Here is a 57,671-nt window from a genome sequence, read left to right on the forward strand (position 1 = left end):
TCCTCCGCCTTGCGCTCGCACGCACCAACGCGGACATCAGCCGCCGGCGCGGCGGGCGCTCCCTGATCCGGCCTGATCCAAACGACAGGCCCTAGCCGACCTCGGCGGTGTCCGCGTCGGCGCGGGCGTCGCCGTACTTGGCCACGTACTCCCGCGCGATCCTCAACCCCTCGTAGTGCAGGGCCTCTCCGGCGGCCAGCACCCGTGGCAGCAGTTCGCGCTCGGTCGTCACCGCCCGGAAGGCGAGCGCCACCGTCACGTCGTGGTCCGGCCGGTGCACGATCTCGATCGCGTCGCCCGCGCGGATCTCGCCGGGCACGACGACCCGGAAGTACGCGCCGGTGACGCCCTGCTGGGTGAACCGCCTGACCCAGCCCTTCTCACCGAGAAAGCCCGCGAACGTACGGCACGGGATCCGGCCGCTCGTCGCCTCCAGCACCAGATCCGGGCCGACCCGCCAACGCTCCCCGATCTTCGTCCCGTTCAGATCGATCCCCGACGTCGTGAGGTTCTCGCCGAAGCCGCCGTTGGCGAGCGGACGCCCCAACTCCCGCTCCCAGAAGTCCAGATCCTCCCGCGCGTACGCGTACACCGCCTGGTCGCTGCCACCGTGATGGCGCAGATTGCAGACCGTGTCCCCCACGACCCCGCTGGCGCCGGTGCCCTTCCGGCCGGGATCGCGCACCAGGACCGGGCCGTCCACCGGCCTCTTGTCGATGCCGGTCGCGCCGCCCGGCGCGTCCGTGTACCCGACGGCCTCGGGCCGCCCCACATTCACGGTCAGAAGCTTCATGACCGGCACGCTAACCCCCGCCCCCGCGTTGCGCCTCTCAAATGTTCCGCCCCTAATTTCTCGATATCTCCAAGTTTCCCTTATGTTTGAGGCGTGATCGAAGCCCGTCACCTCCGTGTCCTGCGTGCCGTCGCCGCCACCGGCTCGTTCTCCGCCGCCGCGCGCGAGCTGGGGTGCACCCAGCCGGCCGTCAGCCAGCAGATGAAGGTCCTCGAAGCGTCGGTCGGCACGACCCTGCTGATCAGAACCGGCCGCACGATGCGCCTCACCCAGGCCGGCGAAGCGCTCGTACGCCACGCGACGGGCATCCTGTCGGGGCTCACGGCCGCCGAGGAGGAGGTCGCGGCCATCGCGGGCCTGCGCGCCGGGCGGGTGCGGCTGGTCTCGTTCCCCAGCGGCAGCTCCACCCTGGTCCCCACCGCACTGGCCGCCCTGCGCGACGCCCACCCGGGCACCCGAGTCTCGCTCGTCGACGCCGAACCGCCCCGCTCCGTCGAGATGCTGCGCGACGGCGACTGCGACCTGGCGCTCGCCTTCCGCTACGACTCCACCGGCGGCGCCGAGGAGTGGGACGACCTGGTCGTACGACCGCTGCTCACCGACCGGCTGGTGGGACTGCTCCCCGAGGGCCACCGGCTGGCCGGGGCCGGCACCGTCGCGATCGGGGACCTGGCCGACGAGGCGTGGATCGCGGGCTGCCCGCGCTGCCGTCACCAACTGGTGGACGCCTGCGAGAAGGCCGGCTTCACCCCTCGTATCGACTTCGCCACGGACGACTACCCGGCCGTGATCGGCCTGGTGGGGGCGGGGCTCGGGGTCGCCTTCCTGCCGGAGCTGGCCCTGGAGTCGGTGCTGCCGAAGGGCGCTCGTACGGTCACCGTCGAGCCCGCCGTCCGGCGCGACATCGTCGCGCTCACCCTGCCCGATCTGGCGCAGGTCCCCGCCGTGGCGGCGACTCTGGACCAGTTGGAGCGGGCCGCGTCACGCTGACGCGGCCCCTTCCGGCGGCGATCCCGCCGAGATCCGCCAGGGTCCTGCGAACCTGCGAAGCTCCCGCGAGGAGTGCAGGAACGTTTCTGCATCGTTTTGTGTCGCGGGTCAGGCGCGACCCGACCCGTTCGCCCCCGAGGTCGCGATCAGCCGGGTGCGTGCGCGCCCCATCAGCTCCTCGCGTTCGTCCTCCGTCAGCCCGCCCCACACGCCGTACGGCTCCCGCACCGCCATGGCGTGGGCCGCGCACTGCGCGCGTACCGGGCATCTCATGCAGACCTCCTTGGCCGAGGTTTCGCGGGCGCTGCGTGCCGCGCCCCGTTCTCCCTCCGGGTGAAAGAACAGCGAGCTGTCGACGCCACGACAGGCGGCGAGGAGCTGCCAGTCCCACAGATCTGCGTTCGGTCCGGGAAGTCGGGAGAAATCTGCCATTGCTCATGTCCCCTTGAATCCGTGGAGGCGGATACGGGCCGCTAAGCCCTGTCTTCCTGGTCAGGCCCAGGGCCTGAGAGCGCCCTGGCGCGCCGGATACGAGCCCGACGTGCTGAACACGTCGTGCCCACGACCGTACATCTCCTGTGTAAGTAGATGTAAATATGACTCATTGCGAATCTAGCCACAGACACCAAAAAAGGGGAAGAAATGGCGCTAAATGGGGCATAGCTCAGAGTGATCGAGACATGACCTGCGAGGCTCTGCTCTGTGTGCGCGTCCTCACGTAGAGTGCCGAAGGCGATTCCGGACCCGTAACTCTTTCGAGTGACCGTCGTTGAGTGGTCGAGGCGGTTGAAGGAACAGGCGATCGGGCACATGTCCGATGGCGTCAATCGCACAGGTGACCACATGTACTCAGCCTGGAGGCTCAACGTGACGCGCATCAGCTGCGGAGGGCGGCCATGACATCCGTCCTCGTCTGCGACGACTCCCCGCTTGCCCGAGAGGCGCTGCGCCGCGCGGTTGCGACCGTGCCCGGTGTCGAGCGCGTGACGACCGCGGCCAACGGTGAGGAAGTCCTCCGCCGCTGGGGCGCCGACCGCTCGGACCTGATTCTGATGGACGTACGCATGCCCGGTCTGGGCGGCGTCGAGACCGTCCGCCGGCTGCTGTCCGCCGATCCGGGCGCCCGGATCATCATGCTCACCGTCGCCGAGGACCTGGACGGTGTCGCGCTCGCGGTCGCCGCGGGTGCCCGCGGCTATCTGCACAAGGACGCGTCCCGCGCGGAGTTGCGCGCGACGGTCACCCAGGCGCTCGCCGACCCGACGTGGCGGCTCGCCCCGCGCCGGCTCAGGTCGGCCGAGATGGGCGCCGCGCCCACGCTCACGGCGCGCGAGATCCAGGTCCTCGAAGGCATGAGCCACGGCCGGTCCAACGCGGAGATCGGGCGCGAGCTCTTCCTCTCGGAGGACACGGTCAAGACGCACGCCCGCCGGCTGTTCAAAAAGCTCGGCGCCTCGGACCGCGCGCACGCCGTGGCTCTCGGATTCCGCTGGGGCCTGGTCCGCTAGGTCCTGTCGCCGGCCGGGCCCCAAGGTGCCTGGTCGCAGCGGTACGGACAGCTCGTCCGGAGAGTCGCGGAACCCCGTCCGCCGTGCGGTGGGCGGGGCGGCGGAGAGGGCTATCGGTGCCCGTACGCCACAGTTTCCCGCCCGATGCCGCATCCTTGAGTTGTGGAGTTCCTCGGGGACGAGTCGGGCGAGCGGAAGGGGAGGGCGCAGGAGATGGGTTCCTCCGCACCTACTCATAACGCTTCGGTGCACAACTACGAACGCGGTGCCACGGATCCGCAGCGGCCGAGGCACCATGGTCCGATGCGCGATGACGAGACGACGGTGATCGGTGCGCTCGTTCACCGTGCCGTCGAGGGGGACGGGCGGGCAACGCACGATCTCCTGGCTCATGTGCATCCTCTCGCGCTGCGCTACTGCCGCACCCGGCTGAACCGACTGCCCGGTGACGCCCGGCACTTCGTGGAGGACCTCGCGCAGGAGGTCTGCGTCGCCGTGCTGATGGCGCTGCCGCGCTACAAGGACACCGGCAGGCCCTTCGAGGCTTTCGTCTTCGCCATCGCCGCGCACAAGGTCGCCGATCTCCAGCGGGCCGCCATGCGGCACCCGGGGTCGACGGCGGTGCCCTCGGACGAGATGCCCGAGCGGCCCGACGACTCCCTCGGTCCGGAGGAGCGCGCGCTGCTCAGCAGCGACGCCGAGTGGGCGAAGAAGCTCCTCGCCAACCTCCCGGACAATCAGCGCGAGCTGCTCGTGCTGCGGGTCGCCGTGGGGCTGACCGCCGAGGAGACCGGCCAGATGCTGGGGATGTCGCCGGGCGCCGTACGGGTCGCACAGCACCGCGCGCTCAGCAGACTGCGGGCGCTGGCCGAGCAGTAGAAGGCGGCCTGCGGGACCTGATCACGGCGACCGTGCAACCTGATCATGGTGGCCGTGGAATGAGACCCCCGCGGCGCCCGTTAGCATGGACATCCGCACCGATCAAGGCCATCTGGGGAAGGTGTCATGACTGCAAACGTCGACGGAGTGCCCGAGAAGTTCGCGACGCTCGGGCTGACATACGACGACGTGCTGCTGCTGCCGGGCGCCTCGGAGGTGCTGCCCAACCAGGTCGACACCGCGTCCCAGGTCTCCCGGAACGTGCGCGTGAACATCCCGCTGCTCTCGGCGGCGATGGACAAGGTCACCGAGGCGCGCATGGCCATCGCGATGGCCCGCCAGGGCGGTGTCGGTGTGCTGCACCGCAACCTCTCCATCGCAGACCAGGCCAACCAGGTCGACCTCGTGAAGCGCTCCGAGTCCGGCATGGTCAGCGACCCGATCACGGTCCACCCGGACGCCACGCTCGGCGAGGCGGACCAGCTCTGCGCCAAGTTCCGCATCAGCGGCGTCCCGGTCACCGACCGCTCGGGCAAGCTCCTCGGCATCGTCACCAACCGTGACATGGCCTTCGAGTCGGACCGCTCGCGCCAGGTGCGCGAGGTCATGACGCCGATGCCGCTGGTCACCGGCAAGGTCGGTATCTCCGGCGTGGACGCCATGGAGCTGCTGCGCCGCCACAAGATCGAGAAGCTGCCGCTGGTCGACGACGCGGGCATCCTCAAGGGCCTCATCACGGTCAAGGACTTCGTCAAGGCGGAGAAGTACCCGAACGCCGCCAAGGACGCCGAGGGCCGGCTGCTCGTCGGCGCCGCCGTGGGAGCGAGCCAGGAGGCGCTGGACCGCGCCCAGGCGCTGGCCGAGGCCGGGGTCGACTTCCTCGTCGTCGACACCTCGCACGGCCACAACAGCAACGCGCTCAGCTGGATGTCCAAGATCAAGTCGAGCGTCGCCGTGGATGTCATCGGCGGCAACATCGCCACCAGTGACGGCGCCAAGGCGCTCATCGACGCCGGTGTCGACGGCGTCAAGGTGGGTGTCGGCCCCGGCTCCATCTGCACCACGCGCGTGGTGGCCGGTATCGGCGTCCCGCAGGTCACGGCGATCTACGAGGCGGCGACCGTCTGTATCGCCGCCGGGGTCCCGGTCATCGGCGACGGCGGCCTCCAGTACTCGGGCGACATCGGCAAGGCGCTCGCCGCCGGCGCCAGCACCGTCATGCTCGGCAGCCTGCTCGCCGGGTGCGAGGAGTCCCCGGGCGAGCTCCAGTTCATCAACGGCAAGCAGTTCAAGTCGTACCGCGGCATGGGCTCGCTCGGCGCGATGCAGTCGCGTGGCCAGGCCCGCTCGTACTCCAAGGACCGCTACTTCCAGTCGGACGTCTCCTCGGACGACAAGCTCGTGCCCGAGGGCATCGAGGGCCAGGTGCCCTACCGGGGCCCGCTCGGCGCCGTACTGCACCAGCTGATCGGTGGGCTGCGGCAGACGATGGGCTATGTGGGCGCGGCCTCCATCGACGAGATGGAGCGCAAGGGACGGTTCGTCCGGATCACCGCGGCCGGTCTCAAGGAGAGCCACCCGCACGACATCCAGATGACGGTCGAGGCACCGAACTACAACCAGCACTGAACCCCTCCCGATGCCGCCGGTGGCCACTCACCGGCGGCTTCGGTGTGTCGGGGATACTGGGACGGCTGACGCAAGAGGAAAGGCCCCACATCGTGACTGAGATCGAGATCGGCCGCGGCAAGCGCGGACGCCGCGCGTACGCCTTCGACGACATCGCCGTCGTCCCCAGCCGGCGCACCCGCGACCCGAAGGAGGTCTCGATCGCCTGGCAGATCGACGCCTACCGCTTCGAGCTGCCGTTCCTGGCCGCCCCCATGGACTCCGTGGTCTCGCCGAGCACCGCGATCCGCATCGGCGAGCTCGGTGGTCTCGGTGTGCTCAACCTCGAAGGTCTGTGGACCCGTTACGAGGATCCGCAGCCGCTGCTGGACGAGATCGCCGAGCTGGACGAGGCGACCGCCAACCGCAGGCTCCAGGAGATCTACGCCGCGCCGATCCAGGAGGAGCTGATCGGGCGGCGCATCAAGGAGGTGCGCGACTCGGGCGTGGTCACGGCCGCCGCGCTCTCGCCGCAGCGCACCGCGCAGTTCTCCAAGGCCGTCGTGGACGCCGGGGTGGACATCTTCGTCATCCGCGGGACGACGGTCTCCGCCGAGCACGTCTCGGGCGCGGCCGAGCCGCTGAACCTGAAGCAGTTCATCTACGAGCTGGACGTCCCGGTCATCGTCGGCGGCTGCGCCACGTACACCGCTTCGCTGCACCTGATGCGCACCGGCGCCGCCGGTGTGCTGGTGGGCTTCGGCGGCGGGGCCGCGCACACCACCCGTAACGTGCTGGGCATCCAGGTCCCGATGGCGACCGCGGTCGCCGACGTGGCCGCCGCCCGGCGCGACTACATGGACGAGTCCGGCGGCCGGTACGTGCACGTGATCGCGGACGGCGGTGTCGGCTGGTCCGGCGACCTGCCCAAGGCCGTGGCCTGCGGGGCCGACGCGGTGATGATGGGCTCCCCGCTGGCGCGGGCGAGCGACGCGCCGGGCAAGGGGCACCACTGGGGCATGGAGGCCGTCCACGAGGACGTGCCGCGCGGCAAGCTGGTGGACCTGGGCATCGTCGGGACGACCGAGGAGGTCCTGACCGGCCCCTCGCACAGCCCGGACGGTTCGATGAACTTCTTCGGCGCGCTCAAGAGGGCGATGGCGACGACCGGTTACAGCGAGCTCAAGGAGTTCCAGCGCGTCGAGGTGACGGTCGCGGACTCGCAGCACAGCCGCTGAGGCAGACGAGGGTGCCCCGGACCGTGCGCGGTCCGGGGCACTGTCCTGTCCCGGGGCGGCGCGCCTCCCGCGGACATGCCCCAGGGCCTGTCCCGCGAAGTTCCGCCGGACAGGCCCTGGTTGAGGGTCAGGCCTTCTTGGCGCCCGAGAAGGCCGCGAAGGCGGCGAGGGCGAAGAAGAGGAACGTCATCGCCTCCTTGCCCGCGTTCCACGCGTCCGTCAGCAGGCTGAAGTGGTCGAACAGCATCTCCGTCGTCGACAGGCCCAGCTCCTCCGCACCGATGATCGCGATGCCGAAGATCTGGCCCAGGTAGACGGCGGCGAGCGCGAACACGGCGCTGACCACGGCGAGGATCGGGTTGCGTCCGCCGACCTTGCCCGCGACCAGACCGATGACGAAGCCGACGCCGATGGCGGCGAAACCGATCTCGCTCTCGATGGCGCCGGCGATTCCGCCGTAGATGGCGGCGGCGGCGATCGCGGTACCGGCCGCGGCCGCCAGACCGAGGCCCACGTTGTCGCGGACCGGCGGGGCCGGGGCGAACGGGTTGCCGGGGCCGGGCGGGACGGGGCCGCCGGCGAACGGGTTTCCGGGCGGCGGAACAGACTGGCTCATGTGAAGAATCCCCCAAGGAAAGCTCGCACCGTTGTGCGAGCGCCCTGGACCATAGCAGTCCGCTACGACAGCGCCGTAGGCAATTCCCCGGCGGTGGAGGGCGGGTACGCGGTGGGGGAGGGCCGGGGCGTCACCGCCTCAGAGACGGTACGCCGCGCCCGCCGGGCTCGCTCCCCTGGTGTCGAGCAGCAACTGCGCCTTCACGGCGAGACCTTGGAGGTCGTACGTGCGGTGGTGCTGGAGGAGCACCGTCAGATCCGCCTGCGCCGCGGCCTCGTAAAGAGAGTCGGCGCGCGGGACCGGCAGATCGCGTACGCGCCAGTCGAGGACGTACGGGTCCTGGTAGCTGACGGTCGCGCCGAGGTCCATCAGCCGGCAGGCGATCTCGGTGGCCGGCGAGCTCTCCTGGTCGGCGTGGTCCGGCTTGTAGGTGACGCCGAGCAGCAGGACGCGGGCGCCGCGGGCGGACTTGCCGTGCTCGTTGAGGAGCGTGGCGCAGCGCTGGATCACGTACTGCGGCATACGGCCGTTGATCTCCTGGGCGAGACCGACCATCCGCAGCGGGTGGCCCGGTGTGCGGCCCGCGTGCGGGAGGTAGCTGGGGTCCATCGGGACCCCGTGGCCGCCGACGCCGGGGCCGGGGCGGAAGGCCTGGAAGCCGAACGGCTTGGTCTCGGCGCACCGGATGACGTCCCAGAGGTCGACGCCGAGGTCGTGGCAGAGCACGGCCATCTCGTTGACCAGAGCGATGTTGACGTGCCTGAAGTTGGTTTCGAGGAGCTTGACGGTCTCGGCCTCGCGCGGTCCGCGCGCGCGGACGACCTTGTCGGTGAGACGTCCGTAGAAGGCGGCGGCCGATTCGGTGCAGGCGGGGGTGAGTCCGCCGATCACCTTGGGGGTGTTCGCGTGGCCGTGGGTCCGGCGGCCGGGGTCGAGGCGGCCGGGGGAGTAGGCCAGGTGGAAGTCGCGTCCGGCGCGCAGGCCCGAGCCCTCTTCCAGGATGGTGCGCAGGAACCCCTCCGTGGTGCCGGGGCCCGCCGGTGATTCGAGCAGCACGGTGGTGTGCGGGCGCAGCCGGGCGGCCAGGGCGCGCGCGGCCTCGCCGACGGCGCTGAGGTCGAGCGTGCGGTCGGGTCCGAGCGGGGTGGGCGCGCAGATGACGGCGGTACGGACCCGGCCGAGCTCGGTCGGGTCGGTGGTGGGCCGGAAGCCGCCGGAGAGCATGCGGCGGACGTCGGAGGGGGTGAGTGAGCCGTCGACGGGGGTACGGCCCGCGGCCAGTTCGGCGACGGGGCGTGGATCGGTGTCGTAGCCGATGGTCTCGATGCCGGCGGCCACGGCGGCCTGGGCGAGGGGCAGGCCGAGATGGCCGAGTCCGATGACGGCGAGGTCTGCGGGCATGTGGGCCGTCCTTTCCCATAACCGGAGGAGACAAGGAGCGCAACCCGTGTGGACAGAACGAGCGAGCGCAATGTCAGACTAGGCGTAAATATGACCGATATGCGTCATTGCATGGCCTGACATGGCGGGGCATATCGGCGAATTTCTTGGGCCTGATCCGATCTTCAGCCGGCGTTGTCCACAGCCGGTGGCTGAAGTCGGTGAGTCCGGACAGAATCGAAGAGCCCGAACAACACGGGGGGCGACGGGAGGTAGCGGTGAGGACAGCGACACTGGGACCGGAGGAGCGCGCCACGGCTCTGGCAGGGATGGCCGAGCGTGAACTGGACGTGTTGGTCGTGGGCGCGGGTGTGGTCGGCGCCGGGACCGCGCTCGACGCCGTGACCCGCGGGCTCGCGACCGGGCTCGTGGAGGCGCGCGACTGGGCTTCGGGCACATCGAGCCGGTCGAGCAAGCTGATCCACGGCGGACTGCGCTATCTGGAGATGCTCGACTTCGGGCTCGTCAGGGAGGCGCTCAAGGAGCGCGGACTGCTGCTGGAGCGGCTGGCCCCGCATCTGGTGAAGCCGGTGCCGTTCCTCTATCCGTTGCAGCACAAGGGTTGGGAGCGGCTCTACGCGGGATCGGGCGTCGCGCTGTACGACGCGATGTCGTTCTCGTCGGGCCACGGCCGGGGCCTGCCGACGCACCGGCACCTCTCCCGCCGGCACGCGCTGCGCGTCGCGCCCGCGCTCAAGAAGGACGCCCTGGTCGGCGCGTTGCAGTACTACGACGCGCAGATGGACGACGCGCGCTACGTGGCCACTTTGGTGCGTACGGCGGCGAGCTACGGGGCCCATGTCGCCAGCAGGGCCCGTGTGGTCGGCTTCCTGCGGGAGGGCGAGCGGGTCGTCGGAGCCCGCGTGCGGGACGTGGACGGCGGCGGTGAGTACGAGATCCGGGCGAAGCAGATCGTCAACGCGACAGGCGTGTGGACGGACGACACCCAGGCGCTGATAGGCGAGCGCGGACAGTTCCACGTCCGGGCGTCCAAGGGCATCCATCTGGTCGTCCCCAAGGACCGCATCCACTCCTCGACCGGACTGATCCTGCGGACCGAGAAGTCGGTGCTCTTCGTCATCCCCTGGGGCAGGCACTGGATCGTCGGCACCACCGACACCGACTGGGACCTCGACAAGGCGCACCCGGCGGCCTCCAGCGCGGACATCGACTATCTCCTCGAACACGTCAACTCGGTCCTCTCCGTACCGCTGACGCGTGACGACGTGGAGGGGGTGTACGCCGGGCTGCGCCCGCTGCTGGCCGGCGAGTCCGACGCGACGAGCAAGCTGTCGCGCGAGCACACGGTCGCGCACCCGGTGCCGGGCATGGTCGTCGTGGCGGGCGGCAAGTACACGACGTACCGGGTCATGGCCAAGGACGCGGTGGACGAGGCGGTGCACGGACTGGACCAGCGGGTGGCCGCCTGCGTGACGGAGGACACCCCGCTGCTCGGCGCCGAGGGCTACCGCGCCCTGTGGAACGCGCGGGCGGGGATCGCCGCGCGGACCGGACTCCATGTGGTGCGCGTGGAGCATCTGCTCAACCGGTACGGGGCGATGGTCGAGGAGCTGCTGGAGCTCATCGCGGCCGACCCCGGGCTCGGCGAGCCGCTGGGCGCGGCCGAGGACTATCTGCGGGCCGAGGTCGTGTACGCGGCGTCGCACGAGGGGGCGCGCCATCTCGACGACGTCCTGACGAGGCGGACGCGGATCTCGATCGAGACGTTCGACCGCGGGACGCGCAGCGCGCGCGAGTGCGCGGAGCTGATGGCGCCGGTGCTCGGCTGGGACAAGGAGCAGATCGAGAAGGAGGTCGAGCACTATCGCAAGCGGGTGGAGGCGGAGCGCGAGTCGCAGCGCCAGCCGGACGACCTGACGGCGGACGCGGCGCGGCTCGGGGCGCCGGACATCGTGCCTCTGTGAGGTGCGGGACCGTCCCTGAGGGGCGTTTGAGGTGATGTGAGGCGGCTGGGACGCCCGATGCGATCCTTCAGGGGATCGCGTCGGGCGCCCCTGTTCGGGCCCCGAACAGGGGCATGACCAGCGGCGCGATCCCCCGTACCCGGTCCAACGGCCCCCGGCCGCGCCCCGCGTGGGCCCTTCTCCCGACGGATGGCGGACCCGGGACCATCGCATGCGCCGGAGTGAGGGACAATGAAGGCTCTGTCAGGGCGCGTTACCGCGCCGAGCGCGGGCAGGCGTCAGGCGCGGGCGGACACCAGGGATCGCAGAGGGGACGCATGGCGGAGGCGGAGCAGTCACGGGACACGGTGCGAAAGCCCCAGAACGGCGCTGACGGTGCGGACAGCACGGACGACACCGGGAGCGGGGCCGACGGGAGCACCGAGGGGCGCCTCCTCGCGGGACGGTACCGGCTCGGCGAGGTGCTCGGCCGCGGCGGAATGGGCACGGTCTGGCGGGCCGTCGACGAGACGCTGGGCCGTACGGTCGCCGTCAAGGAGCTGCGCTTCCCCACCAGCATCGACGAGGACGAGAAGCGCCGACTGATCACGCGCACGCTGCGCGAGGCCAAGGCGATCGCCCGGATCCGTAACAACGGGGCCGTCACCGTCTACGACGTCGTCGACGAGGACGACCGGCCGTGGATCGTCATGGAGCTCATCGAGGGCAAGTCCCTCGCCGAGGTCGTCCGCGAGGACGGGATCCTGACTCCGAAGCGCGCCGCCGAGGTCGCGCTCGCGGTCCTCGACGTGCTGCGCTCCGCGCACCGCGAGGGCATCCTGCACCGCGACGTGAAGCCGTCCAACGTGCTGATCGCCGAGGACGGACGCGTCGTCCTCACCGACTTCGGCATCGCCCAGGTGGAGGGCGACCCTTCGGTCACCTCGACCGGCATGCTCGTCGGCGCCCCGTCGTACATCTCGCCGGAGCGTGCCCGCGGCAAGAAGCCCGGCCCCGCCGCCGACCTGTGGTCGCTGGGCGGGCTGATCTACGCGTCGGTCGAGGGCTGCCCGCCGTACGACAAGGGGTCGGCCATCGCGACCCTCACCGCCGTCATGACCGAACCGCTCGACCCGCCGAAGAACGCGGGCGCGCTGGAAGAGGTCATCTACGGCCTGCTGGCCAAGGACCCGGCGCTGCGGCTCGACGACGCGGGCGCACGGGCGCTGCTCCAGGACGTCATCGACACCCCCGACCCCTCCGAACTGCCGGAGCCGGCGGCCGACGCGACGCGGGTGGTGGCGCTGCCGCCGCTTCCCCCGGAGCCCGCGCCCCGGTCGAAGGGCCGGACCAGGAAGGGCGCCGGGAGTGTCGGCGTCGCGGGTGCTTCGGGTGCGTCCGGTGCGTCCGCTGCCGGGCCGAAGACGGGCAAGGCGCCTGTCGCCGGTGCGGGAGTTGGGGCGGGCGCCGCCGGTTCGGCCGCCGCCACGTCGCGGTCCGACTCGGGCGCCGCGCCGGCACCGGCCACCGGCACGGCCGGGACCACGACCACACGGGCGTCGCTCACCGATGTCGTCCCGCGCCGCACGATGATGATCATCGCGGCGGTCGTCGCGCTGGCGATCCTCTCCGTCGTCCTGATCGTCGCCCTCAACGGCGACTCGGACGGCGGGGCCAAGGGAGACGCGGGCAAGGACGACACCGCCACGTCGGCCGGCGCCACCGCCGGTGACGACGCGAAGAGCGGCACAGGCGACACGTCGGGCAAGGACGAGCAGCAGGATTCGGCCAAGGACGGCGGTGGCGACAAGCCGTCGGACGGCCGGTCGGCCGACGACGAACCCGGTACGGACAACTCGGGACCGGGCTCCGGCGACTCGGACTCCGGCTCCGGTTCGGACGGCAAGGGCGTCCCCGAGGACTTCAAGACGGTCACGGACAAGCAGTTCCACTTCTCCATGGCGATGCCCGAGGACTTCAAGCGCACCGGTACGGCCGGGGAGAGTTCGGGCGGCATCTACAGCGAGGACGGTGAATTCCCCCGTATCCAGGTGGACTTCAACGCCAAGCCGACCAACGACGCGAAGCGCGCCTGGGAGCAGCTCGAAGCGCAGATAAAGGGCAGCCTCGGCAATTACAAGCGCCTCGGCATCAAGTCCGTCGAGTTCAACGGCTATCCCACCGTCGCCGACTGGGGATTCGAACGCGATCAGGGCGGCGAGCGGGTGCGGGTGCTGAATCGCGGCTTCAAGGTCGACGCCACCCATGGCTACGCGATCATGATCACCTGCAAGGCGAGCGAGTGGGACGACGACGAGTGCCGGACGCTCCGTGAGACGGCGTACAGCACTTTCAAGCCGACTGACTGACAGCGGCTCGCGGCGTGAACATGTCGCGGTGGCGAGAACTCGTGGGCGGTACAACCCGTTCCGGTGATTGATGCGACTCTCTGTGAGACGGCCCGCGTCATGACCCGGAACGGGGCGTGGCCGGTACCGGCCCGGGGCATCGGGGCGTACGGGCCCGGGTTGCCGGGAAGGTTAGGACCTGTGTTGCCCTGACCCGGCGGCATATTTGTGTGCGGCCACGTATCGTGAGAACTCGCGGACCGTACGCAGTCACAATGGGCCGGTAAACGACCGGAATTGGCGGTTTCGCGAGGTCTCCGAGGACCCGGGGATCCAGGGACAGCGCGCTTGGTGGGAGGCGTCGTGGACGACTACGCGGGACGGGTGCTTGCCGACCGCTACCGCCTGCCCCTGCCTCCGTCCGACGAGTTCGACCTCGTCGAGACGCGTGCGTTCGACACGTACAGCGGGCAGGAAGTCCTCGTCAGGCAAGTGCCGTTGCCCGAGGTCGTGGACGCCGAGATGGTCGACCCGGACGGTGCCCCGGCCACGCGGCGGGTCTCGGGCCGTACGACACGCAGGCCCACGGACCCGGCGGTCCGGCGTGCCATCGACGCCGCGCAGAGCGCCGCCCAGATCCCCGACCACCCGCGGCTCGACCAGGTCTTCGACGTGTTCGCCGAGGGCGGGTCGCTGTGGATAGTGAGTGAACTGGTCGCGGCCAGGCCGCTGGCGGCCCTGCTCGCGGAGAAGCCGCTCAACCCCTACCGCGCGGCCGAGATCGCCTCGGACGTGCTCACCGCCGTACGGGTGCTGCACGCCCACGGCTGGACCCACCGGAACATCACCATCCGCACGGTGCTCGTCTGCGACGACGGGCGCGTGGTGCTCACCGGCCTCGCGGCGGGCGCCGCCGAGGAAGCGCTCTGCGGCTACATGCCGGTACCGCCGTCCTCGGGGGAGGGCGGTTTCGAAGCCGGCTACCGACCCGCCGGTGAGATTCCGGGCCCCGTGCCGGGCGCCGGACAGACGCCGGGCCCCGACCTGGGACCGGGCACGGGCGGTGTCGAGACGGCGGGCCTGCCGGGCGCGGGTCCGGGCGTCGTCGGCATCCCGAGCGGCCGTACGGGCACCTCCGAGGCGCTGCCGCCGGGCACCGGCGCGCTGGGCGTGCCGGTGGGGCCCGGGTCGCCGGGCCGTGCCGCGCTGGAGACGGCCCGCTCGGCCGACGGACCGTACGGCGACGGGTCGTACGGTGACCGCTCGTACGGCGAAGTCCCCTACGGCACCGACGCGTTCGGACGGCCCGTCGTGGGCAGCGGCCCGGACACCGGTGGCACGGACACGGGCGCGGACGGCAACACGGGCACAGGCGCCGAAGGCGGCCAGGACGGCCCGGAGACGTATGACGGCGGTACGGGACCGGCCCCCGTCGTCCCGTACACCGGACAGCCCGCCCTGCCGGCCAACCCCTCCCGCGGCGGCCCGGCGGACACCCGCGCCGCCCGCGCCGGAGCCATCGCCGCCTACCGCGCCGGAGCGCGCGCCGCCGCCCGCGTCACCGAGGACCAGCAGCGCGACACCGGCACCCTGCCCGTCCAGCGCCCCGTGCATCTGTCGGACCCCTCGGCCCCCGGCCGGAGCGGTGCCCAGGACAACCCGCCGGGCGGCCCTTCGGCCGGTGCCGCCGGACCTTCGCAGGGCGAGGACCGCGACCCCGACTGGTGGGCGATGCCGCCCCGCGAGATCGACCCGTCGGGCCGCCGGACGTACGACGGCCCGGCCGGCATCGACGCGGACGACGACGCGGACGACGACGACCCGCAGCCGCCCCGCCGCGTCCAACTGGCAGGCACCTGGCACGACGGCCCCACCGGCGCCGGCGACGGCTCACCCCCGCTGTCCGCGGGCGGCGGTGACCCGTACCGCCAGGCGCCGGGCAGCCGCGACGTCCCCGCGCTGCCCCCGGCCGGCGGCTCCTCCCCGTACCTCCGCCAGGAGAACGCGGGCGGTGGCACCGGCGGCACCGGCGGAACGGGCGGTGGCGGCGGTTGGCACGGCTCGGGCACCAGCGACGCCATGCGCGCCGACGCCCGGAGGCAGTCCTCGAACCTGCCCGCCGTCCCCGGACCCGCCGTACCGGCAGGCCGCTGGGACGAGGTCGTCGCGGGCGGCACGACCCCCGCCTACCGAGGCCCCGCGACCCCGCTCGCCGCCGAACGCGCCCGCCAGGCACGGATAGCCGTCGTCGGCGCCGTCACCGAGCGATGGGCACCCGAGCAGGCCGGCCCTGTCCACGAGAACTGGCAACTCGCCCCGCCCATCGGCCCGTCCACCGACCTGTGGGCACTGGGCGCGCTGCTCTACCGCGCCGTCCAGGGCCACGCCCCGTATCCCGAGGAGAGCGCGGCCGAGCTGGTCCAGCTCGTCTGCGCCGAGCCGCCCGCGTTCGCCGAGGAGTGCGGTCCGCTGCGCCCCGTCGTGGAGTCGCTGCTCCGTCAGGACCCCACGGAGCGGCCGGACTTCGAGGAGCTGCGCGGCTGGCTGCGTTCGCTGGTGCGCTCGGCCCCCGAGCCCGACGCCGGTCTCGACGTGGTCGCCGTGCCCTCCGTGGACGAGCGGCTGCCCATCGTGCGCCGCAGGGGCGAGCTGGTCCGCAAGCGCCGTGGCCGCGGCCGTGGCGGCGACGCCGGCCGGCACCGCCACAAGAAGGTCAAGGAGCGCAAGGAGAAGGGCGGCAGGTCCTCCGAACAGCGCGGTGTCGCGCGCGCCTCGCACGGCGAGACGTACGTCGAACCGCGCCGCGAGCACACGGAGCGCGCCTACGACGAACGGGACCACCGCGACGACGACTTCGGCGACAGGGAGTACCGCGAGCCGCGCGAGAGGCCGGGCGGCGGCGGTTCACGCGGCCCGCGCTCGCTCGGACGCGTCCTGCTCGTCGTGATTCTCGCGCTGATGGTCGCGGCCATCGCCTTCGCCGTGATGTTCCTGCCGAAGGCCGGCGAGGAGGATTCGCGGAGCGGCGCCGGGTCGAATCCGAGCGCGCCGGGTACGCCGAAACCGCAGAACCCCGACACGACCCCGGACAACGGCGGCGACAAGCCGGCGGACCCCAACTCCTCGACGCCGCAGACCTCCGGGCCGCCGGCGGACCTCGCTGACGGTTATGTCCTGCGCAAGGACACCGAGGGGTTCGACATCGGCGTGGACAAGAGCTGGCAGCGCCGCCCGATCAACGACAGCGGGCAAGTCCGTTACGGACGGGGCGACTTCACGCTCATCGTGGTGCCGGGCCGGGACACCGTGGCCGACAACGGCGACGACCCGCTTGCCTACCAGCGGGAGAAGGAGCGGGAGTTGCAGCCCTTCCGGGACTCCTCCTGGGCCACGTCCTCGGGTCTGCGCCGGATCGACGTCGGCCAACAGCCCATGGCCGAAGGGCAGTTCACCTGGCAGAACAGCAGCGGCCAGGAGGTCTACGTGCGGAATCTCGCCATGATCGTCAAGGGCAGCTACCACATCATCCAGGTCATCGGCCCGGAGGACGAGCGGGACAAGGTCTCCGAGATCTACCAACAGGCCATCGGCTCCTACCGGATCACCGGCTGACGGGACGAAAGCCCGAGCGGCCGTAAGCCCGAGCGGCCGAAAGATCGACGGGGGCGACCGCCTGACGGTCCGACAGGGCCACAGGGCGACCGGCCGAGTACGCCCTGTTCCCAACCGCCCGCGCGTTCCCTCGTCTGTGTCACGGTGCGGTTTCAGGCGCGAGCCCAGGTTCCGTGTACGCGCGTCCGCTCCGTAACCTGTGATTCCGAGGAACAGGCGGGGGCACGTGGAAGAGTCTGTGGAAACACGCGAGGGACTGGTGCTCGCCGGGCGCTACAAGCTGGCCGAGGCCATCGGCAGCGGCGGCATGGGCCAGGTGTGGCGGGCCGACGACGAGTTGCTTAACAGGACCGTGGCGATCAAGGAGTTGACCGCCGCGCTGTACGTCACCGCCGCCGACCGCGCCGTGTTGCACGCCCGCACCCAGAAAGAGGCCAGGGCCGCGGCCCGGATCAGCCACCCCGCCGTCGTGACGGTCCATGACGTGCTCGACCACGGCGGCCGGCCCTGGATCGTCATGCAGTACGTGGACGGCCCCTCGCTCGCCGACGCGGTCGCCTCCGGCCCCGTCGTGGTGAAGGAAGCGGCCCGGATCGGCCTCCAGGTGCTCGACGCGCTGCGCGCGGCGCACGCGGCCGGGGTCCTGCACCGCGACGTGAAGCCCGGCAACGTCCTGCTCGCGCGGGACGGCCGGGTACTGCTCACCGACTTCGGGATCGCCGCCATCGAGGGCGACTCGGCCATCACCCGGACCGGTGAGATCGTCGGCTCCATCGACTACCTCGCGCCCGAGCGGGTGCGCGGCCACGATCCCGGACCGGCCTCCGACCTGTGGGCGCTGGGCGCGACGCTGCACACGGCGGTGGAGGGCACGTCCCCGTTCCGCCGTACGTCCGCGGTGGCCACCATGCAGGCCGTGGTCACCGACGACCCGCCGGCTCCCGTACGCGCCGGGCTGCTCACCCCGGTGATCGCCGCGCTGCTCCACAAGGATCCCGAGGCCCGCCCGGACGCCGCCGAGACCGAGCGGATGCTGCGGGACGTGCTGGGCGGGCGGGAGCCCGAGGCGCCGACGTCGCCGGTGACGGAGGCGGAGCGGCGGCAGGCCGCGGGCCCCGTGCGGTCCCCGTCCCACACACCGCCTCCGGGGGCCCAGCACCCGCCGCACCAGCAGGCCCCGGCGCCGTACCCCGCGCCGTACGGGCACACACCGCCGAACGCCTACCAGCTGGTGACCGGGCCGCTGACCACCGACCCGCCCGCCGGGAAGGGCCGTTGGAGAGCGGTGCTCGTGGCGGTCGTCGTCGCCGCGCTGATAGGCGGTGGTGTGGGCTACTACGCGCTCCAGCACGCGAACGACAACGACGATCCCGGCACGAGCGCCGGCGCGAACCCGGACCCGAGCGGCTCGTCCTCGGACGACGGCAAGGACGAGAACGCGAACGGCGGCTCCGCCGACGACGGTGACGGTGACGGCGATCCGACCGGGACCGACTCCGCCTCAGTCCCCGACGGGTGGAAGCGGGTCGACGATCCCGCGGGCTTCAGCCTCCTCGTCCCCGAGGGCTGGGAGCGGCAGGTGAACGGCGACCAGATCGACTACACCCCCGACGACGGCGTCCACTTCCTGCGTATCGCCGTGGACACCTCACCGGACTTCCAGGATCCGTTCCACCACATGAAGGACATGGAGAAGAACGTCGACGGCCTGCCCGAGTACCAGCGGATCAGGCTGGGTCCCAACACCTTCCGGGGCCAGACGAAGGCCGCGCTGTGGGAGTTCACCTGGACCGTGAAGGACGAGAAGGAGGTGTACGTCGGCGAGCGCCGCGCGATCGACCAGATGTTCTTCTCGGCCGACGGCTCGACCGAGTACGCGCTCTACATGTCGGGTCCCGCCCGGGACTGGTCCCGGGCACAGTTCGACATCATGCTGGGCGGCTGGCAGGCCGGCGGCGCGGGCGGCTGAGCGGGAGCCGGAGCCGATGTCACGGCTCTGCACCCGCTGTCGCCCCCCGGTGGCTATCGCGACGCGCTTTCCGTAAAGATGTGGTCATGACGAACGATGGGGGACGGGCGAACGAGCCCACCAGCTACGGACTTCGCCCGCCGCAGCCGCCGCAACAGCAGCCGCCGCAGTCGCAGCCGTACCAGCCGCACCACGGGCAGTCGCAGCCGCCGCAGGTGCCGCCCCAGGTCCCCCACGGTTCCCCGTACCAGCCGACGCAGTCGAACCGGCACACCCCCGCCGAGCCCGACCCGTCGGTGGGCCGTCTGCTGGGCGGTCGCTACCGGCTCGTCTCGCGGCTCGGGCACGGCGGCATGGGAACGGTCTGGCTGGCGCACGACGAGATCGTGGACCGCGACGTCGCGGTCAAGGAGCCGCGCGTTCCCGATCATCTCGGTGCCCAGGAGCGCGACAACGTGCACCGGCGGATGCGGCGCGAGGCCAGCTCGGCGGCCAGGATCGACCACCCCTCGGTCGTCACCATGCACGACGTGGTCGTCGAGGACGACAAGCCGTGGATCGTCATGGAGCTGGTACGCGGCCAGTCGCTCGCCGACCGTCTCCAGGAGGGCACGCTCGACCCCCGCGAGGCCGCCAGGATCGGGCTCGACGTACTCAACGCGCTCAACGCCGCCCACGAGGCGGGTGTGCTGCACCGCGACGTGAAGCCGGACAACGTTTTGCTCGGGCGCGCCGACCGCGTCGTACTGAGCGACTTCGGCATCGCCCAGGTCGAGGGCCAGCAGGGACTCACCGAGACCGGGGCGTTCGTCGGCTCACCGGAGTTCATCTCGCCCGAGCGGGTGCTCGGCCAGCGCCCCGGGCCCGAGTCGGACCTGTGGTCGCTGGGCGTCGTGCTGTACGCGGCGGTCGAGGGGATGTCCCCGTACCGCCGCTCGAACATCCCCGCGACGCTCCAGGCCGTGCTGTCCGCCGAGCCGCAGATGCCGGCCCGCGGGTCGGGTGCCTTCGGCACGATCGTGATGCAGCTCCTGCGGAAGGACCCGGCGGCGCGTCCCACCGCCGCCGAGGTGCGGGCGGTGCTGGAGTCGGTGGCGCGTCCGCCGCAGCTCTCCCCGGAGGCGACGAGGCTCTACCGGAGCGCCGGCACCGGTGGCGGCGGCGCGGCCGGCAGCAAGTGGGTACCGCCGGTCCTGCACCGCAACCGCCCTGCGCAGTACGGGCTCGGCGCCGGCGTGCTCGCGGTGGCCCTCGTGGTGGGGCTGATCCTTTTCGACCCGTTCGCGGGCGACGAGCTGCCGGAGGGCTGGGAGGTCCGCTCCGAGGTGGAGATCCTCGACGCCAAGATCGCCGTCCCGGAGGACTACCGGCGCTCCCAGGAGAGCCTGACCGAGGACAGCCGCGTCACCTTCCGGGATCCGAGCGGCGTCTTCACCGTCTCCATGGACCAGGTCCAGAAGAAGCCGGACAACGAGATCCTGTCGGCCGAGAAGACGGTCTGGGAGAAGTACTACGAGGACGGCGGGGACAACGGTACGGAGATCAAGGAAGCGGAGTACAAGAGCGGGAAATCGTCGTTCCCGGGCTCGGACAAGGCTTTCGACAACATCGTCGACTTCGTGCCGTACTCGGACTCCTCCGAGGACCCGATCCGCTACCGCTACCACGAGCTGATCGTCCCGGGCACCGACGAGGTGCACTGGCGGCTGCGGGTGGCGATGCCGGCCGAGGGGGACGCCGTGACGGACGGCGAGGAACTCTTCTCGAACGTGGTCGAGCATCTGGAGATCGAGAGCAAGTTCCTGCCCTGAGCACCTGATCAGGGCTTATGCGCCAGTGATCACTGGCGCGTTCGGGGCCCGTCGGCGGGCGAGAGGCGGCCGGTCGGCGGGAGCCCCGCGAAAAGGTGTTACCCGCGGGTACCCAAAGTCCCGGAGGCGGCATACCCTCGCCCTCATGACGGACTCACAGGCCCCCACGACCAATCCCGTGGCTCCGGTGCCCGCGGGCGTGCGCACCGCCGCCGACGTGGTCACTCCCGAAGTGCTCGCCCAGCTCGTCAGGGGCGTCGTGGGTTCCGGGCTCACCGCGAACCACACCCCGTCCACCGGCGAGAAGCTCGCGGACCTGCCCGAGTCCACTCCCGAGGACGTCGCCGAGGCGTTCGCGCGCGCCCGCGCCGCACAGCCCGTGTGGGCGGCGACCTCCGTACGGCGGCGGGCCGCCGTCCTGCTCCGCTTCCACGACCTGCTGCTGGAGCGCCAGGCCGAGGTGCTCGACCTCGTCCAGCTGGAAACCGGCAAGGCGAGGCTGCACGCGCACGAGGAGGTCCAGGCCGTCGCCGTCGCCGCGCGCCACTACGGGCGCAAGGCCGCCTCGTATCTGAGGCCGCGGCGGCACACCGGCGCCGTACCCCTGCTGACCAAGGTCACCGAGCAGCGCCAGCCGCGCGGTGTCGTCGGACAGATCGCCCCCTGGAACTACCCGCTGGAGCTCTCCGTCGGCGACGCCCTGCCCGCCTTCGTCGCGGGCAACGCCGTGGTGATGAAGCCCGACACCGAGACGGCGCTCACCGCGCTGTGGGCGCGTGATCTGCTGGTCGAGGCCGGACTGCCGGCCGGGGTCTTCCAGGTCGTCCTCGGCGAGGGGCCCGTCATCGGGCCCGAGGTCGTCGAACGCGGCGACTACGTCTCCTTCACCGGCTCCACGCGCACCGGCCGCGAGGTCGCGCAGCGCGCGGCGAGCCGGCTGGTCGGCGCCTCCCTCGAACTCGGCGGTAAGAACGCCATGTTGGTCCTGCACGACGCCGACATCGAGAAGGCCGCGGCCGGCGCGGTGCGCGCCTGTTTCTCCACCGCCGGCCAACTCTGCATCTCCATCGAGCGGTTGTACGTCCACGAGTCGGTCGCCGACGCGTTCGTCGAGCGATTCGTCGCCCGTACGAAGGCGATGCGGCTGGGCAGCGCGCTCGCGTACGGCGCGGACATGGGCTCGCTCGTCAGCGAACGCCAGCTCAGGACCGTGACCAGCCATGTCGAGGAGGCCGTCGCCAAGGGCGCCACGGTCCTCGCGGGCGGCGTGGCGCGGCCCGACATCGGACCGTACTTCTACGAGCCCACCATCCTGGAGGGCGTCGAGGCGCCGATGTCGGTCTGCACGGAGGAGACCTTCGGGCCGCTCGTCTCCGTCTACCGGTTCGGCGACGAGGACGAGGCCGTCGAGCTGGCCAACTCCACGCCGTACGGCCTCAATTCGAGCGTCTGGACGCGCGACGGCCGACGCGGGCACGCGATCGCCGCCCGGCTGCGTACCGGCACAGTCAACATCAACGAGGGATACGCCCCGGCGTACGGCAGCGTCCGGGCGCCGATGGGCGGCATGAAGGAGTCCGGCCTCGGCCGCAGACACGGCTCCGAGGGCATTCTCAAATACACCGAGGTACAGACCGTCGCGCAGCAGCGCGTGCTGCCGATGGCTCCGTCGATGGGCATGGACGACGAGAAGTACGCGGCGTTCATGACCAGGAGCCTGCGCGCGCTCAAGGCCTTCCGGCTGCGCTGATCCGACGAAGGAGAGCCGATGTCACGGGACACCCATGCCGAAGACCGGGGCGAGGACGGCGCCGGCGGCGACGATTTCGACCACGACAACGGCCACGACCACGGTCCTGACCACGGCGCTGACCAGGGTTACGACTACGACGTCATCGTCGTCGGGTCGGGCTTCGGCGGCGCGGTCTCGGCGCTGCGGCTGACCGAGAAGGGGTACCGCGTCGGTGTACTCGAAGCCGGCCGCCGCTTCACACCGGGCACCCTCCCCAAGAACTCCTGGGACATCAAGAACTATCTGTGGGCCCCGGCCCTCGGTCTCTTCGGTATCCAGCGGGTCCATCTGCTGGGCAACGTCATGGTCCTCGCGGGAGCCGGTGTCGGCGGCGGCTCGCTCAACTACGCGAACACGCTGTACGTGCCCCCGAAGCCGTTCTTCGAGGACAGGCAGTGGGCCGGCATCACCGACTGGCAGGCCGAACTCGCCCCGTACTACGACCAGGCGCGGCGCATGCTCGGCGTCAGGCTCAATCCGACCATGACGCCGTCGGACGTCCATCTCAAGGCGACCGCGCAGGCGATGGGCGTCGGCGACACCTTCCATCTGGCACCGGTCGGCGTCTTCTTCGGCGACGGCCAGGACGCCGACGGTACGGCGGTGGCCGAGCCGGGCGCGTCCGTCGGCGACCCGTACTTCGGCGGCGCGGGCCCCTCCCGCAGAGCGTGCGCCCAGTGCGGCGAGTGCATGACCGGCTGCCGTCACGGCGCCAAGAACACCCTCAACGAGAACTATCTGTACCTCGCCGAACAGGCCGGCGCGGCGATCCGCCCCATGACGACCGTCGTCGACATCACCGAGGACCCGGACGGTGGCCATCGCGTCGCGACCGTCCCCACCCACCGGCGCAAGTCGGCGCCACGGGTGCTGAAGGCCCGTCATGTCGTCGTCGCGGCGGGGACGTACGGGACGCAGACACTGCTGCACACGATGAAGGACCTGGGCCGGCTGCCCCGGCTCTCCGACCGGCTCGGTGAGCTGACCCGTACCAACTCCGAGGCCCTGGTGGGCGCACAGACCACCGACCGGCGCTACCGGAAGAAGCACGGAGCCGGACTCGAAGGGCGGAGCAGGGCGGACTTCACCCGAGGTGTCGCCATCACCTCCTCTTTCCACCCCGACGCCAACACTCATGTGGAGCCGGTGCGTTACGGCAAGGGCTCCAACGCGATGGGCTCGCTGTCGATCCTCCAGGTCCCCTACAGCGAGAACGGGCGCCGGATCGCGGGCTGGCTCGGGGGCATGGTCAAACACCCTGTGCTGGCTGCCCGTTCGCTCTCCAACCGGCACTGGTCGGAGCGGACCATCATCGGTCTGGTCATGCAGTCGGTCGACAACTCCCTGACGACGTACCGCAAGCGGGGTGGCGTCGGGAAGGGGCTGCTGACGGCACGTCAGGGGCATGGCGCGCCCAACCCCAAGCAGATAGCGGAGGGCACGCGGACGGCGACCCTGCTCGCCGAGGAGATCAACGGCTTCGCCGGCTCGAACGTCGGTGAGCTGATGGGCACTCCGCTCACCGCGCACTTCCTCGGCGGCTGCCCCATCGGCGCCGACGCGGAGCGCGGTGTCATCGACCCGTACCACCGGCTCTACGGCCACCCGGGCATCTCGGTCGTCGACGGCTCGGCCGTCTCGGCCAACCTCGGCGTCAATCCGTCGCTCACCATCACCGCGCAGGCCGAGCGCGCGATGTCCTTCTGGCCCAACAAGGGTGAGGAGGACCCGCGTCCGGAGCAGTCGGCCGGGACGGCGTACGTACGGCTGGACGCTGTCGCACCGAAGTCCCCTGCGGTCCCGGCGTCGGCCTTCGGGGCGCTGAAGCTGCCGTTCCTCGGGATGCCGGCGGTTCCGCCGAAGAAGAAGCCGTAGCGGCCGGCTTTCCCGGGCAGCTCCCGGACCCGGTCCCGGGCAGCTCCCGGACAGCAAGGAGGCGCTGCACCCCCCTCCGAGTGCAGCGCCTCCGGTCTTGCGGTCCCGCTCCGCCGAGGCGTGTTACGCGACGGCGTCACCCTCGCGGCGACGGAGCGCGAACACCAGGCCACCGCCCACGGCGACGGCCAGTGCGGCCGCCATGCCGACGGCCGGCAGCACGGAGTTGGAACCGGTCTCGGCGAGGCTGCCGTTCGCGGCGGCCGGCAGCGCCTTGGCGCCGCCCTGCGGCTTGATGTCCGCGGGGCTCTTGCCGTCCTCGGGCTCGGCCGGCGGGACGGTGCCCGGCGCCGAGTCCGCCGCCAGGATCTCGAAGCTGTACCACTTCTCGTCGACGTAGCAGTTGAGGTCGTCGTCGACGGAGACCGCGAAGGCGATGGCGACGGCCGCGCCGGCCGGGGCCTTCGCGGAGACCTTCATACGGAGTTTGAGCGAGTAGGTCTTGCCGGCTTCGACGTCCAGCACGCCGGCGAACGAGCCGCCGTCGGAGAGGTCGTCGTTGACCCATTTCTTGCCGTCGAAGTACTCGAACTGCGCGTACTTCGAGGTCAGTTCGGACTCGAAGGAGTCGTTGGCGTCCTTCTTGTACAGCACGACGGCGCCGAGGACGATCGTCGCGACGTCGTCGCCGTTCTTGTTGTCGAGGTTGAGGCTGAACTCCTTCCACCCCGAACCGGCGACGATCTTGCTGGGGAGCCCCGAGAGCGTGCTCTTGAAGTCGCCGTCCGCGCACTCCTCGTCGGGAGGCGTGGGCTCTTCCTCTCCCTCTCCCTCTTCCTCCTCGTCGTCGCCGGGCTCGGGATCTTCGACCTCGTCGACGGGCGGGGGTACGACCGTGTCGTCCTTGGGCGGATCCACGGGCGGCGGCGGGTTCTCGTCGTCGACCGGCGGCGGTACGACGCCGTCGTCCACCGGCGGGGGCTCGACCGTGTCGTCCCCGGGCGGCGGTACGACCTCGTCGTCCCCGGGCGGCGGTACGACCTCGTCGTCCCCGGGCGGCGGTACGACCTCGTCGTCCCCGGGCGGCGGCGGGTTCTCGTCGTCGGAAATCGTCCCGGTGGCCGGGGTGGGCCCGGTGGTCCCGGTGTCACCGTCGGCCGCGTACGCGGCCGACGCCGCCAGGAAGGCGGCAGGGGCCATGACAGCGGTCGCTGCTGCGACGGCCATGGCGCGGCGAAGCTTCATGCGAGACCTCAGTGAAGTCCGGCGCACCGCCGTACCGGCGGTGCGGAGTCCAGGGGCCCCTCCGACGTGGGGCAGGGGAGTCCGTTGTGTCGCATGGTGGACCTGTGACCTGGGGAGATGGTTGCCCTTTTCCTCACGGAATCTTTATGTGGCGCGCGTCACACCATGGCGTCGTGGTGTGTGGCGAGCGCGACAAGGGCCCCGCGGGCCCGGTCCGAGGTGAGTCGGACGGGCGCCTGCGGGGCCCTTGTCGCCGGCACCGTGGCGTCAGGGCGGCGCGCGGTGCCGGATCGCGACGCCGGGGGGGTGAGCGTCGCGAGTACGGGACGGTGGACGGGTGAGCGGGAGGAGCGGTCGGGCGAACGGTTGGACACGGGGGGATCCGTATCCGTATGCGGTCGGCGCCGGGCGTCCCCGGTGCCGACCGCTCTTGGGGTGACCGGGCATGCTGTCCCCTGCCGACCGGCCACTCGCGCTGAGACGAGGTCCCACGACGTACCAGCGGTACGTCACACGCCCCAGCGAAGCCACGCGTGGTTTGTTCGGGCCCGCCCCTGGCTGACACGGACATCGGGACCAACGAAGGCCCGGCGGGTCCGGTCACGCGCCGTACGGGTGAGGATGCGCCCGAACCCATGTCCGTACGGCCGGCCCGTTCAGATCCGGCCGCGCGAGAGTTCCAGCAGCGTCATCGCGAGCGAGGTGCCCGGCGTGCCGAGCGCGTCCCTGAAGCGGCCCAGGATCTCGTTCTCGCGGGACAGATTGACCCGGCGTCCGCCGGAGGCGATGCGGGCGTCCTGGATGACGGCCGAGACGGCCATCCGTTCCTGCACGAGACCGATGATCCGGTCGTCGAGCGCGTCGATGCGCTCGCGCGCGCCGTCGATCACGGTGGCGGCCTCGTCGGTGCGGGCGCCGGTGCGGTCGGTGACGGTCATGAAGGGCTCCTCTGTACGAAGGGGAGGCCCCGAGCGGCGAACTTCCGGCCCGGACAACGCAGAACGCCCCGGCCTTGTCGGCCCGGGGCGCCTGGGAAGTCGCTTGTCAGCTCAAGCGGAAACGACCATGGCAGCCGGACGGGCCGGTGCCATAGGTAAAGAAGGTCGAGTGCTCGCGCATGGCGGCCAGTATGCCCGAGGGGTCCGGCGGTCCCGATCGGGGTTCGGATGCTGAGACGAAAAGCTGTCTCCGGGCGCCGTTAGAATCGGTGTACAGAACCCCTTCACCGCCGGAAGGCCGCGCCCGTGCCAGCAGTACCCCTCGCCGCCCCCGACCCCGTACTCGTCGTCGACTTCGGCGCGCAGTACGCCCAGCTCATCGCCCGCCGCGTCCGTGAGGCCCGGGTCTACAGCGAGATCGTCCCCTCGACGATGTCGGTGGCCGAGATGCTGGCCAAGAACCCCAAGGCGATCATCCTCTCCGGCGGCCCGTCCTCCGTGTACGCGGAGGGCGCCCCGACCGTCGACCGCGCGCTCTTCGAGGCCGGGGTCCCGGTCCTCGGCATGTGCTACGGCTTCCAGCTGATGGCGACGACGCTCGGCGGAACGGTCGACAACACGGGCTCGCGGGAGTACGGCCGCACCGTGCTGCACGTCTCCAAGACGGGCTCCACGCTCTTCGAGGGCACCCCGGCCGAGCAGCAGGTCTGGATGTCGCACGGCGACGCCTGCTCGGCGGCACCGGAGGGCTTCACCGTCACCGGCTCCACCGACGTGGTGCCGGTCGCCGCCTTCGAGAACGACGAGAAGAAGCTCTACGGCGTCCAGCACCACCCCGAGGTGCTGCACTCCACGCACGGCCAGCAGGTCCTCGAGCACTTCCTCTACCGGGGCGCCGGCATCGAGCCGACGTGGACCACGGGCAACGTCATCGAGGAGCAGGTCGCCGCGATCCGCGAGCAGGTCGGCGGCAGCCGGGCGATCTGCGGTCTCTCCGGCGGTGTGGACTCGGCCGTCGCCGCCGCCCTCGTACAGAAGGCGATCGGCTCGCAGCTGACCTGCGTCTACGTCGACCACGGTCTGATGCGCAAGGGTGAGACCGAGCAGGTCGAGAAGGACTTCGTCGCCGCGACCGGCGTACAGCTGAAGGTCGTCGACGCGCAGGAGCGCTTCCTGGCCGCGCTGGCCGGGGTCTCCGACCCGGAGCAGAAGCGGAAGATCATCGGCCGTGAGTTCATCCGGGTCTTCGAGCAGGCCCAGGCGGAGATCATCGCCGAGGCCGAGCCCGGCGAGCCGGTCGAGTTCCTCGTCCAGGGCACGCTCTACCCGGACGTGGTCGAGTCCGGCGGCGGCAGCGGCACCGCCAACATCAAGTCGCACCACAACGTGGGAGGGCTTCCCGAGGACCTGGAGTTCTCCCTTGTCGAGCCGCTGCGCCAGCTCTTCAAGGACGAGGTCCGGATGGTCGGCCAGGAGCTGGGCCTGCCGGAAGAGATCGTCCAGCGCCAGCCCTTCCCGGGGCCGGGCCTCGGTATCCGTATCGTCGGCGACATCACGCGCGAGCGGCTCGACCTGCTGCGCGAGGCGGACGCCATCGCCCGCGAGGAGCTGACGGCGGCCGGCCTCGACCGCGACATCTGGCAGTGCCCGGTGGTCCTGCTCGCGGACGTACGCTCCGTGGGCGTCCAGGGCGACGGCCGCACCTACGGCCACCCGATCGTGCTGCGCCCGGTGTCGTCGGAGGACGCGATGACGGCGGACTGGACCCGGATGCCGTACGACGTACTGGCGAAGATCTCCACCCGCATCACGAACGAGGTGTCGGACGTGAACCGCGTGGTCCTGGACGTGACGAGCAAGCCGCCGGGCACGATCGAGTGGGAGTGACCTTCTCCCCCAGGTCAACGCCGATGCCGTCACTCATTCGTTTGGGTGGCGGCATTGGCATATGCCCTGGGTAGGACGACACCCGGTCGTCCAGGTGTACGAGCTGTCCGAGATCGCGCAGTCGTATGCGCAATTCACTCGCACCACGCCGACCACGTGTGCGAACGTCGCGGCCATGTCCGACCACGACGAACTCCACGCCATCCTCGCCGCCCCCAACAACCCCCTCCTGACCTGGAACGCCCCTCTTTCCGAAGAGCACGCCCGCTCGCTGATCGACGCCTGCGTGGTGCCCGACGGTGGGCGGGTGGTCGATCTCGGGTGTGGATGGGGCGAGTTGCTGCTGCGGCTGGTGCAAGGGGCTCCCGGCAGCACCGGGGACGGTGTGGAGAAGGACCCCGCCGCCGTGGCGCGCGGACGGCGGCTCGCCGGCGAGCGGGGGCTGGACGGCCGGGTGACGTTCCACGAGAGCTCCGCCGACGTGTGGCCGGAGACCGGCTATGACCTCGCCGTCTGCATCGGGGCCGTGCACGCCTGGCCCGGCACGACCCGTGAGGCGCTGCGTGCCCTGCGCGCGGCCGTCAAGCCCGGCGGGCGGGTGCTCTTCGCCGATGGATTCTGGACGGTCAGGCCGACCCCCGCCGCCCTCGAGGGACTCGGCGCCGAGGAGGACGAATTCGTCGGCTCGCTGGACGATCTGGTCCGGGCCGCCGCCGACGCCGGCTTCGCCCCGCTCCGTACGACCGTCGCCGACCAGCGTGAATGGGACGTCTTCGAGTCCAGCGGCCGGGCCGGCTGGGGCGAGCGCTGGGCCCTGGAGAACCCGGACCATCCGCTGCACGCGGACGCCCGCGCCACCGCCGCCCGGCACCGGGAGGGTTATCTCGGCGGCTACCGGGGGTACCTCGGCTTCGCGTATCTCGTCCTCGGCGTCTGACACCCTCCCGGATACGGCACAATTCCCAGTCACAGCAAGGAAGTTCACCCAACAAGATCCACGGGTGCGGGGCGGGGAAGGCGGCATTCGGCGTGGCGGTGCAAGTGGTGGGACAAGGCACTCACGGCGGGGGCTGTACCTGCGGGAACTGCCCGGTCGGGGCCCCTGAGGGGCATCGGCTGGCGGTCGCCGCCTTCCTCGCCAAGAGGGAGGAGTTCGCGGCCGGGCACGGCCTGCCCGCCGCGCTCGCCCACTCCCCGGGCGCGTCCAGGCAGTGGGTGTCCGACGAACTCACCCAGTCCGCGCGCGCCGTCGCCGACCGCAGCCGGGAGGCGGGCGAGGCCTGGCTGCTGGCCGTCTGGCGGCACACGCTGATCCTGGTGTGGGGCGGCGTAGCGGTGTTCGCGCTCGCGCTGGCCGGGACCGCCATCGGCGCGGGCTGGACCGTCGCCCGTACGGCGGGGCTCCTCGCCGCCCTCGCGGTGGCCGGACTGCTGACCGGCGCGGCCAGGCTGCACCGTACGCGCGGCGGCCTCCTCGCCCCGGTCATCGGCGAGGACAACCGGCTGTCGACCTCCCGCACCGTCGCCTCCGCGTGGGTGCTGCTGCTCGTCTTCGCCGTGCTGGTGCTCGCGCTCCAACTCGCCGGCGCGTCCGACCACGACGCCCGCGACGAACTGATCGCCGGGCTCGAACTCGCCCGTGGCGCGGGCATGTTGACCGTGCTGGCCGTGGTGTGCGCGATCGCCGTCGTCGTACGCCGTGTGGTGGGCGTACGCGTCGCGGACCGGCGTCTGCAGAAGGTACGGGCCGAGCGTCCGCGCCTCGCCGACCTGCTCTGCGACGACGCCGGGCGCGGAAGCTTCGCCGACGTCCAGTACACGCTGGTGACGGCCGTCGCCGTGCTCTTCTCGGCCGTACGCCTGGCCCGCCGCCCCGAGCAACTGCCCGACCTGCCGTGGGCGCTCGCCCTGCTGGTCACGGTCTCGGCCGCGACGTACTTCGCGTCGAAGTGGGCGGAGGGCGGTCGCCCGGTGGTCCTGTCGGTCGTACGGGCCAGGGAGGCCGGGGACCTGGACGCGCCGATCCGCACCGGTGACGACATCGAGATCCGGGGGACGGGTTTCGTGCCGCCCGGCGCGGGCACGCCGGACCGGCTGGGCGCGATGGTCGTACGGATCGGCCCTGTCCATGTCCATGTACCGCTGATCCCGGTCCCCGGCGGCTTCCGGAACCCGTCGGACACGGTGCTCACCGTGCCCGTGCCGGTGGACGTCGAGCCCGGGCGCCTCGATGTGCAGGTCGTGACGGCGGCGGGCGTCGAGACGAACCGGATGCCCATCGACGTCGTGGACTGACCGGACCGACCTGCCGGGCCCGGAGGTATCCGCTGAGCGCGAGCCCCGTCCCATCCGTATGCATGTACGAGGCACGCGGGCACAATCAAGCCCTGCGAGCGACGTGGGCAGCGGAAAGGCAGGCGCGCGATGGCGCACGGATACCGGACAGACACCTTCGGGACGATCGGCGGTGAGCGGCAGGGCTGGAAGGACACGGCGACGAGGTACGCCCTGGTGCCGCTGCGGATCTTCCTCGGCGTGACCTTCATATACGCCGGACTCGACAAACTCACCGACAGTGCCTTCATGTCGGCGACCGGGCCCGGCTCCGTCGGCGAACTGATGCGGAGCGTGCGGGACAGCTCGGCCGTTCCCGCGCTCGTCGACCTCGCCATCAAGAACCCCGAGGGCTTCGGCTACGCCATCGGCCTCGGCGAAGTGGCCGTCGGCCTCGGCACCCTCGTCGGGCTGCTGGCCCGGCTCGCGGCGTTCGGCGGCGCGCTGATCTCGCTGAGCCTGTGGCTGACCGTGAGCTGGCAGACGGAGCCGTACTACTACGGCAACGACCTCGCCTACCTCATGGCCTGGCTGCCGCTCGTGCTCGCCGGCGCCTCCGTGCTCTCCCTGGACGCGGCCCTGGCCGACAGGCGGCGCCGAATGCGGTAGTCCACCAACGACACGGCCGAGGCCAGACACAGGCCGCCGCAGATGATCGGCACGATCACGAACCAGGGGGCGTCCCACCAGCCCCCCGCGTCACCGGCGAACACGGTGGCCGCGCCCATCACGGCCAGGCCGGCCACCAGCTTGCCCGGTTTGAACTCATGCAGCGGCACGGGTCACCTCCACCTGTCCGACACCGACTTCGAGCCGAAGGTCCAGTGTGCCCGCGGGCTTCACGCCCTTGGGCGGGGCCACCGTACGCGTCCGCGCCTGCGCCGGTGAGAGGTCGATGTCGTTCGGCGGCTCACCGGGGAGCCGGATGTCGCCGAGCCCCGTCTCCGCGTGCACCTTCAGCGTCACGTCGCGCGGCACGACGACCTTCAGCTTCCCGGCGCCGACCTCCGCCTTCGTACGGAGGGTCTCGCCCGCCGGGACGTCGACGGCGGTCAGGTCGAGCTTCCCGACCCCGGTGCCCAGTTCGTACATCGGCGCAACCGACGCGACGGCCGCCGGGCTCCAGGTCTTGCGGACCCAGTCCGTGCCGATGTCCTTCGGGATGGCCGCCGAGCCCGCGAGCAGTCCGGCGGTGACGACGGTGAGGAAGATCGTGCCGAAGCCCGTACGTCCCAGGAAGGCGCTCACCGCGAGACCGATACCGAATACACCCAGCGCGGCGGCGAAGCCGATCTGGAGGCTCGTGCCGAGCGGCTCGGAGTCCCACGACAGCCTCAGTGCGAGACCGCCCGCGAGCAGCGCCAGCAGGAAGATCCGCCCGCCGATCCCGCGCGGGCCGTGCCGCCCGCACGAGCCCCCGGACGACTTCCGCTTCCCCGCCCCCCGGCGCTTGGAACCCCGGCCCGCCTCGTCGGCCTCGTCGTCCGGACCCCACAGATACCCGGACGGTGAAGGAGGCCCCGTCGTACCGTCCTTGACGATCGGGTCGCGCCACCACGACGGACTGCCCGGCGTCGGCGGCGCCTTCGTCTCCGGTGGGGCCTCGGCCACCGCCGCCGCCGTCCCCGGGTCGAGCGGGCCGCCCTCCTGAGAGGTGGCGTGCCGCCGCTGCGACCAGACCGCCGCGCCGATCGCCGCTATCGACAGCAGCGTGGCGAAGCCCAGCGTCTCGCCGTTGTTGAGCATCGACAGGAACAGGCCGCAGCCCACGAGCGCGAGCAGCACGGCGATCAGGGAGGCACCGTCGACGCGGCCCGACAGCAGCCGCCGCAGCTCGTTGTCGTCCTCACCGTCGAGCGGGACGAGCAGCCAGGCGAAGCCGTAGAAGATCAGCCCGATGCCACCGGTCAGCGTGAGCACGACGATGACGATCCGGAAGATGACCGGGTCCAGGTCGCAGTACCGCCCCAGCCCGCCGCAGACGCCCGCGACGACCTTCTGCCGCGGCGCGCGCACCAGCTGAGGAGGCCGTGGCTGCGGCGGCTGCGTCGAGGTGTGCGGGGCGGACTGAGTCATGGGTCCATGGTGACCGCCCGCCCGCCCGGTCTCCACCCGTGCCGACCCTGGCCCGTCCCTGATATTCCGCCGGGGCCGGCCGGGGGGTGTCAGGGTCGTTCTCGGGGCCGCTCTCAGGGCGCAGCCCTGATGCCACGGCCCGCACCGCCGTGTGACCATCAGTGGCATGCCGGTCGCCACGCCAACCCCGCCCCCGTCGTCCTCCTCGTCGTCCTCGGGCGCGGGGCCGTCGAGCGCGTCCCGGAGCCGGAGCCGGGCGTCGGGGACGGCACCGGGGGCCGACGAGCAGCCCCTGCGCAAGCTCTACCGCAGCGCGGACGGCAGACTGCTGGGCGGCGTCGCACGCGGGCTCGCGGGCCATCTGGGGCTGCCGGTCGGCTGGGTGCGGCTGGTCTTCCTCGCCCTGTTCCTGGCGCAGGGGCTCGGCGCGCTGCTGTACGCCATCTTCTGGATCGTCGTGCCGCTCGGCGTCGGCGGCACCCCCACCGAGACGCGCCCGCTCTTCGAGACGACGGGCGACGGGCGGCGCCGGCTCCGCAAACCCGACCGGGGACAGACCTTCGCGATCATCGCGCTGTTCGTCGTCGGGACCGTCTTCGTGGCCAGCGCCGACCTCGGCCGCGGCGGCGCGGGCAACTACATCTGGCCGACGCTGCTCATCGGCGCCGGTGTCGTCCTGGTCTGGCGCCAGGCCGACAACGCCCGCCGCGCCCAGTGGGCCTCGCTCTCGACCGACAGCAGGCGCCGCAGGATCTTCCAGATGGCGCGCGGGCTCGCCGGTGTCGCCCTCGTCGGCATGGGCCTGACCGTCTTCATGGTCGTACGCGGCTCGGCGGCCCAGCTCGGCAACGTCCTTACGGCGGCCATCGCCGTCGTGGCCGGAGTCGCGCTGCTCGCCGGGCCCTGGCTCGTACGGATGACCCAGGACCTGTCCGACGAGCGCCTGATGCGCATCCGCGCCCAGGAACGCGCCGAGGTCGCCGCGCACGTACACGACTCCGTCCTGCACACGCTCACGCTGATACAGCGCAACGCGGACGACGGCGGCGAGGTCCGGCGGCTCGCCCGCGCGCAGGAGCGGGAGCTGCGCGCCTGGCTGTACAAGCCCGAAGGCACCGGCAAGGACGAGGAGAACGAACCCGACACCCTCGCCGAGGCCGTGAAGGCGACCGCCGCCGAGGTGGAGGACTACCACGGCGTACCGATCGAGGTCGTGGTGGTCGGCGACTGCCCGCTCGACGACAAACTGGCCGCACAGATGCAGGCAGCACGCGAGGCAATGGTCAACGCCGCCAAGTACGGTGGCGAGGGAGGCGCCGTGCAGGTCTACGCGGAGGTCGAGGGCCGGACGGTCTTCGTCTCCGTACGGGACCGCGGGCCCGGGTTCGATCTGGACGCGGTGCCCGACGACCGGATGGGCGTACGAGAGTCGATCTTCGGCCGGATGGAACGCAACGGCGGTACGGCGAGGGTGCGTTCGGCGCCCGACGGGGGCACGGAAGTGGAGCTTGAGATGGAGAGGGCGGCGGACGCATGACCGGCACCAGCGGGACGACCGGCACGAGCGGCGACGGCGGGGGAGAGGCCGAGAGCAGGCGGGTACGGGTGGTGCTGGTCGACGACCACCGCATGTTCCGCACCGGTGTCCAGGCCGAGATCGGGCAGACCGCGACCACGGGCGTTGAGGTCGTCGGCGAGGCCGCCGACGTCGACCAGGCCGTCACGGTCATCACGGCCACCCGTCCCGAGGTCGTCCTGCTCGACGTCCACCTCCCCGGTGGCGGCGGCGTGGAAGTCCTGCGCCGCTGCGCGCCGCTGATGGCGGCGGCCGAGGACCCGGTGCGCTTCCTGGCGCTGTCGGTGTCCGACGCGGCGGAGGACGTGATCGGCGTGATCCGCGGCGGTGCGCGCGGCTATGTCACCAAGACGATCACCGGCACGGACCTGGTGGACTCGATCTTCCGGGTCCAGGACGGCGACGCGGTCTTCTCGCCGCGGCTGGCGGGCTTCGTACTCGACGCGTTCGCCTCGACGGACGCGCCGCCGGTGGACGAGGACATGGACCGCCTCACACAGCGCGAGCGCGAGGTGTTGCGGCTGATCGCGCGCGGTTACGCGTACAAGGAGATCGCGAAACAGCTCTTCATCTCGGTGAAGACGGTCGAGTCGCACGTCTCGGCTGTGCTGCGCAAGCTCCAGCTCTCCAACCGGCACGAACTGACCAGGTGGGCGACGGCGCGCAGGCTGGTGTGAGTTCACCTCCGTATGAGGGTGCTACGTCTGTGTGCGGGCGGGCCGGTCAGTCCGAGCAGAGCCATTCGGTGACGTAGTCCCGGCCGTCGTGGTGCAGCAGACCGCGGACGCATTCGCCGGGCGCCGTGTCGAGCGTGCCGGTCAGCTCGGCCGAGCCGTCCTTCGTACGGAGGGTGCCGAACCAGCCGGGGAACGCGGTGATCCGCGCGTCCTTGCGCTGGTAGCCGAGCTGGACCGCCGGGCCGGGGCCCTTTTCGCCGTCGGCGCCGTGCCGCACGTAACGCGTCGTGAACGCCCCCTCGCCGCCCACCGGGCCCTCGACGCAGAGCCGGCCGCCGGTGAGGTCGCCGCAGCCGTCGGGAGTGGCACCGGCCGGTGCCAGGGCAAGCACCGCGCCGAGAGTGAGCGCCGCCGCGCGGGCCCGTCCGTGTCTCATGGCGTCATCGTCGTGCGGCGCGCGCGGAACGGCATCCGGGCTTGGGCCGGGTGGGTGCCTCCAGTGACCGACAGGGCTAAGCGGGGCGGGCGGCGCCCGCGAACGGCATCTGGTCGATCGGGGCCATCCGCACCCCGGCGCCGGGCCGAGGGGCGTGGATCATCTGCCCGCCGCCCACATAGAGCCCCACGTGCGAGATCCCGGAGTAGAAGAACACCAGGTCGCCCGGGGCGAGCTGGGAGCGGGAGACCCGTTGTCCCGCGTTGATCTGCGTGTACGTGGTGCGGGGGAGGGCGACTCCGGCGGCGCGCCAGGCGGCCTGGGTCAGCCCGGAGCAGTCGAACCCGGCGGGGCCGGTCGCGCCCCACACGTAGGGCTTGCCGATCGCCCCGCGCGCGTAGGCGATCGCGGCGGCGGCGCGGGCGTTGGGCGCGGCCAGGGCCGCCGTGGCGGCGCGGTTCCGCGAGCGGTCGGCGCGCGGGTCGGCCGACCCGGTGCTCCCCTCGTACCGCGCGCGCTCGGCGGCGGTGAGCCGGTCGAGGAGCCTCCGGGCGTCGTCGAGCTTCTTGTTGATGGTCGACTTGTGCGTGGCCAGCTCGGCCTGACGCTTCTTCAGGTCGGCGAGCTTTCCGTCGGCCTTCGTACGGAGGCGGTCGATGTCGCCGAGCTGCGTGCGCATCCCACTGACGGCGCGGGCCTGCTGGAAGCCGGCCCGTTCGGCGAGCGCCGCCCCGCGCAGATACTCGTCGGGGTCGGAGCTGAGGGCGAGCTGTACGGCGGGGTCGAGACCGCCCGCGCGGTACTGGGCGGCGGCGATCGAACCGAGCGCGTTGCGCGAGACGTTGAGCCGTTCCGTCCGCCGCGCGGCCTCGTCGCGCAGCTTGTCCAGCGAGGCGCGCGCGTCGTCCGCCTTCTCCTTCGCCCCGTTGTACTTCTCGGTGGCGGCCTCCGCCTCGTGGTAGAGCTTGTCGACCTTCGCCTTCACCTGCGCCGGCGTGAGGCGCGGCTCGGCGTGTGCGGAGCCTTCGAGCCCGGTGGCCGTCGCGGCGCCCGCGAGGGCGAGAGTGGCCGCCGTACGGCCGTACTGGCCGCTGAACGGTCGGTGCTTGGATCGGGGTCGGCGGTGCGCTGCCACGGGGGCGTCCACATCCTTCGTTCCGGCTCTGTTCCGTACGGGTTCCTGACGTGAGGACGCTAGGCGCGGCGGTCACGGCAGCGCGGCGGCATGGCCGTAATTGCCCGCAGCCGGCAGCTCGGCGACGGAATGTGGCCGCCGGGTCCCCACCGGATTCGACAGTCCCGGACAGAACTTGACCGATCGGATGACACCGGCACATGCGGCGGGGGAGCGGTGGTACAGCGGCCCCGGGGGGCGGGCCCGAACTGTCAGCGGTCGCGCGTAGGTTCTTCCCATGACCACTCTCGGGGAAATGCTGAAGGGGCCTTGTTCCAGGTCGCTTTGGGATCGGCTGTGCCCGCTGCTCGAAGCCCTGGACGAGTCGGAGGTGGCCACCGCCGCCACCGGTCTGCGGAGCTGGCCGCCGGAGCAGCGGCCGATGCCGGACCGGTGGTGGGCCGAGTGGCTGGCGGGTGACGTACGGCCGTACCACGCGCTGGCGGGGACCCGCAGGCTCGGCCGGCTGGTCGACGTGGAGTCGGCCAGGGTGCCGGCCGAGCCGGAGGCGGACCGGGACGAGTACGAAGAGGCGAACGACAGGGTGCACACGGCCTCGGGGTACGCGCTGACCGACGGCGTGGCATTCCCCTACGGCGCGATGGCGGTGGCGGCCCCGTCCGGCCTGCGGCGGCTGGTGTTCGGCGCGGTGGCCGAGTGGCATCACAACGGCGGCGACGTCGTCGGCTGGAGCACGGTCGCGAGCGGTCCGCTGACCATGTTCCTCGGCGGCGCCGACTACCACGACAACCCGCTCGACATCCAGATATCCCCGGACGGCGCGACCGTGGCCGCCTCGGTGGAGTGCCGCTGGCACGCCTGGTCGTCGGCCGGGGAGCCGCTGTGGACGCTCGACCCCGAGGACATCTGGCCGGACGGATCGGCCGGTGCCGGGGCGGACGACGGGGACGAGGAGGAGGCCGAGGACGACCACGTGGGCATCGACGTGCCCGTGCGGTTCTCGTTCGACGCGGACGGTCGGAGGGTGGCCGTGGGGCGGCTGCGCGGCGGCCCCGTTGCCGTCCTGGACGCGCGGACCGGGAAGGTCCTGGCAGGTTCACCCGGTCCGGACGGGGCGCGCTGGGAGGGCGAGGGCCCCGTCGCCCTGGACGCGGCCGGGAGGCTGCTGGGGCACGCCCGCGGCAGCCGGCTGGTCGTGCGGGACGCGGCCGGCGGCGCGGTGCTCGCCGAGGCGGACACCGGGCTGGTCACGATCCACGCGCTGGCCGCGGCGCCGGACGGCACCGGGTTCCTCGCCGTCGGGGCCGACGGCAAGGACGACCCGGCGGTGTGCGTGCTGACGCTGTCCCCGCCGTCGACCGAGTCCTCGTCCCCGGCCGAGGCCCCGGCCCCGCCGTCCACCCTCACCGCGGGTGAGCTGATACGGCCGGACCGGGCGCCCGACGGCATGGTCGCCACCGACCCGCTGTCGGTGATCACCGCGCGGGCGATATGGACCGAGGGCGGACCGCTCGCGTTCATGTCGTCGGACGTCGGCGACGTCCTCTTCGGCGGCGACGGCCGCGTGCTGCGGCTGTCGTCCGGGCCGAGCGTCGCCGCCTTCACCCCGGACGGCCGCGCCCTGGTCACCGTCGGGTGCGCCGAACAGGACGAGATGGACCCGATCGACGTCTGGTTCCTCAACGGCCCGGCGGGGCGACCCGCTCAGGCCGGGCGCACGCTGCCGTAGATCGGCATGTAGTAGATGGACTCCTCGCGGACGTTCGCACCCGGCTTCGGCGCGTGGATCATCTTGCCGTCGCCCTTGTAGATGCCGACGTGGCTGATGTCGTCGTAGAAGAACACCAGGTCGCCGGGGAGCAGATCCGCCGTGGCGACCCGCTTGCCGACCTTCACCTGGTCCCAGGTCGTACGCGGCAGTTGGACGCCGGCCTCCTTCCAGGCGGCGCCCGTCAGCCCCGAGCAGTCGTACGAACTGGGGCCGGTGGCGCCCCACACGTACGGCTTGCCGATCTGGGCGCGGGCGAACGCGAGGACCTTCTCGGCCTTGGCCGCGTACGTACCGTCCGTGGCCCCCGAGCCGCCGCCCGAGCCCGAGCCCGTGTCCGTGCCGCCCCCGGTGGCGGGCGCCTCCTCCTGCCGCGCCTCCTCCTGACGCTTGCGCTCCGCGGCCTCCTCCTCGGCCTTCGCCTCGGCCTTGCGGCGCGCCTCCTCCTCCTTCTTCCGCTCCAGCGCGGCGAGCCGCGCCTTCTCCTCGGCCGTCAGGTCCGACAGCAGCGACCGCGCCGCCGCGAGCTTGTTCTGGACCTTCTGCTTGCCCGCCTTGAGCGACGTCTGCGACTCCGTCAGTGTCTCCAGGCTCTTCGTCGCCTTCACACGCTGTTTGGCCGCGGACCGCTGCTCCTTCTGGAAGTCCTCGACGGCTTCCTGCTGGCGGTCGGTCAGCCGGTCCATCAGCTGGGTCTGCTCGAAGTACGACTCCGGGCTGTCGGCGAACATCAGGGCGGCCGTGGGACCGACCGCGCCCGCGCGGTACTGCGCCGCCGCGTACGTACCGAGGGAGCGCCGCGCCTCGTTGACCTTCTCGGCGCTCTTGGCGACGTCGTCCAGGACCCGGTCGACCGACTTGCGCTGCGTGTCGGTCGCTTCCTTCGCCTTGTTGTACTGCTGCGTCGCAGTACCGGCCTGCCGGTACAGGTCGTCGACCTTCTTCTGCACCTCTTCTATGGAGGGCTTGGGCTCCGCCGGCGCGGCGGTGGCGCTCTGCGTCGACAGAAGCGTGACCGAGGCGAGTGCGGCCGTCGTGAAGCCGACAGCCGGTGTGTTCGCGCGCACTCCGGTGCGACTGCGCGATTTGCGATGCGACGCCAAGGTCGGCATCTCCTTCCGTGGACCGCCTACCGGGTTAGCTGTCGGGTTCGGGCGGAACGGAAGGCTGCCCTACGGGCCAGGATCACGGCCCGATTCACCCCGGTGGAACTTGGTGGGTCCCCGGTTCCGGACTCCCTTCGGGAAGCCCGGATTCGGCGCAGGCAGCCCGCTTGGCGCTGATCGCCGATGGAGTACGGACGGCCTCGGCGTGCACGCTAGCCAATCTGTGGTGCCGCTGTGAAGGTTGATGGCCGATATGCCCGATACATTTTCGTGACCTTTGACGCAAACGCTCGTTGGTGCCCCCGCGAGGCCATGTGGCGGCGGGCTGTCAGTGCGGCACCCTAGACTCAGGAAGCGATGAGCAGCCTCTTTGACGACAGCTTCCTGGCGGACCTCCAGCCCTCGGCCGAGGAGCCCCCGCCGCCACCCGAGGACACCGCTCCGGAACAGGTGCCCGACGATCTCTTCGGAGGGAAGTTCGACGTGCCCCCGCCCAGGGATGCGTACCACCGAGACGGTGCGCCGCGCACGGTCGTGGACCCGGCGGCGCTGCTCGAAGGGCTGAACGACGAGCAGCGCGCCGCCGTCGTGCACACCGGATCGCCGCTGCTCATCGTGGCGGGCGCGGGCTCCGGCAAGACCCGGGTGCTGACGCACCGGATCGCGTATCTGCTGGGGAACCGCAGCGTGCATCCGGGCGAAATACTGGCGATCACGTTCACCAACAAGGCCGCGGGCGAGATGAAGGAGCGCGTCGGACAGCTCGTCGGACCGCGCGCCAACGCCATGTGGGTGATGACGTTCCACAGCGCCTGCGTGCGGATCCTGCGCCGAGAGTCGAAGCGGCTCGGGTTCACGTCGTCGTTCTCGATCTACGACGCGGCCGACTCCAAGCGGCTCATGGCCCTGGTCTGCCGCGATCTGGACCTCGACCCCAAGCGCCACCCCCCGAAGGCGTTCAGCGCCAAGATCTCGAATCTGAAGAACGAGCTGATCGACGAGGAGACCTTCGCCGGCCAGGCCACGGACCCCTTCGAGAAGACGCTGGCCGAGGCGTACCGGATGTACCAGGCGCGGCTGCGCGAGGCCAACGCGCTGGACTTCGACGACATCATCATGACGACGGTCCATCTGCTCCAGGCGTTCCCGGATGTCGCGGAGCACTACCGCCGCCGGTTCCGCCACGTCCTGGTGGACGAGTACCAGGACACCAACCACGCGCAGTACACCCTGGTGCGTGAGCTGGTCGGCCCCTCGGGCGAGGGGGACGACCCGGCCGAGCTGTGCGTGGTCGGTGACGCGGACCAGTCCATCTACGCGTTCCGGGGCGCCACGATCCGTAACATCCTCCAGTTCGAGGAGGACTACCCGGACGCGACGACGATCCTGCTGGAGCAGAACTACCGCTCCACGCAGACGATCCTCAGCGCGGCCAACGCGGTCATCGAGCGCAACGAGAGCCGGCGGCCCAAGAATCTGTGGACGAACGCGGGAGCGGGCGCCCTGATCACCGGGTACGTGGCGGACACCGAGCACGACGAGGCGCAGTTCGTCGCCGACGAGATCGACCGTATGACGGACGCGTCGGAGGCCAAGGCGGGCGACGTCGCCGTCTTCTACCGGACGAACGCTCAGTCGCGTGTCTTCGAGGAGATCTTCATCCGCGTCGGCCTGCCGTACAAGGTCGTCGGCGGTGTGCGCTTCTACGAGCGCAAGGAGGTCCGCGATGTGCTGGCCTATCTGCGCGTCCTCGCCAACCCGGAGGACAGCGTCCCGCTGCGCCGGATCCTGAACGTGCCCAAGCGCGGCATCGGCGACCGGGCCGAGGCGATGATCGACGCGCTCTCGGTCCGGGAGAAGATCTCCTTCGCGCAGGCGCTGCGCCGGGTCGACGAGGCGTACGGCATGGCGGCCCGCTCGTCGAACGCCGTGAAGCGCTTCAACACGCTGATGGAGGAGTTGCGTACGGTCGTCGAGTCCGGCGCCGGTCCGGCGACGGTCCTGGAGGCCGTGCTGGAACGGACCGGCTATCTGGCGGAGTTGCAGGCGTCGACCGACCCGCAGGACGAGACGCGGATCGAGAACTTGCAGGAACTGGCCGCCGTGGCGCTGGAGTTCGAGCAGGAGCGCGCGCAGGCGGCCGGGGCGGAAGCGTCGGGGACGGGAACGGCGGACACGGAAGCGGACGCCGACGCGGGCGGTGTCGACGCCGACGAGGCGGCCGCCGCCGGGGACGCGCCCGCCGCGACTCCGTCCGGGACCCTCGCCGAGTTCCTGGAGCGGGTCGCGCTGGTCGCCGACTCCGACCAGATCCCGGACGAGGACGAGGACGGCTCCGGTGTCATCACGCTGATGACGCTGCACACCGCGAAGGGGCTGGAGTTCCCGGTCGTCTTCCTGACGGGCATGGAGGACGGCGTCTTCCCGCACATGCGTGCGCTCGGCCAGGCGAAGGAGCTCGAGGAGGAGCGCAGGCTGGCGTACGTCGGCATCACGCGCGCCCGCGAGCGGCTCTATCTGACCCGGTCCTCGATGCGCAGCGCGTGGGGCCAGCCCTCGTACAATCCGCCGTCGCGCTTCCTGGAGGAGATTCCGGGCGAGCATCTGGCGTGGAAGCGCACCGGCCCGATGGCCGCCCCCGCCGGGCCGACGTCGGGGATCACGTCCTCGCTGTCCACGTCCCGCTCACGGTCGGGCCCCGCCGGGTTCGCCACACGGCGCGCGACCGAGAAGCCGGTCATCTCGCTGGCGGTGGGGGACAGGGTCACACACGACCAGTTCGGGCTCGGGACGGTCGTCACGGTGACGGGGTCGGGCGCCGACGCGCAGGCGACGATCGACTTCGGTGACTCGAAGCCGAAGCGGTTGCTGCTGCGGTACGCGCCGGTCGACAAGCTCTAGCGAGCGGTCCAGGCGCGGGGACGCGCGGGTACAAGGATGCGGCGGGCCGACGAGGCCCGCCGCGTCGATGCCGGGGAAAGCGCGGAGCCGGGAGCGGCGCGGAACGGACCGCTTACGACAGTTCGAGACCGTGGCTGCGGAACCAGGACAGCGGGTCGATCGCCGAGCCGCCACCCGGCCGTACCTCGAAGTGCAGGTGCGGACCGGTGGAGTTGCCCGAGTTCCCGGAGTACGCGATCTCGTCACCGGCCTTGACCGATCCGGAGCGGATCTTCGTGCTGCTGAGGTGGCAGTACCAGGTCTCGGTGCCGTCGGGGGCGGTCACGATCGCCATGTTGCCGTAGGCGCCGTTCCATTGCGTACGGACCGTGCCGTCCGTCGCGGCCATCACGGGGGTGCCGTACGAGACGGGGAAGTCGATGCCGGTGTGCATCGACATCCAGTTGACGCCGGCCTGGCCGTAGTACGCGCTGAGGGCGTGATTCGCGACGGGGATGGCGAACTTGGGGCGCGCGGCCTCGCGGGCCGCGGCCTCTGCCTCGCGCTTCTTCTTCTCCGCCGCCTGGCGTTCCTTGAGGTCGATGCGCTCCTGGGTGCGGCTGGCGCGGTCCCCGAAGTCACGCGCGTCGGCGTCGAGAGCGGCGAGTTGGGTGTCGAGCTTGTTGTTGACCGCGGCGGGTTTGATCGCTGTCGCGTCCGCGGCGGTGACCGTGGTCGAGTCGTCCTTGGTCTCCTCGGCGCCGAGTCCGCCGACCGACGCGGCGGCGATACCGGCGACGCCCATGACACAGGCGGAGGGGACGGCGACGGTCAGCAGTGCCGAACGCTTCGCCGGCGTACGACGCCTGCCCCGGCTGCCTCCGGCCGCCCGGCGGACCGGGCGGGGGGTGACCGTCGCGGCGGTGGCGGTGGCCGCGGCCCCGACAAGGTGGTCCGCGTGAGGGTGGTCCGCGTGCTCGGAGTGGTCCCATTCGGGCGACGAATCCGATTCCGACACCTGTTCAGGTTCCGGACCGGGCGTGTCGTACTCGTGCTCCTGGCCGCTCTCGTACTCGGGCTGCGCGTACTCGGCCTGCGTGAACTCCGGCTGGTCGTACGCGGCTTCGTGCTGGTGCTCGACCTCGGGGTCGTAGGCGGCCGACTCGTACGCGGCGGGCTCGTAAGTCGCCTCGTGGGACTCGTACGTCGCCGGGTCGTGCGACTCGTACGTCGCGGTGTCGCCGTAGTACGGAGCCGCCGGAGTCTCGCTCTGGAACGGTACGTCCGGCTGGACCGCCGGTTCGCCCGAGTTCCAGGCGGTGGCGTCGTAGGCGCCGGTGTCGGCGACGGGCGCCGACCACTGGTCGGCCGGGGCGCTCTGGCCGGTCTGGTCATATCCGTAACTGGCCGCCTGGTTCGCCTCGTTCCAGGCGTTGGCGTCCCACTGACCCGTCGTGTCGTACGACTGCTGGGGTTGGTGGGGCTGCTGAGGCTGTGCCGCATAGGCGTCGTACGCCTCGTACTGAGCCTGGGGTGCTTGCGGCGCCTGCGTCGCGTAGGGGTCGTAACCCTCGTAACCCGCGTTCCACTGCGCCGAGTCGTACTGACCGCTGTGGTCCGTCTCGTAAGTGACCGTGCCCACCGGGCTCGTGCCCGGAAGCGCGCCGAAGAGCGGGTCACTGTCGAAGCTGCCTGTGGAGTAGCCGTCGTGGGCGGCGTATCCGGCGTGGGGGTGCTGGTCGTTCACCAACTTCTCTCTCGCCTCGGCAGCAGAACCAGGCTCCTGGGGCCGTCTTGACGAACGGTGGGACCCAGAAGGGAAAGCAGTGGCCGCGACTGTACCCGGCGGTATGCGACGGCGACAATCTTCCTCGACTTCCGGGCGCTCTGGAAACGGGCATTCGGCCGTCTTTCGGCGAACTGCGGGCGCACCTTTGGCACTACGTTCGAAGATTGTTCGATTTCAAGAGTGTCGGCGAGGTGTCGAACCGACATCGAATCGGGCGTGGGCGCAACCAATTTCGATCTCGGCGTTTGGGGCGTCACGCCACCGATATCGCTCCGCCGGCCTGGCCCTCCGTGCTTTCCGCGTCGCTTCCCGCCCATTCGGCCGACTCGATGAGGCCCGCGAGGTCGTCGTCGCCGTCGTGCTCCAGGACGTACCGGATACCGGCGGCGACGGCCGGATGCACCGGCAGCGCGAGGTGGCCGATACCGGTCACGCCCACGTTCTCCGCGACGAGGTCCGGGTGCTCGACGCGGGCCGCGCCCACCGGTGACATGACCTGGTCGAGATCGCTCCAGAAGCTGACGAACCGGGTCCGGCAGCCGGGCGCCGGCTCCCGAAGCTCCTCGATCAGGTCCGAGCCGGGCCGCATCTGCCGGACGACGGGGTGCGCGCTCGCGAGCGGGATGGCGGCCGTACCGGCGTGCGGGGTGCCCATCGTGATCAGGGTCCGCACCCGTGCGTCGCCGTCCAGTCGCTGTACGTAATACCGGGCGATCAGTCCGCCGAGGCTGTGGCCGACGATGTCGACCTCGCGGTGCCCCGTACGGGCGCAGATCTCCTCGATGTGCCGGCCCAGCACCTCGGCCGCCAGCCGGATGTCGCTGGTCAGCGGCGAGAAATTGAGGGATTCGAGATGCCGCCAGCCGTGCCGGGCCAGCGAGCGGCGCAGCAGGACGAAGACGGAGCGGTTGTCCACGAAACCGTGCAGGAGCAGGACCGGCGGCCGTGAGCGGCCCTCCGTGGGCAGTGTGGCCGCCTCGGGCGGCAGCTCCGGGGCCGGGCGTTCGTTGGCGATACCACCCGGATAGAGGACCATGTGCCCCGCGAGAATCGCCAGCTCAAGGGCCGAGGCCCGCAGGAGCGTGACGGGCAGCTCCCAGGCCGCCGGCCGCCGCACCACGGACGGAAAGGGCGAGAAAAGCTCGGAGAAAGGCGGGATCTTCATTGACCTACCTCCCTACGCCACACGGGAAGCGGCTCCCTTGCGGCTCTCGTACCAGGTGGGGCCGGTACGACGCAGAGTGAACATGTCCCAATGTGTGATTTCCCCCTCCCCGGCCACCGCGAAACAGCGGCGTGCGAGATGCTGGAGATAACGTTCGTTCACATCTCCGTCCCTCGCCGGTACGGGGACCCGTGCCAATGACGACGAAGTCGGTATGTGGAGGCAGTGATGGGTGTGACCGGTCCGATCCGAGTGGTGGTGGCGAAACCGGGTCTCGACGGCCACGATCGCGGGGCCAAGGTCATCGCGCGAGCGTTGCGGGATGCGGGTATGGAGGTCATCTACACCGGGCTGCACCAGACGCCCGAGCAAATCGTGGACACCGCGCTCCAGGAGGACGCCGACGCGATCGGCCTGTCGATCCTGTCCGGCGCGCACAACACGCTGTTCGCGAAGGTCATCGATCTGCTGGACCAGCACGACGCGCGGGACATCAAGGTCTTCGGCGGCGGCATCATCCCGGAGGCGGACATCGCGCCCCTGAAGGCGAAGGGCGTGGCGGAGATCTTCACGCCCGGCGCGACGACGACGTCGATCGTCGACTGGGTGAACGCGAATGTCCGGCAGCCCGCGGGTGCGTAGTACGTAGTGCACAGTGCGGTGGCCGGGGCGGGGTGGCCGGGCCACCGCCGGACCTCAGTCGCCGGCCGGGCTGCCTGTTCTCGTCGAGCCCTCACCTGTCAGTTCCGACAGCATCGCGGCGCGCAGCCGCAGCGTGGAGACCAGGCGCTGGAACGCCTCCGACCAGTAGCCGCCCGCTCCCGGTGACGCGCCCTCCGGTTCGTCCGGGGTGGCGGTGAGGATCTCCAGTCGGGACGCCTCCGCCGGGTTCAGGCAGCGTTCCGCCAGGCCCATCACGCCGCTGAAGCTCCACGGGTAACTCCCGCCGTCCCGCGCGATGTCGAGCGCGTCGACCACCGCCCGGCCCAGCGGCTCGGACCACGGCACCGCGCAGACGCCGAGGAGCTGGAATGCCTCCGAGAGGCCGTGCGCGGCTATGAACCCGGCCACCCAGGCGGCCCGTTCCGCCGCGGGCAGGGTGGCCAGCAGCTTCGCCCGCTCCGCCAGTGACGACGCCCCCGGACCGGTGGCCGGGGATGCGGCCGGTGGGCCCAGCAGGGCGCGGGCCCAGTGGGAGTCCCGCTGGCGGACGGCGGCGCGGCACCACGCCGCGTGCAGTTCGTCCGTCCAGCCGTCGAGGACCGGCAGCGTCACGATCTCCTCGGGCGTACGGTCCCCCAGTCGGCCCGACCAGACCGACAGCGGTGTCGCCTCCACCAACTGGCCCAGCCACCAGGACCGTTCGCCCCGGCCGCTGGGCGGTGTCGGGCTCACCCCGTCGCGCTGCATGTCCGCGTCGCACTCGTGCGGCGCCTCGACGACGACCGTCGGGCCCGTGGGGCCCTCGGTGCGGTCCAGGCTCACGCACGTGGCCGCCCGCGCCGCCATCCGCGCGGCCAGCGCGGAGTTCGGCAGCGCGGACAGCAACTCCGCGGCGGTCGCGCGGACATTGCGGCTGCGGTCGGAGAGCGCGTCCTCCAGGAAGGGCTCGTCGAGGTCGGACAGTCCGGCGCGCAGCGAGTCGAGGAACATCAGCCGGTCCTCGGCGCGCTCCGTCGGCCATGTCGTGGCCAGCAGCGCCCGCGCCGCGGTCGCGTCCTGCGCGCGGACGGCCGCCAGCAGAGCGACGCGCTCCGCGAACAGCCCCTGCTCCCACAACTGCTCCACGGCCTCGGTGTCCCGGACGCCCGGCAGGACGGCGCCGCCGGACGCGCCGCGCAGCGCGAACTTCCAGTCCGAGTTGAAGCGCGCGAGCCAGAGTCCGCGCGGGCCGGCGAACGCGAGGGCGTGCGGCCGCAGGTCGTTGCGCCCGCGCGCGGCGTCGAGGAGCGCGGGCAGCGCGGCGGCGGGGGCGCGGTAGCCCTCGTCGTTCGCGGTCGTGAGCCACTGCGGGAGCAGTTCGGTCAGATCAGGGGCCGTACCGCGTCTGCCGCCCGTACCGGCCGGGGCCGAGCGGTCGGCCAGCAGCTGGGAGAGGCGCCTGCGCGCGGGCTCCGGCAGTTCGCGGCGGCCGTCGTGCGGCGCGGGCTCCGGCCGGGCGGCGGCGCGCGCGGGCAGCAGACCCGCCCGCCGGCGGAGCGTGTGGAGCGCGGCGGCGTCGAGGAGCGCGACGGGCGCGTCCTGGCCGGGAGCCATGACGTCCGCCGGCGGGGTGCGCCGGTCGGTGCCGAGCAGGGCCGACGTGACGAGATCTTCCCAGAGGGTGGTGCGGGTCATCGGATGCCTCCGTACGTATGGAGATACGTATAGATAGGGGAAACGGCCGTAGGGCCTGCCGGGGCAGTGCGAGCCCGTCCGGCGATCGAGGACGAACCGGATGCCGAGGGTCGGTCAGGTCAGCCGGACCGTCTCCGGGGAGTCCGCCGACCACGCCGCGAGCGGGGTGAATCCGCGATGGCCGCACTCGCCGAAGACCGTCACCGGGCCGCCCCCCGACAGCGCCACCAGCTTCCACAGACCCGGCCGCGCGAGCGAGGCGGGCGTGATGGCCAGGGCCGACTCCCCCGCCGCGTCGGCCAGTTGCCAACCGTCCCCCTCGGGGACGGGTATGACATCGGTCAGCGTCACCGGCCAGGACTCCAGCCACGGATCCTCCCGCAGCGCCGAGCCGTACGCCTCCACCGCCGCCGTGGTGGTCCCGCCCGGCGGGGGAGTCCCGCCCCCCTCGGGAATTCCCACCTCCTCGCCCAGATCGGCCCTCAACTGCCCCGCCCCCGTGTGCGGCGTCAGCTCCGCCTCGATCACCAGGCCGACCGGCAGCGCCGGTTGGGGCGAGCGGCCCGCCGCGCCGAACCCCAGCACCAGTGCCGTACGCCCCGACTCCCGCCCGTACAGCCAGATCCGGCGCGTGGTGATCTTGCCGTCCGACGTGTCGTACTGCGCGAGCACCAGCCAGTGGTCCTTGACCGGCGGGCCGTCGGCGGGGGAGGGGAGCCCGACCCGCGTACGGACCGTCGTGGCCAGCGGCGCGGGCAGCCGGTCGATCCCCAGCCAGCCCAGATCGAGCAGATGCAGCAGCGCCGACTCTTCGAGCAGCCGCACCGGCCAGCCCGCCCCCGAGCCCGGTATCGAGCCCAACTCCCGCACCCGCGCGGCCAGTCCCGGCGCCTGCGCGTCCACCATGCGGGCGGCCGTCTCCTCCCACAGCCCGTATCCCGACCGCTCCGCCGCCGCCAGCCCGCCGCGCAGCAGGTCTATCAGCCGCTGCTCCAGCTCCAGCGCCCCGCCCGTGATCCGGGCCGCCCTGCGCTCCGCCCGGCGCCTGGCAGCCTCCGGGTCGGCCTGCCCGGCCGCCCCGGAGGCCTCGTCCTTCGCTTTTCGCGCCTGCTCCTCGCTCCGCTCGCGGCGGGCCCCCAGCCACTCCTCAGCCCAGTCGGGGGCCTCCCCGTCCCCCACGTCCACGACCGTCCTGACCGCCGATTCCCCCTCGGCGGCCCAGAGCATCAGCAGCCCCAGCGCGTGCTTGCACGGGAACTTCCGGCTCGGACAACTGCACTTGTACGCGGGGCCCTTCGTGTCTATCACCGTCTGATACGGCTTCTTCCCGCTCCCCTTGCACAGACCCCATACGGCCCCCTCGCCGCTGCTGCCCGCGTCCGACCACGGCCCGGCGGCGCTCAGCCTGGCGCCCGCCTTGCGTGACGCATCGTCAGGCGCCAGGGCCAGCACCTGTTCCGTCGTCCAGCGCACCCCCGCTTTATCCATGCCCACGACGTTAGGCCGCCCCACTGACAATCGGCTCCGACCTGCGGAAACGGTCGATTGTCAGTGGCATGGTGCACCGTGGATCCCACACCCGGTCGAACGATCTGGAGGGGGATCCATGACCATGCCCGAAACGAGTGCGACGACCGCCGAGACGGTCGGCGGGGCCGTCGGCGCCGAGGTCCTGCGACCGCACGCCGAGGACGCCTTCGCCGACGAGTTGAAGGCGCTCGCCGCCGCCGACGACCGGCCACGGCCGGTCCGCTGGCGGCTCTCGCCGTGGGCGGTCGCGACGTATCTCCTCGGCGGGACGCTTCCCGACGGCACGGTCATCACGCCGAAGTACGTGGGCCCGCGCAGGATCATCGAGGTCGCCGTCACCACACTCGCCACCGACCGGGCGCTGCTTCTCCTCGGCGTTCCCGGCACCGCGAAGACCTGGGTGTCCGAGCATCTGGCGGCCGCCGTGAGCGGTGACTCGACGCTGCTGGTGCAGGGGACGGCGGGCACGCCCGAGGAGGCCATCCGATACGGGTGGAACTACGCGCAGTTGCTCGCCCACGGCCCGAGCCGGGACGCGCTCGTGTCCAGTCCCGTCATGCGGGCCATGGCGGAAGGCATGACCGCCCGCATCGAGGAGCTGACGCGCATCCCGGCCGACGTGCAGGACTCGCTCATCACGATCCTGTCCGAGAAGACGCTGCCGGTCCCGGAGCTCGGTCAGGAGATCCAGGCGGTCCGCGGGTTCAACGTGATCGCCACGGCCAACGACCGTGACCGGGGGATCAACGACCTGTCGAGCGCCCTGCGCCGCCGCTTCAACACCGTCGTCCTGCCGCTGCCCGCCACCGCCGAGGCGGAGGTCGACATCGTCTCGCGGCGGGTCGACCAGATCGGGCGCTCGCTCGACCTGCCGGGCGGCCTCGAAGGCATCGCCGAGATCCGCCGGGTCGTCACGGTCTTCCGCGAGCTGCGCGACGGGGTCACGGCCGACGGGCGTACGAAGATCAAGTCCCCCTCCGGGACGCTCTCCACGGCGGAGGCGATCTCCGTCGTCACCAACGGCCTCGCGCTCGCCGCGCACTTCGGCGACGGCGTCCTGCGCCCCGGCGACGTCGCGTCCGGCATTCTCGGCGCCGTCGTCCGCGACCCGGCGGCGGACCGGGTGATCTGGCAGGAGTACGTGGAAACCGTCGTGCGCGAGCGGGACGGCTGGAAGGACTTCTACCGCGCCTGCCGAGAGGTCGGCGCGTGACGACGCCGGTCCGGGACACGGACACGTCGGCCGATGCGTCCCCGCTGCCCGGCGCGGCCCCGGCGCGGCCTGCCGGGAGCGGCTCGTTGCTGCTCGGCGTCCGGCACCACGGGCCCGGTTCGGCCCGCGCCGTACAGGCGGCGCTCGACGCGGCCGCGCCCTCTGCCGTCCTGATCGAAGGCCCGCCCGAGGGCGACGCGTTGGTGTCGCTCGCGGGCGACGCGCAGATGCGCCCGCCCGTCGCGCTGCTCGCCCACGCCGTGGACGATCCGGGGCGCGCGGCGTTCTGGCCGCTGGCCGAGTTCTCCCCGGAGTGGGTCGCGATCCGCTGGGCGCTCACCCACGACGTGCCCGTCCGCTTCATCGACCTTCCCGCGACGCACTCGCTGGCCTTCACGGACGGGGACGAGACGCCGCACGGCGAGACACCCGGCTCCGAAGCCGGTCCCGATCCGGACGCCTCCGCCCGGGCGCTGCGCATCGATCCGCTCGCCGTCCTCGCCGAAGCCGCCGGCTATGACGACGCCGAGCGCTGGTGGGAGGACGTCGTGGAACACCGCGGCGCCGCAACCGACCCGTTCGCGCCCTTCGCCGCCGTCGGCGAGGCGATGACAGCCCTGCGCGAGGAGTACGGCGACGGCGGGCACCCGCGCGACCTGGTCCGCGAGGCGTACATGCGGATCCAACTCCGCGCCGCGCGGAAGGAGTTCGGTGACGACCGCGTCGCCGTCGTCTGCGGCGCGTGGCACGTGCCCGCACTCGGCGCGAAGACCACGGCCACCGCCGACCGCGCCCTCCTCAAGGGACTGCCCAAGGTCAAGTCCGAGATGACCTGGGTGCCGTGGACCCACCACCGGCTGGCCAGACACAGCGGATACGGGGCGGGCATCGACTCTCCCGGCTGGTACGGCCACCTGTTCGGCGCGCCCGACCGCCCCGTGGAGCGCTGGATGACCAAGGTCGCCGGTCTGCTGCGCGAGGAGGACCTGCCCATCTCCTCCGCCCATGTCATCGAGGCCGTGCGGCTCGCCGAGACCCTGGCCACCATGCGCGGCCGGCCCCTCGCCGGACTGACCGAAACGACCGACGCGATCCGCGCCGTCATGTGCGACGGGTCCGACGTGCCGCTCGGGCTCATCAGGGACCGGCTCATCGTCGGGGACGTCCTCGGTGAGGTGCCCGACTCCGCCCCGGCCGTGCCGTTGCAGCGCGACCTGACGCGGCTCCAGCGCTCGCTGCGGCTGAAGCCGGAAGCGCTGGAGCGCGAGCTGGACCTCGACCTCCGTAAGGAGACCGACGCGGGCCGGAGCAGGATGCTGCACCGGCTGAGGCTGCTCGGCATCGGCTGGGGCGAACCGGCCACCGGGCGCGGCAGCACGGGCACGTTCCGCGAGAGCTGGCGGCTGCGCTGGGAGCCCGAGTTGTACGTACGGGTCGCCGAGGCCGGGGTCTGGGGCACCACCGTCCTCTCGGCTGCCACCGCCAAGGCCGAGTCCCGGGCAGTGGCGGCGACCGCCCTCGCCGACGTCACCGCCCTCGCCGAGCAGTGCCTCCTGGCCGAACTGACCGACGCCCTGCCCGTGGTGATGAAGGCCCTCGCCGACCGCGCCGCGCTGGACGCCGACGTCGCCCACCTCGCCCAGGCCCTGCCCGCGCTCGCCCGCTCGCTGCGCTACGGAGACGTACGGTCCACCGACACGGCGGCGCTCGGCGAAGTCGCCGCCGGGCTCGCCGAGCGGATCTGCGTCGGACTGCCGCCCGCCTGCGCCGGGCTCGACGCGGACGGCGCGGCCGGGATGAGAGAGCACCTCGACAGCGTCCACACCGCGATCGGCCTGCTGCCCGACACCCCCGGCCGCCCCGCCGGGGACCTGCCGGGCCGCTGGGGCGCCGTGCTGCGCAAACTGGCCGCGCGGGACACCGTGCCCGGCGTCATCCGGGGCAGATCCGCCCGGCTGCTCCTGGACGACGGACGCCTCCCCGAGGACGAGGCAGCGCGCCTCATGGGCCTCGCCCTGTCGCCCGCCACGCCACCGGCCGACGCGGCGGCCTGGATCGAGGGGTTCGTGGGAGGAGCGTCCGGCGGCGGAATGCTCCTGGTCCACGACGAACGGCTGCTCGGCCTCGTGGACACCTGGCTGACCGGGGTGCCGGACGGCTCCTTCACCGACGTGCTGCCCCTGCTGCGCCGTACGTTCTCCGCGTACGAACCGGGAGTGCGCCGCACGCTCGGCGAACTGGTCCGGCGCGGACCGGCGGGCGGCGGCGCGCGGCCCGACCGCTCCGAGGCGGGAATCCCCGGCTTCGGCGCCGGTATCGACGAGACCCGCGCGGACGCGGTCCTCCCGGTCGTCCGTCTCCTGCTCGGCGGACCGACGGACCGGGACCTTCCGCAGCCCAGCCCTGAGCACGACGACGACAACGACCTCGCGGGGGCGGCCCGATGACGACGACCGGCACGACGAACGGCAGGACCGGCACGACGGACGAGGCGGCGGACGAGCGGCTGAGGCGCTGGCGGCTGGTCCTCGGCGGCGACTCCGCCGACGGCACCGGACGCCCGCTCACCGGCCAGGACGCCGCAATGGACGGCGCGTTGACCGCTCTGTACGGAGGCGGCGGCAGCGGCACGGCCAGGAAGAGCACCGGCAACCGCTCCGCGGGGCTCGGCGCGTCCGCCCCCTCCGTCGCCCGCTGGCTCGGCGACATCCGGACGTACTTCCCCAGCTCCGTCGTCCAGGTCATGCAGCGCGACGCGATCCAGCGGCTCGGTCTCTCCGCGCTCCTGCTCGAACCGGAAATGCTGGAGGCCGTCGAGGCGGACGTCCATCTCGTCGGCACGCTCCTCTCACTCAACAAGGCCATGCCCGAGACGACCAAGGAGACGGCGCGCGCCGTCGTGCGGAAGGTCGTCGCCGACATCGAGAAGCGGCTCGCCACCCGTACCCGCGCCACGCTCACCGGCGCCCTCGACCGTTCCGCGCGGATCAGCCGGCCGCGCCACCGGGACATCGACTGGGACCGCACGATCCGCGCGAACCTCAAGAACTACCTGCCGGAGTACGGCACGGTCGTCCCCGAACGCCTCATCGGATACGGCCGCGCCTCACAGTCCGTGAAGAAGGAGGTCGTCCTCTGCATCGACCAGTCCGGCTCGATGGCGGCGTCCGTCGTCTACGCCTCCGTCTTCGGCGCCGTCCTCGCCTCGATGCGCTCCATCTCCACCCGCCTCGTCGTCTTCGACACCGCGGTCGTCGACCTCACCGACCAGCTGGACGACCCCGTCGACGTCCTGTTCGGCACCCAGCTCGGCGGCGGCACGGACATCAACCGCGCACTCGCCTACTGCCAGTCGCAGATCACCCGGCCCGCCGACACCGTCGTCGTCCTGATCAGCGACCTGTACGAGGGCGGAATCCGCGACGAGATGCTGAAGCGGGTCGCGGCGATGAAGGCGTCTGGCACGCAGTTCGTGGCGCTGCTCGCGCTGTCCGACGAGGGCGCGCCCGCCTACGACCGTGACCACGCGGCGGCCCTCGCCGCACTCGGCGCCCCGGCCTTCGCCTGCACCCCCGACCTGTTCCCGGAGGTGATGGCGGCGGCGATCGAGAAGCGCCCCCTGCCCATACCGGACACCACCACCCCCTAGCCACCCCAGGCATCCACGTGTCTGTGACAGGTATCACCGCTCAGGGGTGATCTGTGATTTAGGGGTCCACGGCCCACGGGGATAACCTGCGAGACGGACATGCCGCGCTCCGGGACTCCCTCTGCGCCTTCCTTGTGACAAGTGCAGTCACGTTGCCCATCGCGGCACGCCCACGCAGATTACGAACCGCGATCACTGCGAATCTTAGAAGACAGACAAGGGACGGACGCGCGTGGACCTGTTCGAGTACCAGGCGAGGGACCTCTTCGCCAAGCACGGTGTACCGGTGCTGGCCGGTGAAGTCATCGAAACGCCTGAGGCGGCGCGCGAGGTGACGACGCGTCTCGGCGGCAAGGCTGTCGTCAAGGCGCAGGTCAAGGTCGGCGGCCGAGGCAAGGCCGGCGGCGTGAAGCTGGCCTCCGACCCGGCCGACGCGGTCGCCAAGGCCGACGCCATTCTGGGCATGGACATCAAGGGCCACACGGTCCACAAGGTGATGCTGGCCCAGACGGCGGACATCGCGGAGGAGTACTACGTCTCCTTCCTCCTCGACCGCACCAACCGCACCTTCCTGGCCATGGCCTCCGTGGAGGGCGGCGTCGAGATCGAGGTCGTCGCCGAGGAGAACCCCGAGGCGCTCGCCAAGATCCCGGTCGACGCCAACGAGGGCTGCACCCCGGAGAAGGCCGCCGAGATCGTCGCCGCGGCGAAGTTCCCGGCCGAGATCGCCGACCAGGTCGCCGACGTCCTCCAGCAGCTGTGGACCGTCTTCATCAAGGAAGACGCCCTGCTCGTCGAGGTCAACCCGCTGATCAAGTCCGGTGACGGCAAGATCATCGCGCTGGACGGCAAGGTCTCGCTCGACGAGAACGCCGACTTCCGCCAGCCCGACCACGAGGCCCTCGAGGACAAGGCCGCGGCCAACCCCCTCGAAGCCGCCGCCAAGGCCAAGAACCTCAACTACGTCAAGCTCGACGGCGAGGTCGGCATCATCGGCAACGGCGCTGGGCTCGTCATGAGCACCCTCGACGTCGTCGCGTACGCGGGCGAGGCCCACGGCGGCGTGAAGCCCGCCAACTTCCTCGACATCGGCGGCGGCGCCTCGGCCGAGGTCATGGCGAACGGCCTGGAGATCATCCTCGGCGACCCGGACGTCAAGTCCGTCTTCGTCAACGTCTTCGGCGGCATCACCGCGTGCGACGAGGTCGCCAACGGCATCGTGCAGGCCCTGGAGCTGCTCAAGTCCAAGGGCGAGACCGTCAGCAAGCCCCTGGTCGTTCGCCTCGACGGCAACAACGCGGAGCTGGGTCGCAAGATCCTGTCGGACGCCAACCACCCGCTCGTACAGCGCGTGGACACCATGGACGGCGCGGCCGACAAGGCCGCCGAGCTCGCGGCTGCGAAGTAAAGGTAAAGGTCACCAACACCATGGCTATTTTCCTGACCAAGGAAAGCAAGGTCATCGTCCAGGGGATGACCGGTGCCACCGGCATGAAGCACACCAAGCTCATGCTCGCTGACGGCACCAACATCGTCGGCGGAGTCAACCCGCGCAAGGCCGGCACGTCCGTCGACTTCGACGGCACCGACGTCCCGGTCTTCGGCTCCGTCAAGGAAGCCATCGAGAAGACCGGCGCCGACGTGTCGGTCCTCTTCGTGCCGCCGGCCCACGCCAAGGCCGCGGTCGTCGAGGCCATCGACGCCGAGATCGGTCTCGCCGTCGTGATCACCGAGGGCATCGCGGTGCACGACTCCGCCGCCTTCTGGGCGTACGCGTCGAGCAAGGGCAACAAGACCCGGATCATCGGCCCCAACTGCCCCGGTCTCATCACGCCCGGCCAGTCCAACGCCGGCATCATTCCGGGCGACATCACCAAGCCCGGCCGCATCGGTCTCGTGTCCAAGTCCGGCACCCTGACCTACCAGATGATGTACGAGCTGCGCGACATCGGCTTCTCGTCCGCCATCGGCATCGGCGGCGACCCGGTCATCGGTACGACGCACATCGACGCCCTCAAGGCGTTCGAGGCCGACCCCGACACCGACCTCATCGTGATGATCGGCGAGATCGGCGGCGACGCCGAGGAGCGCGCGGCCGACTTCATCGCCAAGCACGTGACCAAGCCGGTCGTCGGCTACGTCGCGGGCTTCACGGCGCCCGAGGGCAAGACGATGGGCCACGCCGGCGCCATCGTCTCCGGCTCGTCGGGCACCGCGGCGGCCAAGAAGGAGGCCCTCGAGGCCGCGGGCGTCAAGGTCGGCAAGACGCCCACCGAGACGGCCGGCCTCGCCCGGGCGATCCTCGCGGGCTGACGCGGATCGACTCTTGGCGGTACGGTCGTAACGAGTACGGCGGTTGAACTGCCGCACAACGCGCGTGGGCCCGCACCTTTCAGGTGGTGCGGGCCCACGCGCGTGCGCCCGACAGGTCGTCGCCGCGCGTCAGGGAATCCGGGGCAGCAGCCGCCCCGGTCCGTTCAGCGGCACGGCCCGGAGCTTGTCGCGCAGCTTCAGATCCCGCCGGTCGAGCTTCTGCGGCCCCTTCGGGGCCGGGACACCGCCGACCCGCTGGCCGGGCGCGGGCGTCGGTTCGTACCGCGACGGCGCCGTGACGGCCGTGAAGGCTGTCGCCCCGATGATCAGGACGGTGACGGCGATCGCGACCCGTGTCCAGAACTTGGCGCGGCGCTCGCTCGCCAGCCGTACGGCGGGCGCGGTCGCGACGGCCGGCGCGGACACCGTCTTCGCCAGCTCCCGCATCCGCTCGTACAGGACCGCCTCGTCCCCCAGCTCGGGCAGCACCTCGACGACGGCCTCACGCGCGTGCAGCAGCCGGTTCGTGGTGGCCGTCGTGGTGGCCTCCGTCTCGGCGGCGGTCTCGGGCAGGCCGATCCCCAGACCGTCGTGGAGCAGCAGCGTGCGCCGGTACATCGGCGGCAGATCGAGCAGTGTCCGGCGCAGCGCGCGTCCGTCGCGTTCGCCGGTGAACGGGTCCGGGTGCCGGCAGGCGCGCCGGAACCGGTGCCAGGGCGCTGTCGCGTGGTCGTACGCCGCCCCCCTCACCCAGCCCGCCGGGTCGGCGTCGACGGCGACCTCGGGCCAGCGGTGCCAGGCCAGCTGGAAGGCACGCTCGACGGACTCCTGGGCGAGCGTGCGACGTCCGGTGAGCAGATACGTCTGGCGTACGAGCGCGGGGGCGGCGTGCGCGTACAGCTCGTCGAAGGCCTGAGCGGGTGTCAGCTTGGCGGCCTCCGCGGCGGCGGCCCCGGCCAGGGCCTCGGCCTTCTCCTTGCGGCGCTGGGCGTTCTGCCTGGACCGGCTGTCCTCCTCGACCGTGCGGACGGGGCGGCGGTTGAGGGGCTTCTTGCGCGAGGGTGTGGGCGGACGCGAGGACGAGGGATCGCCGGGGAGGACGTCCTTGAGGGAGGTGCTGTCGGTGCGGGGTGCCGATTCGGGAGTGGGAGCGCGTGCGGGTGCGTCTGTCGATGCCGCGGCCGGCTTCCTCGCCGACGGGTTCTCCGAATCCCTCGGCCGGCGCCTCTTCGCG

The 57,671-nt window shown here is 71.6% G+C and carries 41 protein-coding genes and 1 riboswitch (1 of these 42 running past the window's edge); of the genes, 26 read left to right on the top strand and 15 right to left on the bottom strand.

Going from position 1 to position 57,671, the window contains the following annotated elements; translation table 11 throughout:
- Positions 1-91 precede the first annotated feature (91 nt).
- Complete coding sequence (locus ACFWHU_RS09020; RefSeq protein WP_387224479.1) at positions 92-793, bottom strand: MOSC domain-containing protein; 702 nt, start codon at positions 791-793, stop codon at positions 92-94.
- 93 nt (positions 794-886) lie between these two features.
- Between ACFWHU_RS09020 and ACFWHU_RS09025 the strand changes: the two genes are divergently transcribed.
- A complete protein-coding gene (locus ACFWHU_RS09025) occupies positions 887-1,783 on the top strand; it encodes a LysR family transcriptional regulator (RefSeq protein ID WP_385791509.1) in 897 nt (298 codons plus the stop codon).
- A gap of 108 nt (positions 1,784-1,891) precedes the next feature.
- Here the strand turns inward: ACFWHU_RS09025 and ACFWHU_RS09030 are convergent, their stop codons facing one another.
- Positions 1,892-2,215: a WhiB family transcriptional regulator gene (locus ACFWHU_RS09030; protein ID WP_069625260.1), complete on the bottom strand. Its 324-nt coding sequence runs from the start codon at positions 2,213-2,215 to the stop codon at positions 1,892-1,894.
- Between the two features lie 464 nt (positions 2,216-2,679).
- Between ACFWHU_RS09030 and ACFWHU_RS09035 the strand changes: the two genes are divergently transcribed.
- From ACFWHU_RS09035 to ACFWHU_RS09050, 4 genes are all read left to right on the top strand, one after another.
- Positions 2,680-3,291: a response regulator transcription factor gene (locus tag ACFWHU_RS09035; protein WP_003948568.1), complete on the top strand. Its 612-nt coding sequence runs from the start codon at positions 2,680-2,682 to the stop codon at positions 3,289-3,291.
- A gap of 303 nt (positions 3,292-3,594) precedes the next feature.
- Positions 3,595-4,170: a sigma-70 family RNA polymerase sigma factor gene (locus ACFWHU_RS09040; RefSeq protein WP_385791507.1), complete on the top strand. Its 576-nt coding sequence runs from the start codon at positions 3,595-3,597 to the stop codon at positions 4,168-4,170.
- Between the two features lie 126 nt (positions 4,171-4,296).
- Positions 4,297-5,799, top strand: coding sequence for an IMP dehydrogenase (guaB, locus tag ACFWHU_RS09045; RefSeq protein ID WP_381794866.1), 1,503 nt, complete (start codon positions 4,297-4,299; stop codon positions 5,797-5,799).
- Between the two features lie 92 nt (positions 5,800-5,891).
- Positions 5,892-7,016 carry a GuaB3 family IMP dehydrogenase-related protein gene (locus ACFWHU_RS09050; RefSeq protein WP_069625261.1) on the top strand — a complete coding sequence of 375 codons (1,125 nt, stop codon included), beginning with the start codon at positions 5,892-5,894 and terminating at the stop codon, positions 7,014-7,016.
- A 127-nt stretch (positions 7,017-7,143) separates the two neighbouring features.
- Here the strand turns inward: ACFWHU_RS09050 and ACFWHU_RS09055 are convergent, their stop codons facing one another.
- Both ACFWHU_RS09055 and ACFWHU_RS09060 read right to left on the bottom strand, forming a co-directional pair.
- Positions 7,144-7,632 (bottom strand): hypothetical protein, encoded by a 489-nt coding sequence (locus ACFWHU_RS09055; protein WP_385791504.1) that lies wholly within the window; start codon positions 7,630-7,632, stop codon positions 7,144-7,146.
- Between the two features lie 138 nt (positions 7,633-7,770).
- Positions 7,771-9,033, bottom strand: a complete 1,263-nt coding sequence (locus tag ACFWHU_RS09060; protein ID WP_385791502.1) for a nucleotide sugar dehydrogenase — start codon at positions 9,031-9,033, stop codon at positions 7,771-7,773.
- A 257-nt stretch (positions 9,034-9,290) separates the two neighbouring features.
- Here ACFWHU_RS09060 and ACFWHU_RS09065 point away from each other — a divergent pair, with 257 nt between their 5' ends.
- From ACFWHU_RS09065 to ACFWHU_RS09095, 7 genes are all read left to right on the top strand, one after another.
- Entirely contained in the window at positions 9,291-10,997 is a 1,707-nt protein-coding gene (locus ACFWHU_RS09065; RefSeq protein WP_385791500.1) for a glycerol-3-phosphate dehydrogenase/oxidase, read from the top strand.
- Positions 10,998-11,314: 317 nt separating this feature from the next.
- A complete protein-coding gene (locus ACFWHU_RS09070; RefSeq protein ID WP_387224480.1) occupies positions 11,315-13,345 on the top strand; it encodes a protein kinase in 2,031 nt (676 codons plus the stop codon).
- Between the two features lie 342 nt (positions 13,346-13,687).
- On the top strand, positions 13,688-16,936 hold the full coding sequence (locus tag ACFWHU_RS09075) for a protein kinase (protein ID WP_387224481.1): 3,249 nt from the start codon (positions 13,688-13,690) through the stop codon (positions 16,934-16,936).
- A 226-nt stretch (positions 16,937-17,162) separates the two neighbouring features.
- A complete protein-coding gene (locus tag ACFWHU_RS09080; RefSeq protein WP_387224482.1) occupies positions 17,163-18,905 on the top strand; it encodes a protein kinase in 1,743 nt (580 codons plus the stop codon).
- Positions 18,906-18,991: 86 nt separating this feature from the next.
- Entirely contained in the window at positions 18,992-20,716 is a 1,725-nt protein-coding gene (locus ACFWHU_RS09085) for a serine/threonine-protein kinase (protein ID WP_387224483.1), read from the top strand.
- Positions 20,717-20,861: 145 nt separating this feature from the next.
- Positions 20,862-22,466 (top strand): succinic semialdehyde dehydrogenase, encoded by a 1,605-nt coding sequence (locus ACFWHU_RS09090; RefSeq protein WP_385791489.1) that lies wholly within the window; start codon positions 20,862-20,864, stop codon positions 22,464-22,466.
- An 18-nt stretch (positions 22,467-22,484) separates the two neighbouring features.
- Positions 22,485-24,383 (top strand): GMC oxidoreductase, encoded by a 1,899-nt coding sequence (locus ACFWHU_RS09095; RefSeq protein WP_387224484.1) that lies wholly within the window; start codon positions 22,485-22,487, stop codon positions 24,381-24,383.
- A 123-nt stretch (positions 24,384-24,506) separates the two neighbouring features.
- Here the strand turns inward: ACFWHU_RS09095 and ACFWHU_RS09100 are convergent, their stop codons facing one another.
- Both ACFWHU_RS09100 and ACFWHU_RS09105 read right to left on the bottom strand, forming a co-directional pair.
- Complete coding sequence (locus ACFWHU_RS09100) at positions 24,507-25,628, bottom strand: hypothetical protein (RefSeq protein ID WP_387224485.1); 1,122 nt, start codon at positions 25,626-25,628, stop codon at positions 24,507-24,509.
- Positions 25,629-26,284: 656 nt separating this feature from the next.
- The gene (locus ACFWHU_RS09105) at positions 26,285-26,566 is read right to left on the bottom strand and encodes a chorismate mutase (protein ID WP_355180917.1); all 282 of its coding nucleotides are present in this window, start codon (positions 26,564-26,566) and stop codon (positions 26,285-26,287) included.
- 306 nt (positions 26,567-26,872) lie between these two features.
- Here ACFWHU_RS09105 and guaA point away from each other — a divergent pair, with 306 nt between their 5' ends.
- The 4 genes from guaA (at position 26,873) to ACFWHU_RS09125 (ending at position 31,396) form a co-directional block, all read left to right on the top strand.
- Positions 26,873-28,453 (top strand): glutamine-hydrolyzing GMP synthase, encoded by a 1,581-nt coding sequence (gene guaA, locus ACFWHU_RS09110; RefSeq protein WP_387224486.1) that lies wholly within the window; start codon positions 26,873-26,875, stop codon positions 28,451-28,453.
- 175 nt (positions 28,454-28,628) lie between these two features.
- Positions 28,629-29,390 (top strand): SAM-dependent methyltransferase, encoded by a 762-nt coding sequence (locus tag ACFWHU_RS09115; protein WP_385791481.1) that lies wholly within the window; start codon positions 28,629-28,631, stop codon positions 29,388-29,390.
- Between the two features lie 98 nt (positions 29,391-29,488).
- Positions 29,489-30,748 (top strand): hypothetical protein, encoded by a 1,260-nt coding sequence (locus ACFWHU_RS09120; protein WP_385791761.1) that lies wholly within the window; start codon positions 29,489-29,491, stop codon positions 30,746-30,748.
- Between the two features lie 129 nt (positions 30,749-30,877).
- Positions 30,878-31,396, top strand: a complete 519-nt coding sequence (locus tag ACFWHU_RS09125; protein ID WP_387224487.1) for a DoxX family protein — start codon at positions 30,878-30,880, stop codon at positions 31,394-31,396.
- Positions 31,397-31,552: 156 nt separating this feature from the next.
- Here the strand turns inward: ACFWHU_RS09125 and ACFWHU_RS09130 are convergent, their stop codons facing one another.
- Positions 31,553-32,863 carry a PspC domain-containing protein gene (locus ACFWHU_RS09130; RefSeq protein ID WP_385791478.1) on the bottom strand — a complete coding sequence of 437 codons (1,311 nt, stop codon included), beginning with the start codon at positions 32,861-32,863 and terminating at the stop codon, positions 31,553-31,555.
- A 166-nt stretch (positions 32,864-33,029) separates the two neighbouring features.
- On the opposite strand from ACFWHU_RS09130, the gene ACFWHU_RS09135 reads away from it, so the two are divergent.
- Complete coding sequence (locus ACFWHU_RS09135; protein WP_385791476.1) at positions 33,030-34,400, top strand: PspC domain-containing protein; 1,371 nt, start codon at positions 33,030-33,032, stop codon at positions 34,398-34,400.
- Positions 34,397-35,116: a LuxR C-terminal-related transcriptional regulator gene (locus tag ACFWHU_RS09140; protein ID WP_385791475.1), complete on the top strand. Its 720-nt coding sequence runs from the start codon at positions 34,397-34,399 to the stop codon at positions 35,114-35,116. Before ACFWHU_RS09135 ends, ACFWHU_RS09140 begins: the two co-directional genes overlap by 4 nt.
- A gap of 46 nt (positions 35,117-35,162) precedes the next feature.
- Here the strand turns inward: ACFWHU_RS09140 and ACFWHU_RS09145 are convergent, their stop codons facing one another.
- The gene (locus ACFWHU_RS09145; RefSeq protein ID WP_385791473.1) at positions 35,163-35,552 is read right to left on the bottom strand and encodes a hypothetical protein; all 390 of its coding nucleotides are present in this window, start codon (positions 35,550-35,552) and stop codon (positions 35,163-35,165) included.
- 76 nt (positions 35,553-35,628) lie between these two features.
- Positions 35,629-36,687 carry an NlpC/P60 family protein gene (locus ACFWHU_RS09150; protein WP_387224488.1) on the bottom strand — a complete coding sequence of 353 codons (1,059 nt, stop codon included), beginning with the start codon at positions 36,685-36,687 and terminating at the stop codon, positions 35,629-35,631.
- A 277-nt stretch (positions 36,688-36,964) separates the two neighbouring features.
- Between ACFWHU_RS09150 and ACFWHU_RS09155 the strand changes: the two genes are divergently transcribed.
- The gene (locus ACFWHU_RS09155; protein ID WP_387224489.1) at positions 36,965-38,416 is read left to right on the top strand and encodes a YncE family protein; all 1,452 of its coding nucleotides are present in this window, start codon (positions 36,965-36,967) and stop codon (positions 38,414-38,416) included.
- Here ACFWHU_RS09155 and ACFWHU_RS09160 read toward each other — a convergent pair.
- Positions 38,392-39,567 (bottom strand): NlpC/P60 family protein, encoded by a 1,176-nt coding sequence (locus ACFWHU_RS09160; protein WP_387224490.1) that lies wholly within the window; start codon positions 39,565-39,567, stop codon positions 38,392-38,394. The genes ACFWHU_RS09155 and ACFWHU_RS09160 overlap by 25 nt on opposite strands.
- Positions 39,566-39,726: riboswitch (cyclic di-AMP (ydaO/yuaA leader) on the bottom strand. (Overlaps the previous gene by 2 nt.)
- Positions 39,727-39,918: 192 nt before the next feature.
- On the opposite strand from ACFWHU_RS09160, the gene ACFWHU_RS09165 reads away from it, so the two are divergent.
- Positions 39,919-42,462, top strand: coding sequence for an ATP-dependent DNA helicase (locus tag ACFWHU_RS09165; protein WP_387224491.1), 2,544 nt, complete (start codon positions 39,919-39,921; stop codon positions 42,460-42,462).
- Between the two features lie 112 nt (positions 42,463-42,574).
- Here ACFWHU_RS09165 and ACFWHU_RS09170 read toward each other — a convergent pair whose 3' ends face one another.
- Together ACFWHU_RS09170 and ACFWHU_RS09175 are read right to left on the bottom strand one after the other, a co-directional pair.
- Complete coding sequence (locus ACFWHU_RS09170; protein ID WP_387224492.1) at positions 42,575-44,188, bottom strand: peptidoglycan DD-metalloendopeptidase family protein; 1,614 nt, start codon at positions 44,186-44,188, stop codon at positions 42,575-42,577.
- 295 nt (positions 44,189-44,483) lie between these two features.
- Complete coding sequence (locus ACFWHU_RS09175; RefSeq protein ID WP_385791463.1) at positions 44,484-45,395, bottom strand: esterase/lipase family protein; 912 nt, start codon at positions 45,393-45,395, stop codon at positions 44,484-44,486.
- 228 nt (positions 45,396-45,623) lie between these two features.
- Here ACFWHU_RS09175 and ACFWHU_RS09180 point away from each other — a divergent pair, with 228 nt between their 5' ends.
- Positions 45,624-46,037 (top strand): cobalamin B12-binding domain-containing protein, encoded by a 414-nt coding sequence (locus ACFWHU_RS09180; protein WP_385791461.1) that lies wholly within the window; start codon positions 45,624-45,626, stop codon positions 46,035-46,037.
- Between the two features lie 54 nt (positions 46,038-46,091).
- Here ACFWHU_RS09180 and ACFWHU_RS09185 read toward each other — a convergent pair whose 3' ends face one another.
- The gene (locus ACFWHU_RS09185; RefSeq protein WP_387224493.1) at positions 46,092-47,732 is read right to left on the bottom strand and encodes a DUF5691 domain-containing protein; all 1,641 of its coding nucleotides are present in this window, start codon (positions 47,730-47,732) and stop codon (positions 46,092-46,094) included.
- Between the two features lie 114 nt (positions 47,733-47,846).
- A complete protein-coding gene (locus tag ACFWHU_RS09190; protein ID WP_387224494.1) occupies positions 47,847-49,220 on the bottom strand; it encodes an SWIM zinc finger family protein in 1,374 nt (457 codons plus the stop codon).
- Positions 49,221-49,338: 118 nt separating this feature from the next.
- Here ACFWHU_RS09190 and ACFWHU_RS09195 point away from each other — a divergent pair, with 118 nt between their 5' ends.
- The 5 genes from ACFWHU_RS09195 to sucD all read left to right on the top strand — a co-directional run bounded on the left by ACFWHU_RS09195 (position 49,339) and on the right by sucD (position 56,437).
- Complete coding sequence (locus ACFWHU_RS09195; protein WP_387224495.1) at positions 49,339-50,475, top strand: AAA family ATPase; 1,137 nt, start codon at positions 49,339-49,341, stop codon at positions 50,473-50,475.
- A 44-nt stretch (positions 50,476-50,519) separates the two neighbouring features.
- On the top strand, positions 50,520-52,922 hold the full coding sequence (locus ACFWHU_RS09200) for a DUF5682 family protein (protein ID WP_387224814.1): 2,403 nt from the start codon (positions 50,520-50,522) through the stop codon (positions 52,920-52,922).
- On the top strand, positions 52,919-54,124 hold the full coding sequence (locus ACFWHU_RS09205) for a VWA domain-containing protein (RefSeq protein ID WP_387224496.1): 1,206 nt from the start codon (positions 52,919-52,921) through the stop codon (positions 54,122-54,124). The genes ACFWHU_RS09200 and ACFWHU_RS09205 overlap by 4 nt, the downstream gene beginning before the upstream one ends.
- A gap of 232 nt (positions 54,125-54,356) precedes the next feature.
- Positions 54,357-55,532, top strand: a complete 1,176-nt coding sequence (gene sucC, locus ACFWHU_RS09210; RefSeq protein ID WP_385791451.1) for an ADP-forming succinate--CoA ligase subunit beta — start codon at positions 54,357-54,359, stop codon at positions 55,530-55,532.
- Positions 55,533-55,552: 20 nt separating this feature from the next.
- Positions 55,553-56,437 carry a succinate--CoA ligase subunit alpha gene (gene sucD, locus ACFWHU_RS09215; protein ID WP_078075465.1) on the top strand — a complete coding sequence of 295 codons (885 nt, stop codon included), beginning with the start codon at positions 55,553-55,555 and terminating at the stop codon, positions 56,435-56,437.
- A 129-nt stretch (positions 56,438-56,566) separates the two neighbouring features.
- Here sucD and ACFWHU_RS09220 read toward each other — a convergent pair whose 3' ends face one another.
- Positions 56,567-57,671, bottom strand: partial view of a helix-turn-helix domain-containing protein gene (locus ACFWHU_RS09220; protein ID WP_387224497.1) — the 3' portion only. The gene runs 236 nt beyond the window's last position; the window shows 1,105 of its 1,341 coding nt (coding positions 237-1,341); its start codon lies off the right edge, out of view — the gene reads right to left on this strand; the stop codon is at positions 56,567-56,569.

The sequence above is a fragment of the Streptomyces sp. NPDC060366 genome, assembly GCF_042725135.1.
Classification (GTDB): domain Bacteria; phylum Actinomycetota; class Actinomycetes; order Streptomycetales; family Streptomycetaceae; genus Streptomyces.

Coding starts and splice junctions, on each gene's coding strand:
- ACFWHU_RS09020 (WP_387224479.1), bottom strand. CDS start 793: ATGAAGCTTCTGACCGTGAATGTGGGGCGGCCCGAGGCCGTCGGGTAC.
- ACFWHU_RS09030 (WP_069625260.1), bottom strand. CDS start 2,215: ATGGCAGATTTCTCCCGACTTCCCGGACCGAACGCAGATCTGTGGGAC.
- ACFWHU_RS09035 (WP_003948568.1), top strand. CDS start 2,680: ATGACATCCGTCCTCGTCTGCGACGACTCCCCGCTTGCCCGAGAGGCG.
- ACFWHU_RS09040 (WP_385791507.1), top strand. CDS start 3,595: ATGCGCGATGACGAGACGACGGTGATCGGTGCGCTCGTTCACCGTGCC.
- guaB (WP_381794866.1), top strand. CDS start 4,297: ATGACTGCAAACGTCGACGGAGTGCCCGAGAAGTTCGCGACGCTCGGG.
- ACFWHU_RS09055 (WP_385791504.1), bottom strand. CDS start 7,632: ATGAGCCAGTCTGTTCCGCCGCCCGGAAACCCGTTCGCCGGCGGCCCC.
- ACFWHU_RS09060 (WP_385791502.1), bottom strand. CDS start 9,033: ATGCCCGCAGACCTCGCCGTCATCGGACTCGGCCATCTCGGCCTGCCC.
- ACFWHU_RS09070 (WP_387224480.1), top strand. CDS start 11,315: ATGGCGGAGGCGGAGCAGTCACGGGACACGGTGCGAAAGCCCCAGAAC.
- ACFWHU_RS09085 (WP_387224483.1), top strand. CDS start 18,992: ATGACGAACGATGGGGGACGGGCGAACGAGCCCACCAGCTACGGACTT.
- ACFWHU_RS09090 (WP_385791489.1), top strand. CDS start 20,862: ATGACGGACTCACAGGCCCCCACGACCAATCCCGTGGCTCCGGTGCCC.
- ACFWHU_RS09095 (WP_387224484.1), top strand. CDS start 22,485: ATGTCACGGGACACCCATGCCGAAGACCGGGGCGAGGACGGCGCCGGC.
- ACFWHU_RS09100 (WP_387224485.1), bottom strand. CDS start 25,628: ATGAAGCTTCGCCGCGCCATGGCCGTCGCAGCAGCGACCGCTGTCATG.
- ACFWHU_RS09105 (WP_355180917.1), bottom strand. CDS start 26,566: ATGACCGTCACCGACCGCACCGGCGCCCGCACCGACGAGGCCGCCACC.
- ACFWHU_RS09115 (WP_385791481.1), top strand. CDS start 28,629: ATGTCCGACCACGACGAACTCCACGCCATCCTCGCCGCCCCCAACAAC.
- ACFWHU_RS09125 (WP_387224487.1), top strand. CDS start 30,878: ATGGCGCACGGATACCGGACAGACACCTTCGGGACGATCGGCGGTGAG.
- ACFWHU_RS09130 (WP_385791478.1), bottom strand. CDS start 32,863: ATGACTCAGTCCGCCCCGCACACCTCGACGCAGCCGCCGCAGCCACGG.
- ACFWHU_RS09135 (WP_385791476.1), top strand. CDS start 33,030: ATGCCGGTCGCCACGCCAACCCCGCCCCCGTCGTCCTCCTCGTCGTCC.
- ACFWHU_RS09140 (WP_385791475.1), top strand. CDS start 34,397: ATGACCGGCACCAGCGGGACGACCGGCACGAGCGGCGACGGCGGGGGA.
- ACFWHU_RS09145 (WP_385791473.1), bottom strand. CDS start 35,552: ATGAGACACGGACGGGCCCGCGCGGCGGCGCTCACTCTCGGCGCGGTG.
- ACFWHU_RS09155 (WP_387224489.1), top strand. CDS start 36,965: ATGACCACTCTCGGGGAAATGCTGAAGGGGCCTTGTTCCAGGTCGCTT.
- ACFWHU_RS09160 (WP_387224490.1), bottom strand. CDS start 39,567: ATGCCGACCTTGGCGTCGCATCGCAAATCGCGCAGTCGCACCGGAGTG.
- ACFWHU_RS09165 (WP_387224491.1), top strand. CDS start 39,919: ATGAGCAGCCTCTTTGACGACAGCTTCCTGGCGGACCTCCAGCCCTCG.
- ACFWHU_RS09175 (WP_385791463.1), bottom strand. CDS start 45,395: ATGAAGATCCCGCCTTTCTCCGAGCTTTTCTCGCCCTTTCCGTCCGTG.
- ACFWHU_RS09180 (WP_385791461.1), top strand. CDS start 45,624: ATGGGTGTGACCGGTCCGATCCGAGTGGTGGTGGCGAAACCGGGTCTC.
- ACFWHU_RS09185 (WP_387224493.1), bottom strand. CDS start 47,732: ATGACCCGCACCACCCTCTGGGAAGATCTCGTCACGTCGGCCCTGCTC.
- ACFWHU_RS09190 (WP_387224494.1), bottom strand. CDS start 49,220: ATGGATAAAGCGGGGGTGCGCTGGACGACGGAACAGGTGCTGGCCCTG.
- ACFWHU_RS09195 (WP_387224495.1), top strand. CDS start 49,339: ATGACCATGCCCGAAACGAGTGCGACGACCGCCGAGACGGTCGGCGGG.
- ACFWHU_RS09205 (WP_387224496.1), top strand. CDS start 52,919: ATGACGACGACCGGCACGACGAACGGCAGGACCGGCACGACGGACGAG.
- sucD (WP_078075465.1), top strand. CDS start 55,553: ATGGCTATTTTCCTGACCAAGGAAAGCAAGGTCATCGTCCAGGGGATG.